At 54.3% G+C, this 57,671-nt stretch carries 45 protein-coding genes (2 of these 45 running past the window's edge); 12 read left to right on the top strand and 33 right to left on the bottom strand.

Annotated features, from left to right (window positions below; genetic code table 11):
- The 24 genes from rfbA to WFK85_RS04945 all read right to left on the bottom strand — a co-directional run.
- Nucleotides 1-727, bottom strand: partial view of a glucose-1-phosphate thymidylyltransferase RfbA gene (rfbA, locus tag WFK85_RS05060; protein WP_008455060.1) — the 5' portion only. It extends 137 nt beyond the left edge of the window; the window shows 727 of its 864 coding nt (coding positions 1-727); it begins with the start codon at nucleotides 725-727; its stop codon lies beyond the left edge, outside the window.
- On the bottom strand, nucleotides 727-1,800 hold the full coding sequence (gene rfbB, locus WFK85_RS05055) for a dTDP-glucose 4,6-dehydratase (protein WP_166991283.1): 1,074 nt from the start codon (nucleotides 1,798-1,800) through the stop codon (nucleotides 727-729). The genes rfbA and rfbB overlap by 1 nt, the downstream gene beginning before the upstream one ends.
- A gap of 28 nt (nucleotides 1,801-1,828) precedes the next feature.
- Nucleotides 1,829-2,845 (bottom strand): glycosyltransferase, encoded by a 1,017-nt coding sequence (locus tag WFK85_RS05050; protein WP_336707499.1) that lies wholly within the window; start codon nucleotides 2,843-2,845, stop codon nucleotides 1,829-1,831.
- A gap of 379 nt (nucleotides 2,846-3,224) precedes the next feature.
- Nucleotides 3,225-4,124 carry a UTP--glucose-1-phosphate uridylyltransferase GalF gene (gene galF / locus WFK85_RS05045; RefSeq protein ID WP_166991277.1) on the bottom strand — a complete coding sequence of 300 codons (900 nt, stop codon included), beginning with the start codon at nucleotides 4,122-4,124 and terminating at the stop codon, nucleotides 3,225-3,227.
- Nucleotides 4,125-4,298: 174 nt separating this feature from the next.
- Nucleotides 4,299-5,723 carry a colanic acid biosynthesis protein WcaM gene (gene wcaM, locus WFK85_RS05040; RefSeq protein WP_336707498.1) on the bottom strand — a complete coding sequence of 475 codons (1,425 nt, stop codon included), beginning with the start codon at nucleotides 5,721-5,723 and terminating at the stop codon, nucleotides 4,299-4,301.
- Nucleotides 5,724-5,749: 26 nt separating this feature from the next.
- On the bottom strand, nucleotides 5,750-6,970 hold the full coding sequence (gene wcaL, locus WFK85_RS05035) for a colanic acid biosynthesis glycosyltransferase WcaL (RefSeq protein ID WP_336707496.1): 1,221 nt from the start codon (nucleotides 6,968-6,970) through the stop codon (nucleotides 5,750-5,752).
- Nucleotides 6,967-8,247, bottom strand: a complete 1,281-nt coding sequence (wcaK, locus tag WFK85_RS05030; RefSeq protein ID WP_336707494.1) for a colanic acid biosynthesis pyruvyl transferase WcaK — start codon at nucleotides 8,245-8,247, stop codon at nucleotides 6,967-6,969. The genes wcaL and wcaK overlap by 4 nt, the downstream gene beginning before the upstream one ends.
- A gap of 56 nt (nucleotides 8,248-8,303) precedes the next feature.
- The gene (locus WFK85_RS05025) at nucleotides 8,304-9,782 is read right to left on the bottom strand and encodes an MOP flippase family protein (protein WP_336707492.1); all 1,479 of its coding nucleotides are present in this window, start codon (nucleotides 9,780-9,782) and stop codon (nucleotides 8,304-8,306) included.
- A gap of 12 nt (nucleotides 9,783-9,794) precedes the next feature.
- On the bottom strand, nucleotides 9,795-11,189 hold the full coding sequence (gene wcaJ, locus WFK85_RS05020) for an undecaprenyl-phosphate glucose phosphotransferase (RefSeq protein ID WP_166991262.1): 1,395 nt from the start codon (nucleotides 11,187-11,189) through the stop codon (nucleotides 9,795-9,797).
- Between the two features lie 195 nt (nucleotides 11,190-11,384).
- Nucleotides 11,385-12,755, bottom strand: a complete 1,371-nt coding sequence (gene cpsG / locus WFK85_RS05015; RefSeq protein ID WP_336707490.1) for a phosphomannomutase CpsG — start codon at nucleotides 12,753-12,755, stop codon at nucleotides 11,385-11,387.
- A 74-nt stretch (nucleotides 12,756-12,829) separates the two neighbouring features.
- Complete coding sequence (gene cpsB / locus WFK85_RS05010) at nucleotides 12,830-14,272, bottom strand: mannose-1-phosphate guanyltransferase (protein ID WP_336707488.1); 1,443 nt, start codon at nucleotides 14,270-14,272, stop codon at nucleotides 12,830-12,832.
- A 17-nt stretch (nucleotides 14,273-14,289) separates the two neighbouring features.
- Nucleotides 14,290-15,510, bottom strand: coding sequence for a colanic acid biosynthesis fucosyltransferase WcaI (wcaI, locus tag WFK85_RS05005; protein ID WP_336707487.1), 1,221 nt, complete (start codon nucleotides 15,508-15,510; stop codon nucleotides 14,290-14,292).
- Nucleotides 15,507-15,986 carry a GDP-mannose mannosyl hydrolase gene (locus WFK85_RS05000; RefSeq protein WP_039295183.1) on the bottom strand — a complete coding sequence of 160 codons (480 nt, stop codon included), beginning with the start codon at nucleotides 15,984-15,986 and terminating at the stop codon, nucleotides 15,507-15,509. Before WFK85_RS05000 ends, wcaI begins: the two co-directional genes overlap by 4 nt.
- A 2-nt stretch (nucleotides 15,987-15,988) precedes the next feature.
- On the bottom strand, nucleotides 15,989-16,954 hold the full coding sequence (gene fcl / locus WFK85_RS04995) for a GDP-L-fucose synthase (protein WP_166991250.1): 966 nt from the start codon (nucleotides 16,952-16,954) through the stop codon (nucleotides 15,989-15,991).
- 2 nt (nucleotides 16,955-16,956) lie between these two features.
- Complete coding sequence (gene gmd, locus WFK85_RS04990) at nucleotides 16,957-18,078, bottom strand: GDP-mannose 4,6-dehydratase (protein WP_336707484.1); 1,122 nt, start codon at nucleotides 18,076-18,078, stop codon at nucleotides 16,957-16,959.
- Nucleotides 18,079-18,180: 102 nt separating this feature from the next.
- A complete protein-coding gene (wcaF, locus tag WFK85_RS04985) occupies nucleotides 18,181-18,720 on the bottom strand; it encodes a colanic acid biosynthesis acetyltransferase WcaF (RefSeq protein WP_336707482.1) in 540 nt (179 codons plus the stop codon).
- 17 nt (nucleotides 18,721-18,737) lie between these two features.
- A complete protein-coding gene (gene wcaE / locus WFK85_RS04980; RefSeq protein ID WP_336707481.1) occupies nucleotides 18,738-19,490 on the bottom strand; it encodes a colanic acid biosynthesis glycosyltransferase WcaE in 753 nt (250 codons plus the stop codon).
- Nucleotides 19,490-20,722, bottom strand: coding sequence for a colanic acid polymerase WcaD (gene wcaD / locus WFK85_RS04975; RefSeq protein WP_336707480.1), 1,233 nt, complete (start codon nucleotides 20,720-20,722; stop codon nucleotides 19,490-19,492). Before wcaD ends, wcaE begins: the two co-directional genes overlap by 1 nt.
- A complete protein-coding gene (locus WFK85_RS04970) occupies nucleotides 20,697-21,914 on the bottom strand; it encodes a glycosyltransferase (protein ID WP_166872535.1) in 1,218 nt (405 codons plus the stop codon). Before WFK85_RS04970 ends, wcaD begins: the two co-directional genes overlap by 26 nt.
- Complete coding sequence (gene wcaB / locus WFK85_RS04965; protein WP_166991234.1) at nucleotides 21,911-22,396, bottom strand: colanic acid biosynthesis acetyltransferase WcaB; 486 nt, start codon at nucleotides 22,394-22,396, stop codon at nucleotides 21,911-21,913. The genes WFK85_RS04970 and wcaB overlap by 4 nt, the downstream gene beginning before the upstream one ends.
- Before the next feature lie 2 nt (nucleotides 22,397-22,398).
- A complete protein-coding gene (wcaA, locus tag WFK85_RS04960; RefSeq protein ID WP_008455089.1) occupies nucleotides 22,399-23,247 on the bottom strand; it encodes a colanic acid biosynthesis glycosyltransferase WcaA in 849 nt (282 codons plus the stop codon).
- A gap of 10 nt (nucleotides 23,248-23,257) precedes the next feature.
- The gene (gene wzc, locus WFK85_RS04955) at nucleotides 23,258-25,426 is read right to left on the bottom strand and encodes a tyrosine-protein kinase Wzc (RefSeq protein ID WP_166991231.1); all 2,169 of its coding nucleotides are present in this window, start codon (nucleotides 25,424-25,426) and stop codon (nucleotides 23,258-23,260) included.
- Between the two features lie 2 nt (nucleotides 25,427-25,428).
- Complete coding sequence (gene wzb, locus WFK85_RS04950; RefSeq protein ID WP_166991228.1) at nucleotides 25,429-25,872, bottom strand: low molecular weight protein-tyrosine-phosphatase Wzb; 444 nt, start codon at nucleotides 25,870-25,872, stop codon at nucleotides 25,429-25,431.
- A gap of 6 nt (nucleotides 25,873-25,878) precedes the next feature.
- Nucleotides 25,879-27,018, bottom strand: coding sequence for a polysaccharide export protein (locus WFK85_RS04945; RefSeq protein ID WP_166862848.1), 1,140 nt, complete (start codon nucleotides 27,016-27,018; stop codon nucleotides 25,879-25,881).
- Between the two features lie 726 nt (nucleotides 27,019-27,744).
- On the opposite strand from WFK85_RS04945, the gene WFK85_RS04940 reads away from it, so the two are divergent.
- Nucleotides 27,745-29,328 carry a TerC family protein gene (locus tag WFK85_RS04940; protein ID WP_336707475.1) on the top strand — a complete coding sequence of 528 codons (1,584 nt, stop codon included), beginning with the start codon at nucleotides 27,745-27,747 and terminating at the stop codon, nucleotides 29,326-29,328.
- Between the two features lie 30 nt (nucleotides 29,329-29,358).
- On the opposite strand, the gene asmA is transcribed toward WFK85_RS04940, so the two are convergent.
- The 3 genes from asmA to udk form a co-directional block, all read right to left on the bottom strand.
- Nucleotides 29,359-31,212: an outer membrane assembly protein AsmA gene (gene asmA, locus WFK85_RS04935; protein WP_336707473.1), complete on the bottom strand. Its 1,854-nt coding sequence runs from the start codon at nucleotides 31,210-31,212 to the stop codon at nucleotides 29,359-29,361.
- 46 nt (nucleotides 31,213-31,258) lie between these two features.
- Nucleotides 31,259-31,840, bottom strand: coding sequence for a dCTP deaminase (gene dcd / locus WFK85_RS04930; protein ID WP_008455101.1), 582 nt, complete (start codon nucleotides 31,838-31,840; stop codon nucleotides 31,259-31,261).
- 123 nt (nucleotides 31,841-31,963) lie between these two features.
- Nucleotides 31,964-32,605: a uridine kinase gene (gene udk / locus WFK85_RS04925; protein WP_008455103.1), complete on the bottom strand. Its 642-nt coding sequence runs from the start codon at nucleotides 32,603-32,605 to the stop codon at nucleotides 31,964-31,966.
- 355 nt (nucleotides 32,606-32,960) lie between these two features.
- Here udk and WFK85_RS04920 point away from each other — a divergent pair, with 355 nt between their 5' ends.
- Nucleotides 32,961-36,293 carry a diguanylate cyclase gene (locus WFK85_RS04920; protein WP_336707470.1) on the top strand — a complete coding sequence of 1,111 codons (3,333 nt, stop codon included), beginning with the start codon at nucleotides 32,961-32,963 and terminating at the stop codon, nucleotides 36,291-36,293.
- Between the two features lie 123 nt (nucleotides 36,294-36,416).
- Here WFK85_RS04920 and WFK85_RS04915 read toward each other — a convergent pair whose 3' ends face one another.
- The 4 genes from WFK85_RS04915 to alkA all read right to left on the bottom strand — a co-directional run bounded on the left by WFK85_RS04915 (nucleotide 36,417) and on the right by alkA (nucleotide 41,408).
- Nucleotides 36,417-38,315: a polysaccharide biosynthesis protein gene (locus tag WFK85_RS04915; RefSeq protein WP_166992896.1), complete on the bottom strand. Its 1,899-nt coding sequence runs from the start codon at nucleotides 38,313-38,315 to the stop codon at nucleotides 36,417-36,419.
- Nucleotides 38,316-38,436: 121 nt separating this feature from the next.
- Nucleotides 38,437-39,465, bottom strand: a complete 1,029-nt coding sequence (locus WFK85_RS04910) for an MraY family glycosyltransferase (RefSeq protein ID WP_008455109.1) — start codon at nucleotides 39,463-39,465, stop codon at nucleotides 38,437-38,439.
- A complete protein-coding gene (locus WFK85_RS04905) occupies nucleotides 39,465-40,409 on the bottom strand; it encodes an NAD-dependent epimerase/dehydratase family protein (protein WP_166991210.1) in 945 nt (314 codons plus the stop codon). Before WFK85_RS04905 ends, WFK85_RS04910 begins: the two co-directional genes overlap by 1 nt.
- A gap of 156 nt (nucleotides 40,410-40,565) precedes the next feature.
- Entirely contained in the window at nucleotides 40,566-41,408 is an 843-nt protein-coding gene (alkA, locus tag WFK85_RS04900; protein WP_336707469.1) for a DNA-3-methyladenine glycosylase 2, read from the bottom strand.
- Nucleotides 41,409-41,569: 161 nt separating this feature from the next.
- On the opposite strand from alkA, the gene yegD reads away from it, so the two are divergent.
- Nucleotides 41,570-42,922 carry a molecular chaperone gene (yegD, locus tag WFK85_RS04895; protein WP_336707468.1) on the top strand — a complete coding sequence of 451 codons (1,353 nt, stop codon included), beginning with the start codon at nucleotides 41,570-41,572 and terminating at the stop codon, nucleotides 42,920-42,922.
- Nucleotides 42,923-42,967: 45 nt separating this feature from the next.
- Here the strand turns inward: yegD and WFK85_RS04890 are convergent, their stop codons facing one another.
- Both WFK85_RS04890 and WFK85_RS04885 read right to left on the bottom strand, forming a co-directional pair.
- Nucleotides 42,968-43,264 (bottom strand): helix-turn-helix domain-containing protein, encoded by a 297-nt coding sequence (locus tag WFK85_RS04890; protein ID WP_166872510.1) that lies wholly within the window; start codon nucleotides 43,262-43,264, stop codon nucleotides 42,968-42,970.
- Nucleotides 43,248-43,613: a type II toxin-antitoxin system RelE/ParE family toxin gene (locus WFK85_RS04885; RefSeq protein WP_336707466.1), complete on the bottom strand. Its 366-nt coding sequence runs from the start codon at nucleotides 43,611-43,613 to the stop codon at nucleotides 43,248-43,250. The genes WFK85_RS04890 and WFK85_RS04885 overlap by 17 nt, the downstream gene beginning before the upstream one ends.
- Nucleotides 43,614-43,883: 270 nt before the next feature.
- On the opposite strand from WFK85_RS04885, the gene WFK85_RS04880 reads away from it, so the two are divergent.
- The 9 genes from WFK85_RS04880 to yegS all read left to right on the top strand — a co-directional run.
- Nucleotides 43,884-45,137, top strand: a complete 1,254-nt coding sequence (locus tag WFK85_RS04880; protein ID WP_166991194.1) for an MdtA/MuxA family multidrug efflux RND transporter periplasmic adaptor subunit — start codon at nucleotides 43,884-43,886, stop codon at nucleotides 45,135-45,137.
- A complete protein-coding gene (locus WFK85_RS04875) occupies nucleotides 45,137-48,259 on the top strand; it encodes an MdtB/MuxB family multidrug efflux RND transporter permease subunit (protein ID WP_336707464.1) in 3,123 nt (1,040 codons plus the stop codon). Before WFK85_RS04880 ends, WFK85_RS04875 begins: the two co-directional genes overlap by 1 nt.
- Entirely contained in the window at nucleotides 48,260-51,343 is a 3,084-nt protein-coding gene (mdtC, locus tag WFK85_RS04870) for a multidrug efflux RND transporter permease subunit MdtC (RefSeq protein ID WP_166991188.1), read from the top strand.
- Nucleotides 51,340-52,755, top strand: coding sequence for a multidrug transporter subunit MdtD (locus WFK85_RS04865; RefSeq protein WP_166991185.1), 1,416 nt, complete (start codon nucleotides 51,340-51,342; stop codon nucleotides 52,753-52,755). The genes mdtC and WFK85_RS04865 overlap by 4 nt, the downstream gene beginning before the upstream one ends.
- On the top strand, nucleotides 52,752-54,146 hold the full coding sequence (gene baeS, locus WFK85_RS04860) for a two-component system sensor histidine kinase BaeS (RefSeq protein ID WP_008455130.1): 1,395 nt from the start codon (nucleotides 52,752-52,754) through the stop codon (nucleotides 54,144-54,146). Before WFK85_RS04865 ends, baeS begins: the two co-directional genes overlap by 4 nt.
- Complete coding sequence (gene baeR / locus WFK85_RS04855; RefSeq protein ID WP_008455132.1) at nucleotides 54,143-54,865, top strand: two-component system response regulator BaeR; 723 nt, start codon at nucleotides 54,143-54,145, stop codon at nucleotides 54,863-54,865. Before baeS ends, baeR begins: the two co-directional genes overlap by 4 nt.
- 113 nt (nucleotides 54,866-54,978) lie before the next feature.
- Nucleotides 54,979-55,236 carry a hypothetical protein gene (locus WFK85_RS04850; RefSeq protein WP_008455133.1) on the top strand — a complete coding sequence of 86 codons (258 nt, stop codon included), beginning with the start codon at nucleotides 54,979-54,981 and terminating at the stop codon, nucleotides 55,234-55,236.
- Between the two features lie 129 nt (nucleotides 55,237-55,365).
- Entirely contained in the window at nucleotides 55,366-56,727 is a 1,362-nt protein-coding gene (gene trhP / locus WFK85_RS04845) for a prephenate-dependent tRNA uridine(34) hydroxylase TrhP (RefSeq protein ID WP_008455135.1), read from the top strand.
- A 250-nt stretch (nucleotides 56,728-56,977) separates the two neighbouring features.
- Nucleotides 56,978-57,671, top strand: the 5' portion of a protein-coding gene (gene yegS, locus WFK85_RS04840) for a lipid kinase YegS (RefSeq protein WP_166991182.1). It continues 206 nt past the right edge of the window; the window shows 694 of its 900 coding nt (coding positions 1-694); its start codon is at nucleotides 56,978-56,980; its stop codon lies beyond the right edge, outside the window.

Genomic DNA, 57,671 nt, shown 5'->3' with positions numbered 1-57,671 from the left:
TCTTCTGAACGGTTTCAACAAAGCTACCGGCTTCAATTAGACTGTCATGTGTGCCAGTATCAAGCCACGCAAAACCGCGGCCAAGCTGTTCAACATTTAATTGCCCGCGCTTGAGATACTCATCATTTATTGCGGTTATCTCTAATTCTCCCCGCTCGGAGGGTTTTACATTTTTTGCGATTTCAATGACCGCGTTATCGTAGAAGTAAAGCCCGGTCACCGCCCAATGAGATTTCGGCTGGGAGGGTTTTTCTTCTATGGAAATAGCTTTGTTGTTTTCATCAAATTCGACCACGCCAAAGCGCTCAGGATCCATAACCTGATAACCAAAAACGGTTGCGCCTGTTTCACGCTGCGCCACGGCTTTTAATTTAGGGCTAAAACCTTGTCCAAAGAAAATATTATCGCCGAGCACAAGGCAAACCGAATCGTTGCCGATAAACTTCTCGCCAATAATAAATGCCTGCGCTAAGCCATCCGGTGTAGGCTGGACTTCATACGTCAGGTTAATGCCCAAGGCGCTGCCATCACCCAATAATCTAATGAAACTGTCTTGATCTTCCGGCGTGGTGATAATCAGGATGTCGCGAATTCCCGCCAGCATTAACACTGACAGCGGGTAATAAATCATCGGCTTATCATAAATCGGGAGTAGTTGCTTAGAGACGCCCATCGTTATTGGATACAAACGAGTGCCGGATCCTCCGGCCAGAATGATACCTTTCATTATTCCAATCCTAAGCGTTCACGTTGATAGCTGCCATCCTGGACGCGCTGGCACCATTTCTGATTTGCCAGATACCATTCCACCGTTTTACGGATCCCACTTTCGAAGGTTTCCTGTGGTTTCCAGCCCAGCTCAAGGCCAATTTTCTCGGCATCGATCGCGTAACGGCGATCGTGCCCCGGGCGATCGGCCACATAGGTGATCTGCTCGCGGTAGGAGCCTTCCTTTGGAACGATTTCATCCAGCAGACAGCAAATAGTTTCTACCACATCAAGGTTTTGCTTCTCGTTGTGGCCACCAATATTGTAGGTTTCGCCAATCTTACCCTGGGTCACCACAGTATACAGCGCCCGCGCGTGGTCTTCGACGTAAAGCCAGTCACGAATCTGGTCGCCTTTACCGTAAATCGGCAGCGGCTTACCTTCCAGCGCATTCAGAATAACCAGCGGGATCAATTTCTCAGGGAAATGATATGGGCCATAATTATTAGAACAGTTAGTAACGATAGTTGGCAGGCCATAGGTACGCAGCCAGGCGCGGACCAGGTGGTCGCTGGAGGCTTTAGAGGCAGAATATGGGCTGCTTGGCGCATAGGCTGTTGTTTCAGTAAACAGGGGTAATGTCTCGCCCTGCTCTACTTCATCTGGATGGGGAAGATCGCCATAAACTTCATCAGTGGAAATATGATGGAAGCGGAACGCTGCTTTTTTCTCGCCGCTCAGTTTAGACCAGTAGCGACGTGCGGCTTCCAGCAGGACATAAGTCCCAATAATGTTTGTTTCAACAAATGCCGCCGGGCCGGTAATAGAACGATCGACGTGACTTTCCGCTGCCAGGTGCATTACAGCATCGGGCTGATGCTGAGTAAAAATACGTTCGATTGCTGCGCTATCACAAATATCTGCTTGTTCGAAACAATAACGCTCATCAGCACTGACACTGGTTAGAGATTCAAGGTTACCAGCATAAGTTAACTTATCAACATTAACGACATGACTCTGCGTGTTTTTAATAATATGACGTACAACGGCAGACCCAATAAAGCCCGCTCCACCAGTGATTAGAATTTTCATTTCGACTCTACACTAATTACGTTTATGACTAAGACAAAATAAATTGCTTGTATGCATCTTTATAACTATTGAATTCAAATTTTTCTTTATCCTGCTGTGCATTAACAAGATAAAGTTCATAATTATTTAGTATCTCCAGTAATTTTTCTTCTATATCTTTTTCATTATTAGATACTAATAATCCATTTTTTTTTATAACTTCATAGCAACCACCAACATCGCTTAGAAGCAAAGGTAAACCTGCGGTGTGTGCTTCTAATGCAGACATCGGGAGGCCTTCACTATCTGAAATAAGTGCAAAAACATCATACTCAGAATAATTACTGAAGTTTTTAACCTCACCTAAAAATTTGATGTTATTAAATTTCTCGTATTTTGCTGCTAACGCAGCCAGCCGATCGCCGGCACCCGCCACATCTAATTTAATATCCGGGTGTTTCGCAACAACCGACAGCAGAAGGTCGGGACGTTTTGGATGCGTTAGTCTTCCAACAAAGATTATTTTCTTTTCGTTGCTCTGTTTAATTCTGCTTTGCATTTTTGGCACAGAGTTGGTTAGATTAATTATCTTATTTTCATTAATACCAATTATATCCCTGGCCTTATCAGAGTCACTTTTTGAGACACACCAAACAGCGTCAGTTAAAACAGAAAGATACTTCTCAATCTTAATAAAGAGTGACTTTAATGTCCCACCATTATAGATACATGACCATCCATGAGATACATAAATGCATTTAAATCTGACAAACAGCTTTGCCATCCGACTGAAAATCCCGGCATTAGCTGAGCTTGCTATCATTACAGATATTTTTTCTTTTCTAATATATTTCAATAACCGAATATAACCTAAAAAGCTAAAGTGTTTTTTCAATTCAGGTAAAATAAAAACTTTATCGAAGTTCCCTTGCTCCGTTAACCATCCATGCTCTGATGTTATCAAATGAATTGAGGCATCATTTTTAATTAACTTCATCATCTCATTGGTCCAGCTTTGAGCTCCACCTATTTCAGATTTTGTAACAATAAACGCAATATTATTCATATATGATATAAGCTTCGGCAATTAGATGATATGACACAAACTCATGAGGAATGTCGAGAATGGTTGAATAAGCTTTTGATAAGAACACGCTACCGCCCCTGGCTCAACAGCTACCAGTGCACTGCAAACATGGGAGATCTCGTACCTTCCGGTACTGCGTATCAGAAATCGCCACGATTCTATATTTCACACAGCGATTCTCAAGGAAAAATTTTGGTCTATACAGAACAACCAAAAAATGATAACCCTATGAAAATCTTAAACTTCATTGTTTATTTATAAAGCAAAACGGCGGCTCAACGTTCAAAGCCTGCCTAAGACTGAACGCCATGCCACCGTTTACCCCGCTCTCCTCCATGACAGCGACTTAAAACAGAACTTATGCCTTAGCTAGCAGCTTCTGAATGCTTTCTCGAAACTTCTGGCCTTCCTTGTGGTTGCGCAGCCCGTACTGGACGAACGCCTGCATATAGCCCATTTTCTTACCACAGTCGTAGCTCTCGCCGGTCATCTGCATCACTTCAACCGGCTGAGTTTCATTCAATACCGCGATGGCATCCGTGAGCTGAATACGTCCCCATGCACCCGGTTCTGTTTTTTCCAGCAACGGCCAAATATCAGCCGAAAGGACATAACGTCCAACGGCTGCAAGATCGGAGTCCAGCGTTTGCGGCTGGTCAGGTTTTTCAACAAACTCGACCATACGGCTCACCTGCCCTTCATTCTGCAGCGGTTCTTTCGTGGTGATCACAGAATACGCCGCCAGATCTTCATTTGGCATGTGCTTAGCAAGAACCTGAGTTCGCCCCGTTTCATTGAAGCGAGCCACCATTGCAGCCAGGTTATAGCGCAGCGGGTCGGCAGTAGCACCATCAAGCACAACATCCGGCAGTACCACAACAAAAGGATTGTTACCCACGATAGGCTGCGCGCAAAGTATAGAGTGCCCCAGCCCAAGCGGTTGGGCCTGACGAACGTTCATGATGGTGACGCCTGGCGGGCAAATAGACTGGACTTCGGCCAGCAGCTGACGCTTAACGCGCTGCTCAAGCAGGGCTTCCAGCTCGTATGAGGTGTCGAAGTGGTTTTCAACAGCATTCTTGGAAGAGTGGGTTACCAGCACGATTTCTTTGATACCAGCGGCAACAATTTCGTCGACAATGTACTGGATCATCGGCTTATCAACGATAGGCAGCATCTCTTTAGGAATCGCCTTAGTGGCAGGCAGCATATGCATGCCCAAACCGGCTACCGGGATAACTGCTTTTAAATTAGTCATTCTTAGTCCCACCTCTAAATGGTTGGAAGATTATAGTCTTTTCGTGCTCTGATGCCAGCATGAATTTATTAAACGAATGATTCATGCTAGCGCCATAGAAGTGTCAACGAAATATGTCAATGCCGCTATTTCAGCCTTCGTTGACTCAGAATTGTCGTAAAAGGGGTTGCATTATTATTTACTTACTTTTGAGAGCGCAAAATTAAGATTCTCACCGTTGACGTGCAGCTGATCGATCCGGTCTATGTCTACCGAGCTTTGCCCCCTTTCATTTACTGCGTGAATATTCGCCAGCGAAAGCAGCGTGCCGTCTTTGGCCATGAACTTGCCGCGCACATCCTTGCGGAGGTCGAAGTTCAGCTTCAGGGCTGGTCCTGCCGTAGAAAGCTGCATTACGTTGATATTTCGCATGAAAAGGTGCTGAGGTTTGTTATGAAACTCAAGCGAGGCGCGCTTGAGTGTGATGTTATTCAGTGCCACAAAGGAGGTTGCGTTCCCGGATGAGATCTGAATGCCGCGCAGAGGGCTACTCAGTTCGCTATTATCGAGTTTAATATCGCTTAACTTAAAGTTTTGCGGAATAGACAGGTAATTTCCCTTAATGACGCCATAACCAATCAGCATCCCGGCGCTGTTAACCATATCCACATCGTCAATGACAAAGTTATCGCAGCCATATATTGCCACGGTTGCGTTATCAATCCCTGCCGTGCGGCTAAAGCTCGGATTAATATTGCGCGCCTTTACGTTACGTATAAGGAAATGCTTCCCATTCTCAATATGGACTAATTGCCGGCAGTTGCTGCCGGTAATGTTGGCCACAACGAAGTTTTTTACCGCCTGATCTTCGGGATAATTATTGTCATATGTGCTGCCCGCCAGCCCAATACCTATTCCCCAGTTAATCTTTCCATTAGTACAGTTAATGTTGTCAATAACGTGGTCGGAAATCAGCAGGTCGTGGTCGTTGATCGCCACATTCCACTCAATGGCATCCCCTTGCAGATGGCTGAAGTGGCCGTTGGTGATACGCACATTCTCCATCCGGTTGTGAAACCCCTGCCGCAGGATGGCGTAGTTGGCATCATGTACCGTGATGTTGTCGATAGTCAGATTGCGCATAGTCCGGTTATCTTTCCCGCCAATGTAAATCTGCGCCACATTGACAAACCCGCTCATATCTATGCCCTTGATCGTACAGTCGGATCCCCTCACATCCAGCGTGATGTTGTTAAATCGCCCTTTTCCCTCCCCGACTATCTGGCAGCTATCCTGCAGTACAAATCGCCCTTTGCCATTCCCTTTCAGCCCACCAGCCACATGAAGCGTTTTCCCCTGCGGCATAAAAATGGCGGTATTCATGCTGTCACAGACAACGTCTGCCGGGACTTCAACCACATCCGCTGCGGCAAACGCCTTGTTAAACGCGGCGATCCAATCGGCCTGGTAGAAATCTTTGATGTTTACCTGTGTTCCCCGGCCAATGGCGTTTACCGTGCCGGGAATAAGGGATGTCGCCGCTAACGCAGAGCCTGCGGCGAGCAGTTTGCGGCGAGACGCAGAGAAAGGAAGATGCTTCAGTGAATTGCTTTTCGACATAAGTCCTCAGCATAAGATTCGGTGATTTATAGCGTCTGAAGCTGACGGGCAAGCTGCTGGTAGATAACCTGCTGATTGAACTGGCCGGCGACTTTCTCTCTTGCCCGAGCCAGTATTAACTGCAGGTCACTTTCTGGCACAGAAGCCGCAACCTGTAGCTTATCGGCGAGCGCAAAAGCATCCTTTTCCGGCACCAGCCAGCCCGACTCATCGGCGTCGATAAGCTCAGGAATACCGCTATGAACGGTAGACACGACCGGAATGCCAACGGCCATCGCCTCCATCAGCGCCACGGGGATGCCTTCCATATCCCCGTCTTCGCCGGTCACCGAAGGAAGCAAGAACAGATCGGCCTGGTCCAGCATCGCCTTCACTTCATGGCTGGGCTTAAAACCGGGCATAAAGACCACGTCCTCCAGCTGCAATTGCTCAATCAGCGTCTTCAGACGACGCTCCCAGGGGCCAATGCCTAAAATGTTGTAGCGAAATGCCACGCCGCGCGCCTTCAGCAGGCGACAGGCTTCAATGGCAAAATGTAACCCTTTTTTTTCCGTCAGCCGCGCCACCGAGATAATCTCCAGCGTCGCCCCCGGCGTTTTCATGGGTCTTAAAGAAAACTTGTCCATATCCACGCCCATCCTTGAGACCGCAATTTTGCTCTCCGGGCAGCCCATGTTTTTCAGGCGGCTGGCCCAGAGATTGCTGATGGGTAGCATTAAGTCCCCGCGCTCAAACAGCTGCCTGTATTCCGGCGTATAGTGAGCCAGCGCATCCCGGTGCGAGATATCAATCCCGTGAAACACGGTGGCAATTTTGCCGTTGAGCACGCCAAGCTCCTTCAGCTTGGCGGCCGTAACGCCCGCCGGGCCAAAGTGAGCAATAAAAACGTCGGCCTCAAGCGGCTGTTTCTGCCGGCCACAAATCGAGGACAGGATCAGATTGCGAGCTTCATCGCCATAGCGCGTGCGGTTAAGCGCTCGCCATGTGCTGCCTCGCAAAGTCCCCCGCAGCGTATTCCACGCCCGGTTTTTCAGCTTCGCGACTTTACCTTCTGGCTCGTCGAGCAGCCAGACGGTTTTTTCCGAAAGCCCATAGCTTTTAAACGCCGCGTGGGTATTGGTCATGTCGCCCTTTTGCAGGGCAACAATCTCAACCTCGTGGCCCATGTCGATAAAAGCGGTTATCTGATTCAGCACAAAAGTTTCCGACGCCAGGGGAAACTTCAGCAGGAAGAAACCGACCTTCATTTCTCCTCCTTAACTCGCTCAAGCACCGAGCGCACCATGTTCATGCCGTTAGCACGCTCAGCGCTCACTGCCGCCGTAAGACGTTGGTTAATCGCGGGCAATTGCCCCAAAACATCCGCCACTACGCCCTGCAAAGAGCCGTCCAGCAACTGGCGAATATCAATAGCCATTTCTGGCATCCCCAGTTGCTGCATGATGCCCGCAGATTTGTGCTCGTAGTTGATGGCGATAGCCGGCGTGCCGAAGTTCATCGAAATAATGGCCGAGTGGAGACGCGTGCCCACCGTGAGCTCGCAGGCAGCAAAAATTTTGCCCATTTCCAGGTCGTTCAGCTCGTCCATCACGACGTGGTAGTCATCGGGTTGGGTGATGTACTGGCGGATATTGAGCGCCACCATGCGGTCGTCTTTGTTATAGCTGTCGATGCCGGTGCAGGTGGAAAGCGCCAGGACCTGATAGCCCTGTTCAATCGTGCGATTTACCACTTCGGCAAAGGCCTTCTCGTAGGCTTCCTGGGTGGTGCCGAGGCGTTTATCAAACGGCGCCAGTTCGCGGAGCGTAATCGCCACGGTTCTCTTTCTCTCGACCACGCCCAGCCAGTGCTTAACCGCATAACCCGGCACAAAATCCTCTTCATGCTGCGCCACCAGCCACGCCGTATCGACGCCCTGTTCCACCTTGCTGGTGTCGATTTGACTTTGCTTCATCAACGCCAGACTTACGGTTTCGCGCAGAATCAGGGATTTAGCGTGCCCAAAGACGTAGTTCGCCAGTTGGTTAAACTGCGGCTCCTGGAACGGGCCCACGCTGTGGCCAACCATATAAACCGGCTTGCGGGCCATGAAGCTGCACAGCGCGTGCTCAAACTGCGTGACGCCATAAAGATCGACAAAGAAAGAGCCGCCCACCTGAATAATCGCGTCGTATTCCTGCAGCGATTTCACAAAATCAATAAACCCCTGTGGGATGGCGATGTTACGCAGCCGCCCGGTGTTGCTTGCTTTCGCTACCAGCACATGGTGCTGATATTTACGGCGCAGGACTTTTTTGACCCGCCCGACCAGCCCGGCGGCGTTGTTATACCGCTTCATCTGCTTGTAGAGCCCGTCACCCAGCACCGGGCGCCCCAGCAGCCAGGCAGAACTGACCGGGTAGCGGCTCATCACATCCACATGAATGCTGTCATCAAGCGTCGTGATGGCGTCAATCAACCCGCGCAAAATGGCGCTATCACCACGGTTGCCGCAAGTATGGTTGCCAAGAATAAGTAATTTCATATCGACCTCTAACTTTATGACAAAGGGGAAAATGTGGTTTCCCCTCTTTGTTGTTCTTAGCCAGCGCGGAGCAGCGCTTTCAGGCGTTCGCTGCGACAAAACTGCCGCTTCAGTTCAACGATCAGCGCATTGCGGGACAAAATAATCATCACGATAAACGCTGCAGCTCCCGCGACGACCTGTGCCGCCAGCAACATCGCTAGAGGCAAATGCCCGGTCAGCGCGATGCCTAGCCCGGCGCTGACAATCAGCGTTGGGAGTGAGAGATAAAAAGGCAGCCAGATGCTGAGGATGTATTCCCGATAGCTGGAGCCCAGCACGGGTTTAATCATGATGAAATAGCTGAGCACGGTGTTCACAACCTGAACCAGCAGGAAACCGAGCGTCACGCCGAGCGCGCCGCCGAGCCGGCCGCCGACAATAATCGCCGGAATAAACAGGCAGGTTTTAAACACGTTGAATTTGAAGCTGATGTCCACGCGCGCTTTGGCCATCAGCAGCGAACCGATGGGATTCCCGATGGAACGCAGCAGGCCAACAACGCACAACAGTTGCAGGATGGGCGTGATGAACTGCCACTTGTCCCCAAACACCAGCGGGACGAAGTTATTGGAGACCACCATCAGCCCCAGCAGCGCCGGGAAATTAATGATGCCCACAATCGACAGCAGCTTGTAAAAATTCACCCGGAGCTTCGCCGTGTCGTCCTGAATTTTGGCAAACGCCGGAAACAGCACGCGCGTGATGATCGGGTTGAGCTTCATCGGCGGCACGACGGCCACGTTATAAGCCAGGTTATAGCCGCCGGCGACCCCAGCCCCGAGAATACGCGCCAGTACCAGCGTGGAAAGGTTGGTATTGACGTAGTTGATCACGCTGTCGGCGGTCAGCCAGGCGCCAAACTTCAGGTTGGAATTCACTGACTTCAGGGAGAAGTGGAAGCCAGGGCGGTAAATCTTGCGGCCAAAGAAGCCAAACAGTGAGGTACGAACGACGGTATTCACCAGGTAACCGATGATTGCCGTGATGGCAAACGGGTAGTACATCGCCGCCGTCACGGTGACGCTGAACCCCACCAGCACGGACACAGTCTCAATCGAGCCGATTTTTGAAAACTCCAGCTCCTTTTGCATCAGGGCGCGAAACTGCTGCCCGTGAGGGATGACAATAAAAGCAAAGGCCAGCGTTTTAATCAGCGGCGACAGGTCCGGGTTATGCAGCACGCCGGCAATCACATCGCTCAGTAAAAACACCGCGATGCACACCAGCACGCCCAGCCCGACATTCAGCCAGTAGAGCGTGGTCAACTCCAGCTGGCTTATCTCTTTGCGCTGAATAATCGAGTTGGCGATACCAAAATCAGACAGCGTATCGGCCAGGGCGATGATCACCAGCGACACCGTCAGCAGGCCAAACTGGTGGTTATCAATAGTTCTGGCCAGAATCGTCATCTGCGCCAGCCCTAAACCAATAATGATCACCGTTGCAATCGCGGACCACTTCGCCCCGCTGATGGTTTTTTCTCTCAGGCTCATGTTGGATTCCGGTCAGTATGCCGCTTTGTGAACAAAGCCTTTGAAAACGGTCAGGAAGACAATCTTGATGTCGAACCACAGGCTCCACTCGCGAATGTATTCCAGGTCGAACTCCACGCGCTTTTCCATCTTGTCGAGCGTATCCGTTTCCCCGCGCCAGCCGTTAATTTGCGCCCAGCCGGTAATGCCCGGTTTGACCTTGTGGCGCAGCATGTAGCCTTCTATTAACGCGCGATATTGCTCGTTATGGGCCACGGCATGGGGACGAGGGCCGACGATGGACATACCGCCCAGCAGCACGTTGATAAACTGCGGCAGTTCGTCGAGGGAGGTGCGGCGCAGAAAGCTGCCTACCGGCGTGATGCGCGAATCCCCTTTCGTGGCCTGCACAACCACCGCGTCGTTTTCCATCACCTTCATAGAGCGGAATTTCCACACTTTGATTGGCTTGCCGTCCATGCCGTAGCGCGTCTGGCGGAAAATAACCGGCCCGGGCGAAGTCAGCTTCACCGCCAGGCTAATGCAAAGCAGAACAGGGGAAATGAGCAGCAGGATAAAAGAGGAGAGCACGATATCTTCCAGCCGTTTGAGTACGCTGTTAAAGCCACTCAAAGGCGTTTCAAACAGGGGCACAACCGGCACGCCGTTGACCTCTTCGGTGCGGGCATTAAGGATATTAAAGGTGAAAACATCGGGGATCAGCAGTACCGAACAGGTGGTATCCGCCAGCTCACTCACCAGCTTTTTAATGCGCGACTCGTGGCTCATTTCCATCGCAATATAGACTTTATCAATTTGGCCGCTGCGGGCGTCCGCCACCAGCGTATTGAAGTTGCCAATATAGCTAACCAGGGCACCTGCAGGCGGCTCATCGTCATACACGCCAAGCACGTTGAAGCCGAGCCACGGTTCATTCTTGAAGCTCTGCGCCAGCATCTGTCCGACCGGCAAAGAGCCCGCAATGGCAACGCGTCGCGTATTAAAACCTTTATTACGCAGCCAGCCTGCGGCAAAACGGATCCATGACCGGCAGATAACCATCCCCACACCGGCCAAGGCATACCAGGCCAGATAAACCCAGAAAGAGCCATCAAAATCGCTGTTAAACGCCAGCAGCCCGGCGCTGAAAACCACGCTCAGCGTCCAGTTTTGCAGCAACAGGAATAGCTCGCTGGACATTTTCACCCCGCGCCATGAACGGTAAAAATCCGTCATCCCACCGATCATCTGGAACACAACGAGGGTTAATAAAGCCATCAGCAAATGCATATAGAGAAAAGGCAAAGCGTTAGCCTTGCAAACCATCCATAGCCCGGCAAACATGATGCTGATGTCAGAAAAACGTTGCACCATAGAGATCAACGATGCGTTGGTTTTTGGCAGCTCGCGCTTTTTTAGATTTGTCATCGTTTTACCTTTGAAAGTTGTCGCATCGGTGTTTTCCCCCTCACCCCAGCCCTCTCCCCACGGTGGAGAGGGAGAAAAGCTGGCACCTGACTATTCCCTCTCCACTGGAGAGTGCGAGAAAAGCTGGCGCTTGATATTCCCTCTCCCTTCCAGGGAGAGGGTCAGGGTGAGGGTTAAACACCTCAATACGGCAGATTATTGGTTCAGCAGAGCCATAATTTCCTGCGTTCGCGCCTGCATCAGCGCCTCGTTTCCGCGGGACTCCACGTTCAGGCGCACCACAGGCTCGGTGTTAGAGCTGCGCAGGTTGAAGCGCCAGTCGCCAAACGCCATGCTGATGCCGTCCGTGTGGTCAATCTCTGCCGCGTGCGGGCCGAAATGCGCGCGTACACGTTCAATCGCCTCTGCCGGCGCTTCCAGCTTGCTGTTAATTTCACCGCTGGCCGGCCACGCAGCCATGCGATCCTCGACCAGCTCGCCCAGCGTTTTGCCCTTCAGGCACAGCAATTCGGTCACCAGCAGCCACGGGATCATCCCGCTGTCGCAATAGGCAAAATCGCGGAAATAGTGATGGGCGCTCATCTCCCCGCCGTAAATGGCATCCTCTTCACGCATCCGCTCTTTGATAAACGCATGCCCGGTTTTCGACATCACCGGCTGGCCACCCGCACGCTCGACGATATCGACCGTGTTCCAGGACAGCCGCGGGTCGTGAATGATTTTTGCCCCGGGCTGTTTCTCAAGAAACGCCGCCGCCAGCAGGCCCACGATGTAGTACCCCTCGATAAACTGCCCTTTCTCGTCGAACAGGAAGCAGCGGTCAAAGTCCCCGTCAAACGCGATGCCCATATCCGCCCCGTGCGCAATCACCGCGTCGCGCGTATCGGCGCGGCACTCCGGCAACAGCGGGTTAGGAATACCGTTCGGGAAATTGCCGTCCGGCGTGTTGTGCACCTTCACAAACGTCAGCGGGACATTAAGTGCCTTAAAGCGGGCTTCGATGGCGTCCACAATCGGGCCGGCCGCGCCGTTACCGGAGTTCACCACCAGCTTCAGCGGCTTGATGTGGCTGACGTTGATGTACGAGAAAAGATGGTCGAGATAAGCGTCTACCACCGACACTTTCTGATAGCTGCCGCGCGCCGCCTCATCCACCGGCGGGAAGTCGTTGGCTTCCGCCAGGCGCTGTACGTCCCGCAGGCCGGTGTCACCGCTGATAGGGCGAGCTCCCTGGCGCACCAGCTTCATGCCGTTGTAGTCCATCGGGTTGTGGCTGGCGGTCACTTCGATGCCGCCGTCCACGACCAGATGCCAGGTGGCAAAGTAAATCTCTTCGGTACCGGACAGGCCAATATCCAGCACGTCCACGCCCGCATCCTGCAGGCCACGCGCCAGCGCCTGCTTCAGCGATTCGCTGGTCAGACGCACGTCGCCGCCCAGCACGATAGTTTTTGGCTTCAGGTACTCACCGTAGGCGCGGCCAATGCGCCAGGCGATGTCTTCATTTAGCTCGTCGCCCAGGCGGCCGCGGATGTCGTAGGCTTTAAAACAGGTCAGTTGCTGCATGATTTCGCTCCTTCGGGCAACAGTTACCCAACCCACGGGTCTTTGGCCCGTGGAGCTTGTTTTTTAGTCAGGGATTAAATACGTCCGTAGCGATCCTGGAAGCGGACGATGTCGTCTTCTTCCAGATAGGTACCGGAGCGGACCTCAATCAGGTCGAGGGGAATTTTGCCGGGGTTTTCCAGGCAGTGGGTCATGCCGAGCGGAATGTAGATAGACTCGTTTTCACCCAGCAGCTTAATCTCATCCCCCAGAGTGACTTTGGCGGTGCCCGCCACCACAATCCAGTGTTCGGCGCGGTGGTGGTGCATTTGCAGCGAGAGCCCTTCGCCAGGCTTAACGGTGATGCGCTTCACCTGGTAACGCTCCCCGGCGTCGATGGAGTCGTATTTCCCCCACGGGCGGTAAACTTCCCGGTGGTTATGGTGCTCGTGGCGGCCATCACCTTTGATGCGCTCCACCACTTTCTTCACGTTCTGTACGTGGTCACGGTCGGCAATCAGCACCGCATCTTTGGTTTGCACCACGACCAGGTCTTTCACCCCCACGGTAGTGACCAGGCCGGATTCGGCATAGATGTAGCTGTTTTCGGTTTCGTGACTGATGACATCGCCGTGATGTACGTTCCCTTCCGGACTCTTGGCGCTGATTTCCCACAGCGAGGACCACGAGCCCACATCGCTCCAGCCGGCGTCCATAGGCACCACCACCGCATCGGCGGTTTTTTCCATTACCGCATAGTCGATAGACTCATCCGGGCAGGCCAGGAACGCCTGCTCATCCACGCGAACGAAATCCAGATCCGGGTCAACGCCCGCCATGGCTTTTTCGCAGGCGGCCAGAATGTCGGGGCGGAACTTCGCCAGCTCTTCCAGATAGCGGCCCGCGCGGAACAGGAACATGCCGCTGTTCCAGTAGTATTCGCCGCAGGCGACATAGGCCTGGGCGGTGGAGAGATCGGGTTTTTCGACAAACTGCGCGACGCTAAACGCCAGGGCATCGGCGCCGTTTTCCGGCGTCGTCACTGCACCACGGCGAATATAGCCGTAGCCCGTTTCCGGCAGGTCGGGGACGATCCCGAAGGTCACCAGCTTGCCTGCTTCCGCATAAGGCATCGCGCAGCGCACCGCCTCGCGGAAAGCTTCTTCATTCTGGATGACGTGATCGGCGGCGAGAATCAGCATCAGCGGGTCCTGCTGCGGCTGGTTACGCAGCGCGGCCAGGGCGGCCAGCGCAATGGCTGGCGCGGTGTTGCGCCCGGCCGGTTCCAGCACGATATTTTCGGTCAGTTTACTTAGCTGGCGCAACTGCTCGGCGACAATAAAGCGGTGTTCCTCATTGCAAATCACCACCGGGCTTTCGCACTCTACCCCGTTCAGGCGATTAATGGTGGTTTGCAGCATGGTCAGATCCCCTTTCAGGCAGAGGAACTGCTTGGGGTACAGCACGCGGGACAGCGGCCAGAGACGGCTCCCGTTTCCGCCCGCCATGATCACCGGATAGAGTTGTGACTGACTCATCATTTATCCCCGTCTTTTTATGAAGAAATCGCAGCAATAAATTGGCTTAACACGTTCTCTTTTTCGAGCGTGCGTTCGGCATATTCACGTGCCATCGTGTTGTGTTGTGGCAGCTGCAGACAGCGTTCAATGCCCGCCGCCAGCGCATCGGCGGACTCAGGCATCACGCAAACCGCAATGCCCGGATACGCTTCGCAAAGCTGGCCCAGCTCTGTTTCAGGCTCGGCGGTAATCACCGCATTGCCGCCGACGGCCAGGATATTGGTGAGTTTTGACGGCAGGACGGCGTCCGCCGCTCCCCGGCGCTGGATAACCAGATGACAATCGGCCAGGCAGAGCAGCGCGGGCAGCGCGTCGTAAGACTGAAGCGGGTGGAACACCACGTTACTCAGCCCGTGAACGTGCACCAGTTTTTCGAGCCTCTCTTTACCGCCGCCCTGGCCCACAATCACGAACAGATACGGGCTCTCAGAGAAGCGGCCCGCCACTTCAATCACCGTTTCCAGCCCCTGTTTTTCGCCGATGTTGCCGGAGTAAAGAATGATTTTTTTATCTTCCGGCAGGTTGAGCGCCTGGCGCACGGCCTGGATTTGCGCCGGATCAACATCACGGAAACGCGCCACTTCCGACCAGTTAGGGAAAAAAATCACCCGCTGTGGATCGACGCCTTTCTCGGTAGCCTTGTTCATCATCGAGCGAGAAATGGTGGAGACGTTATCAACGTTGTGCAGCCCGCTTTTTTCAAAGAGCTGGGCCAGGCGAGCAATTTTTCCCGGTGTCTTTCCGGCCATACCGAGGCCGAGCATCGCGTCCACCTCGTAGTCCTGAATGTGCAGCAGCGTGCGCGCCCCGCTCAGTTTTGCCAGCAGGCGCATCCCCGGCACGCAAAACAGCGTCGGCACCACGCCAATGACCCGGTCTGGCTTCCAGCTGCGTTGCGCCAGAAGCGGAAAAAATGAACTCAGCGCGAAGCTGCCCAGGTGAATCAGGCGTTTGAGCGTCGAAGGCTGCTTCGGCACATACAGCGGGCAGCGCCAGACGGTCGCTTTCCCCGACTCTTTTTTGTATTTCCACGCCGAGTAGTCCGGGTGCACGCGCCAGACCGGATAATAAGGCGGCGCGGTGATCACCCGCACCTCATGGCCCCGGCTGGTCATCCACTCCACCATTTCACCGGTGTACTTGCCGATGCCGGTCAGCTCCGGGGAATAGTTAATGCCGTAGACCAGAATTTTCATAAGCCCGGTACCTTCCCTTTGCCCTGGGTGATGAAGTAAGCACGGCTGTTGTCGTGCACGTCTTCCCGCTTGAGCAGCGCTTCCGGCGTCAGCCAGCAGTACGCTTTGTGCTGCTCAGCAGGCAGGTTCAGCTGTTTGTCGTCCACCCGCAGGCGGAAACCCAGCACCACGTAATGGGTCGAGAAATCCTTCCCGGAGAAGTTATCGCCGTAGAAATGCTGCCAGACGCCGTAAAACTCCCCGTCCAGCAGAGTGAACGATTTGCCCAGCTCAGCCTCGGTGAGACGAATAAAAGCATTCGCCAGCGTTTCGTTCTTCAGCACCCTTCCCCCCGGCACAAACCAAAAGCCCTTCGCAGGGCGATTGGTCCGCAAACCCAGCAGGAATTCGCCCGCCTGGTTTTCGACGATAAGGTCGATGGAGATCAGCGGCGTGGCGCTCACTACGGTGGCAAAATCTTCCGCGCTCAAAAACATGCTTACCCCCGGAACCGCTGCTGATTTTCGAGGAACCACTGGTAAGTGCTGGCGAGGCCCGCCTCCAGGGAAATCTCGTGATACCAGCCGAGGCGATGCAGGCGGGATACATCCAGCAGCTTGCGCGGCGTGCCGTCAGGTTTGGTGGCGTCAAACACCACGCGCCCCCGGTAGCCGGTCACTTTGGCCAGCGTCTGCGCCAGTTCACGGATAGTGCAGTCCACGCCGGTGCCGACGTTAATGTGCGACAGCATCGGGTCGGTATTCTCCTGCCACACTTCCCGATCCAGCTCCATCACGTGAATGCTGGCTGCCGCCATGTCGTCGACGTGTAAGAACTCACGCATCGGCGTGCCGCTGCCCCATACCACCACGTCCGGGGCATTCTCCTGGGTGGCCTCATGGAAGCGGCGCAGCAGGGCCGGAATAACGTGAGAGTTGCTAGGGTGGAAGTTGTCGTTCGGCCCGTACAGATTGGTCGGCATCACCGAGCGGTAATCCCGCCCGTACTGGCGGTTGTAGGACTCGCACAGCTTGATCCCGGCAATCTTGGCAATCGCATACGGCTCGTTCGTGGCTTCAAGCGTGCCCTGCAGCAGCTCGCTTTCGGCCATCGGCTGCTTCGCCATCTTCGGGTAAATACAGGATGAGCCGAGGAACAACAGTTTGTTCACGCCGTGCGTGTGCGCGGCATGAATAATGTTGCTTTCGATCATCATGTTCTCGTAGATAAACTCTGCCGGGAACGTGTTATTGGCGACGATACCGCCCACTTTTGCCGCCGCCAGGTAAACCTGGTCGATTTTCTCGCTGGCGAAGAAGGCATTAACGTCCCCAGCGTCCAGCAGATTCAGCTCATCGCGCCCGCGCAGCACCAGCTCAACGTCATCGCGCTGCCCGAGCTGGCGGACGATGGCCGAGCCGACCATCCCACGGTGACCGGCAACAAAGATACGTTTTTTATTCATGCTCAGGACTCCAGCGCGATGGCGACCTCATAACCATGGGACTTCAGCAGAGAGTGTTTCTTCGCCGCTTCAAGGTCTTTGGCTACCATTTCACCAACCATCTCCTGCAGGGTAATTTCCGGCTTCCAGCCCAGCGTTTCGTGCGCTTTGGTTGGGTCGCCCAGCAGGGTTTCCACTTCCGCAGGACGGAAGTAACGCGGATCAACGGAGACGATAACGTCGCCTGGTTTCACGCCCGGCGCGTCGTGACCCGTGACGGAAACCACAATGCCTTTCTCTTCCACGCCCTGACCCTCAAAGCGCAGTTTGATGCCGAGCTGAGCCGCCGCCATTTCTACGAACTGACGCACGGAGTACTGCACGCCGGTGGCGATCACGAAGTCTTCCGGTTTTTCCTGCTGCAGCATCATCCACTGCATTTTCACGTAGTCTTTGGCGTGGCCCCAGTCGCGCAGGGAATCCATGTTGCCGAGGTACAGGCACTTCTCCAGGCCCTGAGCGATGTTGGCAATCGCGCGGGTAATTTTGCGAGTGACGAAGGTTTCGCCGCGACGCGGAGATTCGTGGTTGAACAGAATGCCGTTACAGGCATACATGCCGTAGGATTCACGGTAGTTGACGGTGATCCAGTAGGCGTAAAGCTTGGCGACTGCGTAGGGGGAACGTGGGTAGAAAGGCGTGGTTTCTTTCTGTGGGCTCTCCTGCACCAGGCCGTACAGCTCTGAAGTGGATGCCTGGTAGAAGCGCGTTTTCTTTTCGAGGCCGAGGAAGCGAATGGCTTCCAGCAGGCGCAGGGTGCCCATCGCATCCACGTCCGCGGTGTATTCCGGTGACTCAAAAGAAACCGCGACATGGCTCATCGCGCCCAGGTTGTAGACTTCATCCGGCTGCACTTCGGACAAAATACGGGTCAGGTTGGAGGTATCGGTCAGGTCGCCATAGTGCAGATGGAATTTTGGGTTACCCGCGTGTGGATCCTGATAAATGTGGTCCACGCGTTCGGTATTGAAAGAAGAGGCGCGGCGCTTGATACCGTGGACTTCATAGCCTTTTTCCAGCAGGAATTCCGCCAGGTAAGAGCCGTCTTGTCCGGTGACACCCGTAATGAGAGCTACTTTAGTCATGATAATTTATCCTCTGTGAACATTTTTATTGGCCCTTACCCCTCACTCCCTGTCTCTCCGCAGGGGAGATAAACAGTCACAAACACAGCAAGGGTGAAAGCATTACGCGCGGTCGCGTATTTTTACTGCCGGGTTTCCCCGGCAAACGGCATTCGCCGGTAATGATTTATAAACGCTGCTCCGGGCTCCCACGACACAGCCATCGCCTATCGTGACGCCCGGGGAAACAAATACATCCGTTGCCAGCCAGCATTTTTCGCCGATAACAATCGGTGACTGGGTAATATCGAAATGCTGACTCATATAATCGTGACTGCCGGTGCACAAATAACATTTTTGCGACACCACGGAATTTGCGCCGATGCTAATTTCACCGAGGGTATAGAGCACGGCATCATCGCCAACCCAGGCATAATCTCCGAGCGTTAACTTCCATGGGTAGGTAATTTTCACCGAGGGGCGAACAACAACCTTCTTGCCTACCTTCGCCCCAAAAACACGTAATAAAAAGGCACGCCACGGATATAAAACTTGCGGAGACCAGGCAAATAAAGTGGCCTGAACCGCCCACCACAACTGCACTTTAATGCCGCTCGCGCCGCGAAACCCCCTCGGTACACTGAAGCCGCTTAAATCCTGCATAATATTTCCTGTGAGCTTTAAGCTTTGTTATAAAGCGCTTTTGCTTTGCCGGTTGTTTTTAACCTGAGTCGGAAAGAGAGTTCGGCAACAAAGCCCGGCACGCGTAATATTTCTCGCTGAACATGTCTCGCATCACGGCACAATTCAATATTGTTAGAGGTAGACACGCCGCCCATTGAAAATTCAGACACCAGCCCTTTGATACGCTTAAAGGCATAGCCGTTTTTATACATTTTTGCCGCCAGCGCGTAATCGGATGAGACTTTATATTGCAGATCGTAGGGATATTTACGCAGTCCAGAGAGCGGGAAAAAGATAGCCTGATGGCTGGCCGGCAGGCTGTGGTAGATATACCAGCCCCGCTTGGCGCTGCGGCGAATTTTATTGCCGTCACCAAAATCCAGCAGCGCGTCACCAATCACCATCGCGTCATCGCGCTCGCCTAAGGCTGCCAGTTGATAAATCACCTCGGCAATCTCAGGGTGGAAAGCATCGCCGGAGTTCAGAAAGAGCGCATAGCGCCCCTGCGCCATGGCGATGCCTTTGTTCATCGCGTCGTAAATGCCGCTGTCTTTCTCACTGACAAAGCGCAGGTTGTACTGGCCCTGCAGGCCAGCAAGAAACTCAGCCGTGCCGTCTGGAGAGTTGCCGTCCACCACAATCCATTCGAACTCGATGCCTTTGGCCTGTGCCAGGTGCGCCAGCGATTGCCAGGTCTTCACGACCCCGGCATGGTTACGCCATGCCACTGTAATAACAGTTAATAACATTATTGCGCACCTCCTGGCAGCGAATGCTTAATTGCTTTACGCAAAATAAATGGGCAAACAATTAAAAATGCATATTCCGGGCTAAAAATAGAACCGGTAAAAAACAAAGATACAGGCATAAACAACCAAAGCTGAACACGATAATTCTCATTATTGCCAAAGGCATTGCGCATCATTTTCATGACTCGCCACATATAGCAAGCGGTCATTAATACTGCAAACCATGAGAAATAAATAATCAGCAGATACAGTCCATTGTCCACGGTTTTCCCTACATCCGCACCGTTAAATATTCCGAATGATGCGACATATTCATAGAGAGAACCAAACCGTACTACGCCATCAACATTTGCCAGAGAGTAACCAACCATCGCCAATGGACCAATAATACGATAATACGATGACGACCCTTCAGTTCCCAAATCGCCAACACGGGTTGCGATATAAGGGAAAGCGAATACCAAACCGATTAAAAAAACAGCCAGTGAAATAATTGCCAATGGCAACTTCTTTTTAATGGCGCTTTTATTAAGGTATTGAAACGCCCACTCCAGCAGATAAAACAAAATAAACGTCATTACCCCGGAGAAAGATCCTGACAGGATTATCCCTAAAAGAATCATAACATCAGTTTTCGGCGTTTTGATACCAAACTGTTTGATGCTGAGCCAAATTGAGATTAATGCCAGGGCGAAGAAAGCGGGCTCGAAATAGAGCGCCGTAGTACGCCGCCCACCAAAGCTAATAAAGTTGAGCACGTAACTGTTGCTGTAGATGAGAAATTTTGAAATTTTCTCAATCAGGCTACTGCCGCCGGTCAGAATAATCTGAGCCATTTCCGCCGCCGCCAGCGCCACAATAATGCCCACCACGGCATAGAAAAACCGTAATATCTTGCGGTGATTACGCTGAGAAATAGTTTTGAATCGGCAGCTCCATGTCATGCCCAATATCAGCACAATATAGACAAACAGCATCATCGAGGTGACATACTTGGCCGGGTCGAGCGACTGGCCAAAAATGTAGTTAAACGCCGTCAGTCCCGCCCCCACACCCAACGCAATCATCAATTTTTTAAGGTTGATGCGCTCGATATACAGAAACAAAATCGCCGGCAGGAAGGTCACGATGGTTATCGGGAAGCTCTCCCCCAGCGAGGCGAGCTTAATGTTCACCACCAGATAGATGAACGGCAGCAGCAGATAGCTACAGACCCTGATAGAACGAGACATATTCCTCCAGCATCTGCTTGCCACTATAGGCCGTGCGGCTGGCTGCACGGAAGGTCGCTAAATCAGTCGCGAAAACCTGCTCTGCCAGCTGCGTTTTTTTAAGCTGCACCAGCGCCAGAACGTGTTCCGGTGTGAAGGTTTTGCCCCCCACTTTACGCAGAACTTCATCCGCGGCCTCGCTGCTCGTCGCCACCACCGGCACGCCGATAGACAGCGCCTCGCACAGGATCAGCGGATAGTTATCCACACGGGAACTGAACACCAGGCTGTCCATCGTGTTCAGCTCGCTCATCAGCGCGCGCTTGTCGGTCATATAGCCGTGGTTCACCACGTTAGCGCCTTCAAACGGCGAGAACTTGCCGAAGGTATGCAGCTCAATTTTGTCGCCCAGCGCCATCATTGCCTGTACCAGTTTCTGGTTGGTTTTGCCGTCATAGCGCAGATCGTGGGCCACAATAGCCACGCGGGGCTTCACCGTCGCGACACCGCTTTCAGGCAGCTCCGCCAGAATCGCCTCGGTGGCGACGTCGATACCGTTATTGATGATGCTGCAGCGCCCGGCACCATAGAGCTGATTAAAAGCTTCGGCGACGTGCTGGCTGGGGGAGATAAACTTGCAGCCCAGCGCCAGCATCTCGCGAAACAGCTGGCGCTTGCCCGCCACCTGCTGGTGCGCCTTATCCACTTTGACCGGCGGATAGTTGTTCAGCGTCGGGCATTTAACACAGCCGGTTTTCCAGCCTTCGCAGCCGTCCAGAAAGGCGCAGCGCCCGGTAATGCTCCAGTGATCGTGCAGCGTCCAGACGAAGGTAACATCCGGCTTGTGCGCCTTCACCCGCTGGCAAAACGACACCATTTCGTCCAGGTTCAGCCAATAGCTGTGCACCACATGGAAGTGCAGCACAACCGGCTGTGGGCTGCGAGTGACCCGACGGTAAAGCTTATTCAGATTGCCGAATGGATCGCGGTTCAGAAAACGGAACAGCGCGATATTGGCAACCGACACCAGGCGAGGCGTGTGTTTCTCAACGTCGGGATAAATGTCGTGGCTGGCGCTTTTCTTGCCGCCTTTGCCATAGCCGTAGATAAAACGTGAGGACAGCCCGGCCAGACGTGCACGCTGGTGCAGATCGAGCGCCACCCCCGCCGCACCGCCTTCGGCCAGGCGGACATTAAATTGCATGATGTTCATTGGATCACCTTCACCCGAGCTTTTTCACCGACCACCAGCGCATTGTCCGGCACGCTGTCCAGCACCACGCTGCCCGCGCCTACCGTCACGTTATTGCCGAGGGTGATATCGCCCACAATGATTACGTTGGCGCCCAGCTCAACGCCGTTGCCAATCACCGGGCAGGCGAGACTGTTCCCCCGGTTACCAATGGTGACGCCGTGGCGGATGGTGAAATCATCCCCGACGACGACGAACTTATTGATAACCACCGCATAGCCGTGATGAATAGTGAACCGGCGGCCAATGGTGGCGCCCGCCTGAATTTCATAGCCAAACAGGCATTCGGTAATGAATCGGTAGGCCAGCAGCACGGGCGCAGCCCAAAGGTTGTTGATAACGTTTTTCTTGCGCCACACCGAGCAAAAGTGGGCTACGCGATAGGCCAGCACCATGCAGCACGGGCGCAGGCTCCAGCTATTGGCACGAATATCCTCCAGCACGCTTACCTCCCCCGCAGACTATCGGCCAGGCGCTTGCCGTTGCGCACCGTCAGCAGAGCTAACAGGGTACGCCACGACATGCGCTTATTGCGGATTTGGTAGAGCGTATACAGCTGATATTTCTTGCTGGCCCGGTCGAACTTGGCTTTGTGCTTGCGGTAAAAGTGGAAATAACCGGCAAATTTCTTGGGGGATTTGGTTATCTGCATTTCGCCGTGATTAACGTGCAGAATTTGGGTCGCCTCTTCCACCTTCCACGGCTGGCCGAACGCCACCACCATGCGCAGGAAGATATCGTAATCCTGCGCCGCCTTCAGCTCGGTATCAAACAGGCTGCTTTTAAAGCGTTCGGCGTAGGTAAAGACCTGATTGCCGATGATATTGCGCTTGTAGAACAGCTTCAGGGAATACGGCGACTTCGGGTACAGCGGCAGGCTGGTCGGCTGCGAGTAGACCTGCCCTTCACACAAATAGTCGTTGGCATATAAAAACGCGTGGGTGACCAACTGATTCTGGTGGGACAGAAACACCGACAGCCGGTTCGGCGTCCATTCGTCATCATCATCAATGCCGGTGATAAAGCGCCCTTGCGCCAGCCCAATGGCCTGGTTACGTACCGCACAGGCACCGCTGTTCATGTCGTTGTGAATGTAACGCACCCGAGGATCGCCGAGATCTGCAACAAACTGCTCCAGCTGCTGGAAGCTGGCGGAGCAGTCATCGACGATGATCATTTCCCAGTGGTCATAATCCTGCCGCAGCACCGAGTTGATGGCGCGAATGGCCAACTGCTGGCGGTTCCACGTCGGCATATATATAGAGATAAGCGGGCGAGTTGCGCTGCTGTTCATGGCTATCACCTTATTTAGCATCCGACTTATATTCGTATTCGTAATACCCGTAATCCTGGTAGCCCGTGGCCCGGCGGAAAATCGAGTTAAGGATCACGCCGCGCACGGCAATGCCGTTCTGCTCAAAGCGGCTCAGGCTGGTTTCCACTTCTTTCAGCGTGTTCACCGCGTAGCGAGCCACCATCAGCGTGGTGCCCGCATGGCGCCCCACAATTGCCGCATCGGTGACGGCCAGAATCGGCGGCGTATCTATCAGCACCAGGTCATAATTTTCACTGGCCCACTTCACCAACTGAGAGAAGCGCTCGTTCATCAACAGCTCGGACGGGTTAGCCGGGACCTGCCCACGTGGGATAAGGTCAAAGTTCGGCACGGAGGTTTTCTGCGCGCAGCGGGTAATATCCCCCTGCCCTGACAGCACATCGGACAGCCCGTTGACGTTGGTGGTCCCCAGCAGTTCGTGGGTATAGCCTTTGCGCATGTCGCAGTCCATCAGCAGCACGCGCTTGTTGGTCTGGCTGATCACCGCCGCGAGGTTGGCGCACACAAAGGTTTTACCGATAGACGGGCTAACGCCGGTGAGCATCAGGACGTTGTTGGGGGCCTGCATCATGGCGAAATGCAGGCTGGTGCGCAGGCTGCGAATGGCTTCAATGGCCAGGTCGGTCGGGTTACCCACTGCCAGCAACTGGCTCTGTTTGAAGCGCTTAGTGCCTTTGACGTTGCGCAGGTTGGCCTGGTCGCGGGTTTTCTGCCATTCGGAGAGCGGAATGCTCGCATACACGCTGAGCCCCGCCTCTTCCAGCACGGTCGGGCTTTCAATGCCGCCGTTAAACAGCGAGCGCAGCAGCACCCCGATCACAGACACAATCAGGCCCAGAATGATGCTGCCCAGCACCACCAGCACGCGCTGAGGTTTAACCATGCCAGGCTGCGTAATCGCCGGGTCGACGATGCGCACATCACCCACCGTACTGGCTTCGGTGATTTTCAGCTCTTGCTGCTTGTTCAACAGCTGCATATAAACCTGCTGCCCGGACTCCACATCGCGGGTCAGGCGAACAATTTCCTGCTGGGTTTTGGGCATCGCGGCGATGCTGTTGGTCAGGCGAGCTTTCTGATCTTCCAGCGTTCGGCGCTGCTCCAGCAACGTGCGGTAGGACGGGTGGGCTTTGGTGTACAGCTTGGAGATTTCAGCTTCTTTGAAGGTCAGCTGATTCAGCTGAGCGTCGATGTTGACCACGGAATCCAGCAGCGATTTCGCCTCCAGAGAAAGATCCACCGAATCCTGGCGCTGACGATAGGCATTCAGTTTGTTCTCTGCGGCATCCAGATTGCGACGCACTTCAGGCAACTGCTCGGCCAGGAACTTCAGGCTTTTGGCGGCCTCTTCAGATTTACGCTGCACGTTCTGCGCCAGGTAGTTGCGGGTGATACTGTCGAGAATGGTGCGGATCTGATCTTTATCCTCCCCGGTGTAGGACAAACTAAGCACGCCGGTATCTTTGCCGTTTTCAGTCACCGTCAGGTTGCCCAGCAGCTGGTTGATCATCCCCAGCGTGGAATACTTCACCACCGTGAAATTGTCACCAGGCTGCGCCTGGATACCCTCCACCTGCATCGTGACGCCCGATTTACTCAGCAGCTTGCCCACTTCCCCTTTGGCGCTAAAGCCATTGTCGCTGGTCAGCTGATACTGTTTATCGCTCAGCACTTCCACGGTAAAGGTGTCTTTGTTCATCGCTGCCGGCAGCGTAAACGTGGTGACATTCACCGTGTCGTTCTGGTGCCCCTGCAGGCGGTCCCAGCCGGCGCCGAACAGCCAGAAGGTATTCTTAGTCACCGAGATGTCCAGATTCAGGTCATCAACGGTTTTCCCCAGCACCATGCGGGACTGGATCAGCTGAATTTCTGCGGCAGACGCCGGTGGCTTATTGCTGAGCGCGGAGCTGATGTCGTTCACCAGCGTGTTACCGGCATTTTGTTCGATTTGCACCAGCGCGTCGGCCTTGTAGACCGGCGTGGCAAACAGGGCATAAACCGCGGCCAGCACGGCAAACAGCCCCGTAATGCCGATCACCCACCAGCGAGCCTCCAGCACGGTGCCAAACAAACGGCCAATATCAATTTCGTCATTGCCCTCGGTCGGGGCGCTCGAACGGCGTACTTTCTCTGTCATTGTTATCCCTGATGAGCGTTGAGTGCGTTAGCCCACTTTTGGGCAGAAAGGTCGAGCATGCTGTAGACCGCTTCGAAGGCGTCACGGCTTTTACGATAGGGGTCAGGAATTTCTCTGCCGGCATCCCAGTGGCCAAACAGCATCACTTTGCCGCGCATTTCGGGTGCCATTTCGCACAGCGTGGTGATGTGGCGTTTTTCCATCGCCAGAATCAGATCGTGCTCCCGGCATAGACGCCCCGAAACCTGGCGGGCTAAATGCCCCTCAAGCGAAAGGTTGTGCCGCCCGGCAACCTCAACAGCACCGGCGTCAGCGCCCTTGCCGACCAGCGCCCCCAGCCCGGCTGAGCTGACGCTAAGCTCCGGGTGGTAACGTTTGAGCAGCCGTTCAGCCATGGGGGAACGGCAGATGTTCCCCACGCAAACCACAAGTATTTTGTTGAACATAGCGCGTTACCAGGTGTGAATATCTTTGGCGGTATCGGTCATGTAACGCACGCCGCTGATGGTTGGCAGAAGCTGGTTGATCAGGCGATTCCAGCGAGAAACTGGGGCGGTAGTGACATACACCACGTCATACGGCTGGAGCTGGAACTCGGTGCCCATCACCAGCGAAGTCGCATCGGACATATCGAGCTGATAAATGTTGGCAATCTTGCCGTTTTGCTGCGTCTGGCCTTTGAGCGGACGGATCACGAAGATGCCGCTGGCGTTGGACGAGGTGAGATCGATACCTTCGGCCTGGCCAAGCGCCTCGGTAAGCGTCATGCCGCTGAAGTCCATTTTGAGGGTGGTTTGCTTCTTCACTTCCCCCATCACAAACACTTTCAGATCGTCATTACGCGGCACAAACAGAATGTCGCCGGGGTAGAGCAAATGGTTTTGGCTGAGGTCGCCGTTTTGCATCAGCGCCTGCAGAGAAATGCGTTTTTCCTGCCCGTTATGGGTCAGAACGACGTTACGCCAGTCGGCTACTTCGGTTAAACCGCCTGCGGCATTGATCGCGTCGAGGATAGTCAGCGGTACGTTAGTGATGGGCTGCTGGCCGGATTTATTTACCTGCCCGGAGATATAGGCCTTTTGCGAGCGGAAGGCAGCGATATTAACGTCCACCTGCGGCTGGGCAATGTACTGCGCAAGACGGCTGGTAATATCGCTGCGAATTTCTGCCAGCGTTTTGCCGGTCACGCTGATTTTGCCCACATACGGATAGAACATGGTGCCATCGGGCTGTACCCAGTTACCGGTGTCGCTTGAACTGCGATATTGCCCCGCAGGCGTGGTGAGTTCCGGATGATCCCAGACCGTGACGTTTAATACATCCCCCGGCCCGACGCGGTACTGGTAATTGGCGATATCTTTATCCAGCCCGGCATTCGGCTGGGCAACCACTGGACGAGGCCTCAGTTGCTCCACCAGTCGCGGCGTTAAAGGATAAACGTTGACCATTCGGTCAAGGTCGAAATCGGCATCCTGTTGTTTGATGACGTCTTTTCCCGACGTAGACATATTGCTGCCGGGAAATATCGTGCAGCCGCTCATCAGGGTGACTGACACCAATAATGGCATCAACTTCAGTTTGTATTTTATCATTGAATATTTATCACTATGGCAGAGTAATTATCCTGAGCGAATAAAACAGGCAAGCAATTAACCGTGAGAACGAAGTGCAGAATTGAACATATTCAGAGAATGAGAAAACTGGCATTATTCCTAAAATAAGCTTATTCCCCGACATTCTGATGACGCCATCACTTGCTGTTATCTGGCCGCATCCGGGCATGCTACCGCCCCTGGCTCACAGTCACCAACCCACTGAAAAAGGTAAATAATCCTAATAACCTGAGATTCTCTAATATCCGAAAGATATTGAAAAAAATGAATCAGGTCTTATGACAATGCTGGGACAAACTATTACTAAACGAGTAATCACACATTCATTGCTAATCATCGCCAAAGATTGTTGCAGCTTAAAACTCAGCAGGCAAGGAGACAAAAGGCTGGAGGCGGACTTTTAAGAATAATATGAACCACGCAATAATAACATTTTAGGACTTTCTTTATATTGACAATAAAAATAATAAGACAATGTCTGGGGAAATATGCAGAACTATCTCATAGCGGCGTATTCATATATAAAATATATAACTCAAATGCTTCTTTAAATATTATCCGCAATAATTTGCCGGGCATTCATTTAATGCTGAAAATTCTATTAGTCATTACGGATTATTCTCAGACAAACATTGCTTTTTGTCCGACAATTATCCATCATTTCCGTGTGGCATTTGCCCGTAAGTTAAAGGCTATAAACCCCGTATGGAATGGATTGCCGACCCCTCAGTCTGGGCCGGGTTAGTTACCCTGGTCGTTTTAGAACTGGTTCTGGGCATTGATAACCTCGTTTTTATTGCCATCCTCGCCGAAAAGCTGCCTCCTAAACTGCGCGATCGTGCCCGCGTCACGGGCTTACTGCTGGCGATGGTTATGCGCCTCCTGCTGCTGGCCTCCATTTCATGGCTGGTGACGCTTACCAGACCGCTATTCACCCTTCACGACCTTAGCTTTAGCGCCAGGGATCTGATCATGCTGTTGGGCGGTATGTTCCTGCTGTTCAAGGCCACGATGGAGCTGAATGAGCGGCTGGAGGGCAAAGACAGCGAGCATCACACGCAAAAACGGGGGGCCAAATTCTGGCCCGTTGTGGCGCAAATCGTCATTCTTGACGCCGTGTTTTCCCTTGATTCGGTGGTCACCGCCGTTGGCATGGTCGACCATCTGGCGGTCATGATGGTCGCGGTTATCATCGCCATCGGGCTGATGGTGCTGGCCAGCAAGTCGCTGACTCGGTTTGTGAACAGCCACCCGACCATCGTGATTTTGTGCCTGAGTTTCCTGCTGATGATTGGCTTTAGCCTGGTGGCCGACGGCTTTGGCTATCAAATCCCGAAAGGCTATCTCTATGCCGCCATCGGATTCTCGGTGATGATTGAATCACTCAATCAACTGGCGATATTTAACCGCCGACGTTTTCTTTCCGCAAATCAGTCGCTGCGGGAGCGCACCGCCGAAGCCGTGCTGCGGCTATTGAACGGCAAGAAAGAAGACGCGGAACTGGATGCCCAGACCGCCTCACTTATTGCCGACAGCGGCATTAACAGCGATGTTTTTAACCCGCAGGAAACGCGGATGATCGAGCGCGTGCTGCACCTGAACCAGCGCAGCGTCAGCAGTATCATGACCTCCCGCCACGACGTCGAGCATCTGGACATTACCGCCCCGGAAGCCGAGGTTCGCGAACTTCTGAATAAAAACCAGCACACGCGCATCGTGGTCACGGACAATGACGATGACATCCTCGGCGTGGTGCACGTTATCGATTTATTGCAGCAGTCGCTGCACGGCGAAGCGCTGAATATTACGCCGTTGATTCGTCAGCCGCTGGTTTTCCCGGAGGCATTACCGCTGCTGCAGGCGTTAGAACAGTTCCGTAACGCGCGCACCCATTTTGCTTTTGTCGTCGATGAGTTTGGCTCGGTGGAAGGCATTGTCACCCTGAGCGACGTGATGGAAACCATCGCCGGTAATCTGCCGAACGAAGTGGAAGAGATAGATGCCCGCCACGATATCCAGAAAAATCAGGACGGCAGCTGGACGGCTAACGGCCACATGCCGCTGGACGACCTGGTGCAGTACATCGCCCTTCCCCTGGATGAGAAACGGGAATACCACACCATTGCCGGGTTGCTGATGGAGCATTTGCAGCATATTCCAGCCGAAGGCGAGAGCGTTGAGGTGGGGAATTATTTGCTCAAAACGCTGGAGGTGGTGAATCACAGGGTCAACAAAGTGCAAATCATCCCGCTCGAACAAGACGATAATCTGCTGGATTATGAGGTATAAAAAAACCGGCGAGAGCCGGTTTTTTTGTCGTTAAAGCTTATTCAGTAACTGCTGCGCGTCTTTCGCCTTGTCGCTCTCTTTATGCTTATCCAGCCAGTCATTGAGCCGACGCTTAGCTTCATCCTGCAGCTGCTTACGCAGCACCTGGTCAACCTGCAGCGTGTAATTCAGCTGCTGCCACGGGCCATAAACCCGGAGCGGAACGGCCGTGTTTTTTAGCACTTCAATCAGTTTACTGTCGCTGCCCTGCCAGCCGCCGCCGACTTTAATTGCAAAGTTGGTGTCGCAGACCTCTTTCACCAGATCCATCGTGCCTTCGCCGGTCAGGGACAATACGCTGGACTCACCGACCATCTTCGTCATCGTCAGAAGCCCGTTATCCAGCGACGCAGACGTGGAGAAGTGATCAAGCTCGGTGACGTTCTGAACATTCTGCTGCGCATCCACGCCCTCATTGTTCCGACTGACCGCCTGCTGAATCAGCTGCTGGAAGTTCATCCCCTCGAGGCGGGAATGGGCCAGCTCAAGCTGGGCGTCTCCCTGCCAGTTACTGCGGAAATCCTCCGCATCAAGGCGTTCACCGCTGAAATCACCCGTCATAGAAAACTGCCCGGTTAACGCAATCGGGTAATCAAACGCGGTCAGAATTTTGCCGACCTCAATATTTTTCACCTGCGGCTTGAAGGCAAGCTCAGGCGTCTTGCCGCTGGCATCCAGGAAGCCCGGCAGCGAGAGCGTGCCCTGCCCCAGCTTGCCGTTGAGCTGGTTAATACTGAGTTTACCCTCCTGATTCACCAGCGCGGTCTGCACATCGCTGAACGCCAGGCCGCGCCAGCGCACTTCACCAGCCTTGATATTCAGTACGGCATTAAAATTACGCAGGCTGTGGTAGTTGGTTTCACCCTGTTGTTCGGCAATCACCGGGCCCGGGCGGGACGGTTGCTGAGCCTGCTGGGCCTGTTGGTTAATCAAGGTATCCGCAACGGGCGCATTGGCCACCAGTTTGTCGAGATTGAGCAGGCGAGATTGCAGATCCACCGTCCACTGCGGTTTATCCTGCATCGCCACGCTGACATTGCCCTGTAAATCACTGTCGTTGGCCGTGAGCTGCATATTTGACAGCGAAAGCTGGCTGCCCGTGTTTTTCCAGCCCAGTTGAAGCGAACCCGAGCCGCCGATGCCGCCAGCCGGAAGGTCGGCGCCCTGCAGCTGGTAGTCAATTTGGCTTAACGTGGCGTTGATTTGCTGCGGATAGTCATGGAGATCGACATCTGCGGTGACCGAAAGCGTTAAATCCCGCTGGTCACGGTTGATTTGGCTGCTGAGTTCAATATGCGCCTGGCGCTTATCATCCTGCGTCATTTGCAGGTTAATATTGCGGACGGTGACCTGCTCGTCATTGATATGCTGGAAGACCAGCACGCTGTCGACGACCTTAAGCTTCGCAACATCAAAGGACCAGCCACGCCCGGTATCCGGTTCACTAATGGTGTCTTTTGGCCCTACCGGCGCGTTAGCCGAAAGCTTCGCTTCAGCCTGCGGCGTCATCTGAATCACCGCGCTTTTCAGCATGACCTGGCGAACCTGAAGCTGGTGAGAAAGCAGCGGAATCAGCGCTACATCCAGACGCATATTTTCCGCGCTAACCATTGGCAAACTGGCACCCGGCGCAGTCAGCGACATGCGGCCAGACAAAATACTCAGCTCCGGCCAGACATGCCAGCGCAGCGGCCCTTCCAGCTCAAGGTGATAGCCGCTGCGGGCCTCAACCTGACGAACCATATAACCACGGAAGTCGTTAGGGTTAACCAACAACACGAGTGAGGTCAGGCCGGCTATCAGCACAACCAGCAGAATCATCAACGTGGTTAATAGTCGTCTCATAACATTCTCCATATCATTCGCCAGAGGGCGAACAACTCACTGCAATTCAGTCTTTATCGATACGACTTGCTACCGCACCCTGCTGGTCGCGGTACTTGGCATCCTGGCGGCGATTATAAGGGCGAGCGGCTGGCCCGGAGAGGGGTTCAAAGCTCAGCGCGCCAATCATCATGCCCGGACGCAGCGCCAGCGGCAGCTTCCCTGAATTGTAGAATTCAAGCACGATACAGCCATGCCAGCCCGGATCGATGCGGTGGGCGGTAACGTGTACCATCAGGCCCAGGCGCGCTAACGAGGAACGCCCATCCAGCCAGCCCACAAGGTCGTCCGGCAGCGTGACAGATTCCAGCGTTACAGCCAGCGCCAGTTCACCGGGATGTAGAAAGAAAGCTTCACCTTCTTCCAGCACAATCTCATCACTCATCACGCGCTCTAACGCTTCGGTGACTTCATCTTTAGGGCCGCTGAGATCGATAAAAGGTGCGGTATGCCCGCTAAACGTGCGGAATTTATTGCCGAGGCGCACATCCACGGTGGCACCGTTAATGCGTTCAACCGGAGGACGGGGGGTAATCGCTAAACGGCCATCATCCAGCCAGGCTTCGATATCACGATCGCAAAGGCGCATCGCAGATTCTCCTTATCAATCTCAGTTTACACACACTGCCACAGAGCGTCGACGATAGCCAATTGGCAATGGATGAGGGATTCAACGTAAAAGCGAGCGGCTTACGCGCGCCCGCAAAGGTCTTTATTCAAAGAACTGACTGATTTTGGCTTTCAGAATATCGATTGCGATGCGGTTCTTGCCCCCGCGCGGCACGATAATATCGGCGTATTGTTTGGAAGGCTCAATAAATTGCAGGAACATTGGGCGTACCGTTTTTTGATACTGCGCCATCACGGAGTCCATTGAACGGCCGCGCTCGTTAACGTCGCGCTTCATACGGCGCATCAGGCAGATATCCAGCGGTGTATCAACAAAAATAGAGAAGTTCATTTCCTGGCGCAGGCGCGCATCGGTCAGCAGCAGGATGCCTTCCAGAATGATCACCTTCTTCGGGACCAAATGCACGGTCTGGTCGGTGCGGGTGTGCTCCACGTAGCTATAAACCGGCAGTTCGATAGCTTTGCCGGACTTCAGCGTCTGCAAATGCTGGAAAAGCAGGTTGTGGTCCATTGCGCTGGGGTGATCGTAGTTGGTTTTAACACGCTCTTCCATCGACAGATGGCTTTGATCTTTGTAGTAACTGTCTTCTGGAATGACACCAATGTGTTCATCGCCGACTTGCTCGCGCAGTTCACGATACAACGTGCTGGCAATGAGGCTTTTCCCTGAAGCCGATGCGCCGGCTATCCCGATGATGACGCATTGATGAGACTGATCGGTCATATTATTTACGGCCTGAATACGAAAAGTGTTGGAAGGACGACGCGGAGGCGTCAAACGCCGCAATTATAGGGACAACCGCCTTTTGATACCAGTCTCTTACCCCCTGCAATCGTGAAATTACGCGGCAAAGGGCCAACAAAGTGACAAAGGCATGACAGCGCACCATCGCCAGGCAACGGGTAAAGTGGAATTATTTAATTACGTGATTTGACTACGCAATTTCTGACACTCTGTAGGTAAATTCTGACAACCGAGCATAGGAATTGTAAATTGTTTGTACTAGCATAAACCGATTCTTTATTTATATGCATCCGGGCATGACTCCTGGCGGCAGTGTCCAAGCGGATTTGCGGTAATGATTAGAAAAAACAGACAAACAGAAGCCGCCGTCCATTCACTGATACTGCTGGCTGGCTTGGGGTTACTCAGCTTTGTTTTCACCCTCTATTCCCTTGAGCTGACGTTAAAAGGCACCGATCTGGTGCCTATCTGGTTTACCACCTCGGTGATGATGGCGGCATTTTTCCGTTCTCCTCTCCGTCAATGGCCGTTCATTGCCGCCGTCTGTGCACTGGGCAGCATGGCAGCCAGCGCCGCCGTTTTTTCATTTAGCGGTCTGAATATCTCGTTAACCGCAATAAACCTGTTTGAGGCGCTGCTGGGCGCGCTTTTGTTACGCCGCTTTTTGCCGCGGAAAAACCCCTTACAAAACCTCAATAACTGGTCACGACTTGCCGTGTGCAGTGCGGTAATCCCTCCGCTGGTCGGCGGCCTGCTGGTGACGCTATTGCCGATACCGGTTGACTCCTCGTCGCTGAAAACCTTCTTTATATGGGTGCTGTCTGAATCCATAGGGGCGCTGGCGCTGATGCCGGCAGGGCTGCTGTTTAAACCTTATTATTTGCTTCGTCACCGCAAAGCGGCCCTGCTGTTCGAAACCGTGGCAACCTTCGCCGTCACGCTGGCACTCAGCTATTTTTCATTAATTTATCTGCCCTGGCCGTTCACTTTTATCATCGTCATTCTGATGTGGAGCGCCATTCGGCTGCCGCGTCTGGAAGCCTTTATTATTTTCCTTGCCACGCTGATGATGGTCTCGGCGATGATAGCCATCGGCAAGCTCCCGATGTTAACGCCCCACCCGCGCGTGCTGGAATATGCGCCGTGGCTGCCGTTTCTGCTGATTCTGCTGCCGGCAAACGTCATCACAATGGTGATGTACTCCTCCCGCACAGAGCGTAAACACATCACCGAAAGCGAAACGCGCTTTCGTAACGCCATGGAATACTCGGCTATTGGCATGGCGCTGGTCTCTACCGAGGGCAAATGGCTGCAGGTCAATAAGTCATTATGTAAGTTCCTCGGCTATTCCAGCGAAGAGCTGAGCGATCTCACCTTCCAGCAAATTACCTGGCCCGAAGATTTGAATCTCGATCTTCAGCACCTGAGCAAGCTCGAGGCCGGGCACATCAATAGCTATTCAATGGAAAAGCGCTATTACACCAGCGCGGGCAATGTCGTGTGGGCCATGCTCACGGCGTCCGTTGTGCGTCATACCGACGGCACGCCGCTCTACTACATCGCCCAGATTGAAGACATCAACGACCTGAAGCATACCGAGTGGATCAACAAGCGGCTGATGGAGCGGATTACGCTTGCCAATGAAGCCGGCGGCATCGGCATCTGGGAGTGGGATCTGACCAACGATGTCATCAGCTGGGATAAGCGGATGTTTGAGCTTTACGACGTGCCGCCGCATACCAAACCCACCTACCAGCTCTGGCTGAACAGGCTGGTGAAAGAAGATCTCGCCCACTCGGAAACCGTTATTCGCGAGTCGTTAAAAAACCGCCTACCGTTTAAGCTTGAATTTCGTATCCATGTCAAAGACGGTATCCGCCATATCCGCTCCCTGGCTAACCGCGTGCTGAATAAGAACGGCGACGTGGAACGGCTGCTGGGCATCAATATGGACATGACCGAAGTTAAGCAGCTCAACGAAGCGCTGTACCAGGAAAAAGAGCGGCTGCACATCACGCTGGACTCGATCGGCGAAGCGGTAATTTGCACCGACGTCGACATGAATGTCTCCTTTATGAACCCGATTGCCGAGAAGCTCAGCGGCTGGGCGCAGGAGGCGGCCATCGGCCAGCACATTCTGGCGATTCTGCGCATCACCTTCGGTGATAATGGCCCGGTGATGGAAAACATACACAGCGGCGATTTTTCCCGGAGCGCTATAGAGCAGGATGTCGTGCTGCATTGCCGCAACGGCGGTAGCTACGACATCCACTACACCATTACGCCGCTGACTACGCTGGACGGCCAAAGCATTGGCTCCGTGCTGGTTATCCAGGATGTGACTGAGTCCCGGAAAATGCTCAAACAGCTGAGCTACAGCGCCTCGCACGATAGCCTGACGCACCTGGCCAACCGGGTAAGCTTTGAGAATCACCTGAAGCGCTTACTGCAGGGTGCGGTTGAACACCGCCAGCGCCATGCCCTGGTGTTCATTGACCTCGACCGTTTTAAAGCCGTAAACGACTCCGCGGGCCATGCCGCAGGTGATGCTTTGCTGCGGGAGCTGGCAGCGATGATGCTGAGTATGCTGCGCACGGGGGATTTCCTTGCTCGCCTCGGCGGCGACGAATTTGGTTTGCTGCTGCCAGATTGTTCCACTGAAAACGCACGTTATATTTCTGAGCGCATCATTCGCAGTATCAACGACTACCACTTTATGTGGGATGGCCGTCTGCACCGCATCGGCGCCAGCGCCGGGATCACGCACATTGACGGCGATAATGCTATCGCGTCTGAAGTGCTCTCCCAGGCCGATATCGCCTGCTACGCCTCGAAGAACAACGGCCGCGGCCAGGTCACGGTTTATGAACCGCATCGCCACTACATGGAGCAAGGACGAGACACCATGCCCCTCGACGAGCAGTGGCAGGTGATCAAAGACAATCCCATGCTGATGATAGCGATGGCGATTGCGCCGCCGCGCATCCCGGAATCGACCTGTTTCTATCTCCTGACCCTGCGCTTCTGGGGCAACGAAGGGGACGTTATCAATGAACCCGCATTCCGCTCAGGCCTCGCCGACCCGGCACTTCACCATGCGCTGGATCGCCGCGTATTTAGCGAATTTTTTGACAAGTATGCCGCTCAGGTCGCTAGGAAAGGTTTTGGCGTCGCGCTGCCCGTTTCCGGTGCGGGCCTGGTCAGCGACACCTTCGTCAATGAGCTGCTGGAACAGCTTTCCTCCCGCACAATGCCGGCCCGTCTGCTGCACCTGACGATTCAAAGCAGCGACTTGCTCGCCGAACCACAGCGCGCTTATGCCAACCTGAAACGGCTGCGCAAAGCCGGTTGCCGCATGGTGCTGAGCCACGTTGGGCGCGATCTGGAACTGTTTAATACCCTGAGCCATCATCTGTTCGACTACGTGATGTTAGACCCGGACCTGATCCTCAACGTGCACTGTAATCTGATGGACGAAATGATGGTGACGATTGTGCATGGTCACGCCCAACGCATGGCGCTGCAAACTATCGCCGGTCCGGCGGATATGCCTCTGGTAATGGATACGCTGTCGGGGATTGGCATTGATTTAATCTATGGGGAAACCATCGCCCAGCCGCAGCCGCTGGAGCTGCTGCTGACGAATAGTTATTTTGGCATTAACTGACCGGCCCCACCCCAATAAAAAAACCCCTGTCCGGTTGACCGATTCAGGGGTTTTTATTTAGCGTCTGCCAGCCAGAACTGGCTTAGTCACCGCTGAGTTCAACTCGTGACCTTCATCCTGATTTTAATTGGGCATATCGCAGGGAGCATTCTTCCATACGATATCGCAAATATCATCGCTAGGATTAAAGCCTGTAGGCGCCTTGAGCAAAATGGAACGAATGGTATCCATGTCATAATGTCCACAGGCGTCGTTCATGTCGGTGAGATAAACGTTAAGCTCCTCCCATGAAAGCTTCACTTCACTGGCGGCCATGATTCGTGGGTGCTGCGTCGTCATCACATTGTCACCAATGAGGAGTTCCTCAAAGAGCTTCTCACCTGGTCTCAATCCGGTGGTTTTAATCTCAATATCACCCTCCGGATTCGAATCATCACGTAAGGTAAAGCCACTTAAAGAAACCATACGCTCTGCCAGGTCGATGATTTTTACCGGATCGCCCATATCGAGGACAAAAACGTCTCCGCCGTTACCCATCGCACCAGCCTGTATAACCAGCTGCGCGGCCTCTGGAATCGTCATGAAGTAGCGAATAATGTCCGGGTGTGTCAACGTAATTGGCCCCCCTTTAGCTATCTGCTTTTCAAAGAGTGGCACAACAGAACCTGAAGACCCCAGCACATTACCAAATCTCACCATGCTAAAGCAGGTACCTGACTGCTGTACCGCCAATGCCTGCAGCACAAGCTCCGCCATGCGTTTTGTTGCCCCCATCGTGTTGGTCGGGCGAACAGCTTTATCCGTAGAGATCAATACAAATTTCGGGACACCGCAGCGGATTGCTGCCTGTGCACAGGCCAGCGTACCAAAGACGTTATTTCTGACGCCATCGGCAACGTTATACTCAACTAAAGGTACGTGTTTATAAGCCGCGGCGTGGTAGATAGTTTCGATACCGAAACTCCCGATAACCCGCTCCAGATGAGCCTGGTTTTGCACATTACCCAGCACAGGATAGAGTTTGATCGTCAATCCCTTGCTCTTGATCATCTCAGATAATTCGCGCTCGATAGCGTAAAGCGAAAACTCAGAGATCTCATAGAGAACTAACGCTTTCGGCCCGTTCAGAATAATCTGGCGACAAAGTTCTGAGCCGATGGATCCACCCGCCCCTGTCACCATGACCGACTTATCCTGGATATTCCGGGCAATTAACTCAGGTACAGGCGCCACGGGGTCACGTCCTAAAAGGTCGGTAATAGAGACTTTTTTCAGCGTAGCAATGCTGGCTTTCCCTTCCACCAGATCAACCATCCCGGGAATAGAAAGCACCTCACAGGGGAGACCTTCCAGCTTTTTCATCACTTCGCTTTTACGGGAGCGGCTCAAGCTTGGCATGGCCAACAAGATTTTTTGGACCTCGTACTTCTCGACTAACCAGGCGAGCTTTTCAGGCGAGTAAACCGTCACACCATGCATAACGGTTTTTTGTAGACGAGGATTATCGTCAACAAAAGCAATCGGGTAATACTCAGACGCCTGGCTTAAGGCAGGCAGTAACTGGCAGCCTGATGCACCTGCACCGTAGATAATGACCTTGGTTCCCAGTTTTAATCCATGGTTGACCAGCATTCTTAACGCCAGCCTGGAGCCTGTAACCAACAGTAAACCAAAGGAAAAATAGATAAATGGGATGGTGCGAGGCAAATAGATATTTGTATAAAATGCGGTCACGATAAGCAAGATGGACGACGCCACCATACCCACCGCAACCGAGACCAAAACTTTAGCCGTAATATATCGAATAACAGCACGATAGAGGCCAAGTCTGACAAAGAAGCCTAGCGTGACCAGAATAATCGACAGAATCAGTAACCAGTGCGGCCCACTTGTCAGAGGTGTCAGGGCATCAATACGCACCCAGAAAGAGAACCAGAAAGCACACAACAGCAGCACAACATCAATTGCCAGCGTAATAATTCTTTTTACCGGTCTTGGTAAAGCAAGCAGAAACGTAAGCATATTTGCAATAGAACAGGACACCTGTCCACCAACCTGTTGTTATAAAGTGAAATTTTTACTGAGCACTCGCTGATACAACTAAATATATATCAGTGGTGCCCGTAACCCTGCTTTATGGCTGTTAGCCCTTATCCTTTACGCCAGCTCCGCAGCGCCACGCGACAATCACAACCGGAGCCCAGGCTATCGCTAATCCTACCACTCCCGTAATGGCACCCGCTGCAATCAACATGGCAAAAGGGGTTAACCAGATAAGATTGACGCACAGCGCACCAAGAGTAACGGGCTTATGGCTACCATATTTTCTTGCAAGTATCTGGTAGCCATGGCTTGCGTGAGCTTCGTACACCTTTTTGCCTGCCAGCAAACGGCGCAGTAACGTTAAGGTAGCATCTACGATAAAAACGCCAAGTAAACACATCTCGGCAAGGAAGAGTTTGCTATCAAGCAGGCCAATATGAAGAGCCAGTAAGCCGATGGTTATTCCCAGAAAGCCACTTCCGGCATCGCCCATGAAAATTTTTGCGTTCGGGAAATTCCAGAAGATAAAACCGAGCGCGGCAGCCCCCAGCAGCAAAACGCTAAGCGATGCGTCTGACCCCAAAGCATCAGGCACAGCAATCCAGACAATCAGCAGAGATGAAAGGGAAAAAACAATCGCCTCCATGCTCGCCAGCCCATTAATGCCATCCATAAAGTTATAAAGATTCAGCATCCATACCAGATAGACTAATCCGAAAACCATCCCAATCCATCCGGCAGAGAAGGTGTAGCCGAAAAGCTCGATCGCAGGAAAGTTTCCAAGAAAGAAAAGCCCTGCTGCGGCGGCCAGGAAGTGCATCAGTAATCGCCAGCGAGCCGCAATGTGCCCATGGTCGTCAAGAAAACCGACCACCGCGGTAATTCCGCCGGCAACAATCAGCGAGAACATCGTCGAGTATGAAATGAGCTGAAGGAGGGACAGCGCAATCAACCCAACCATAAGACTGATAACAATGGCCACACCGCCACCACGAGGCGTCGGTATAGAGTGAGAGCTACGTTGATTCGGTATATCAATAACGTTGTTTTTTAACGCATAGGCTCGTAGGCACCAGGTCAGAATAAATGAGAGAATAAAAACGACTACGGCCACAATTAATGCCTGCATTACTGAGCGTCCTTTGAATAATATTTTGCTGCTTTTTCCATCGTTTCGGAAAGCGTAACGGGTTGCTGCCAACCCAACAGCTCGGAGGCGTAGGAGGCATCAATATCCAATGAGCCATAGAGCTGCTCATAAATGCTTTGCTTCCCTGTTAGCATCAGTAAAACCTTCAATATAGCCGCTGGAAACCAAAAGACACGAGGAGATTTGTTCATTCCACCCGCGAATGATCGAACAATATCTTCCGTGGTGGGTTTATCTTTATCGGCGAGAACAAAAAGCTGATTTTTTGAACGAGGATCGTTCAGGCAAGTGGCAATAAAGCTGACAACGTTTTCCAGAGAAACCATGCTTCGCTTGTTTTTTATTCCTTTGAAAGGAAGTGGCAGCCCACTGGCAACCAGTTTTAACAAACGCCGAATATTGCCCGGTGCATTTTCGCCACAGATAAGCGCCGGGCGAATCACCGTAATCGCCATTGGGCCTGAAGAAAATGCTTCGTTCAGCTTTTGCTCAGCTTCAAATTTAGAAATCGCATAATCTGAGACAGGCTTAGGTATTGATTTTTCGTTAAATGGCGTATGAGTAGTGGCATTGCCATTTACGCCAATAGAACTGATGAAAATAAAATGGTTGACCCCTGCATTTAACGCGTCGTGAGCAAGCTTTAAGGTTGCGTCACAGTTAACCTGCCGAAACGCCGAGAGTTTATCCGCAGCTGAATCTTTTAAGATATGAGCCCGACCGGCGGTATGCACGACGGCATCACACCCTTCAAGCACCGGGGACCAGTCCGTTGTTGCCGAAATATCGCCGATATCAACCAGTCCAGCAGTATTCTGCGAGCCACGACGAGTTGTGCCGACGACTTCATACCCCAATTCCCTGAGCGTTGTAACCAAGCGACTCCCCACGAAACCCGTGGCCCCTGTAACTAAAACTCTCACATTCGACCCTTATAATCCGTTCATCTGAATTAAAAATGAAACTCATTCAGTAATATTAATTTAAATATAAAATTCAGACACCACTTTTATATCGGGATTTTCTTACTAATAAAGGTCGGTTACAAGTTCAAATATCGTAGCATATAATCCTGTGAGTCAGTCTGGCGTCCAGCCGTCGCTATACCAGATGTGTAACAGCGCGTAGGAGCGCCAGGGCTGCCAGCGCTCGGCGTAGCGGCGGATTTGTGCAGGCGTCATATCAGGAAAGCGCTGTTTAATCAGGTAATCGTCCGGCAGGAAAACGTCGCTGGCCTGCCAGCCGCGCAGGGCGAAATAGTTGGCTGTCCAGCGCCCGATACCGGGCAATGCTATCAGGGTTTTTATTCCCTGCTCCAAATCATCGGGTAGCTGCAGCGGAAACTGCCCTTTCACCACCTCTCCGGCAAGATGCACAATAGCCTCAGCACGCTTAAGCGACATGCCTAAAGATTTCAGCTGTTGAACATCGCAGTTTGCCAGCGTCCTGACATCCGGAAACAGATACCAGCCCTCGTGACTTTCAAGCTTCCCTCCGAAGGTCTTTGCCACTTTGCCGGTCAATTTTGCCGCCATCGCCACGCTAACCAGTTGCCCAAGAATGGCCCGAATGGCCTGTTCGAACGGGTCCATACATCCCGGCAGACGCAGGCCGGGCCGGGCTGCCGCCAACGTGCCCAGGCTGCTTAATACCTGCTGCGGATCCTTGTCCAAATCCAGTAAGTTCTTCACGCGCTGTAAAACTTCGCCTGCCACAGGCTGCAGGCCGTCGCTTAGCGTCACATTGAGGCAAAGATTTTTCTCGTCTGGTTCAAGTGTCACCAGCCCGGCATATTCTCCCAGCGCGAAGCTGCGCTGATAGCGACTGGCGGTAACAACTTCCACGCCCTCCACGGCACGTCCCCGTAAAAAACCAAGGATCCAGGACCAGTCATAGGGCGGTTGATAGCTAAGGGTGTACATAAATAATCCTGAAGAGAATGAGGGCATTAGGCAGACAACACTGCTTATTTAGCATACCGCCAAATGCCGATTTCTGCCTTGCTTTCATATTCAGTTGCCCACGGACCGGCATTCCGCTAAAGTCGCCCCCCTTCTCACTGGCATGGGGATAATCAACGAAAATGAAAATCGGTTTTGACTACGGGACGGCGAACTGCTCGGTCGCCATTATGCGCGACGGAAAACCACAGCTGCTGGAGATGGAGAACGGCTCATCGCTGCTGCCTTCTATGCTCTGTGCACCGACGCGTGAAGCGGTGAGCGAGTGGCTCTTCCGTCACCACGAAGTTCCGGCTACGGGAAGCGAGACCCAGGCGCTGCTGCGCCGTGCGGTGAGCTACAATCGCGAAGAAGACATTGATGTGCTGCCCGGCAGCGTAAAATTTGGCTTAAGTTCTCTTGGCCAGTACATGGAAGATCCGGAAGAGGTTTACTTCGTAAAATCGCCAAAGTCCTTCCTCGGCGCCACCGGCCTGAAACCGCAGCAGGTCGCGCTGTTTGAAGATCTGGTCTGCGCGATGATGCTGCACATCCGTAAACAGGCGGAAAACCAGCTGGAAGGGACCATCGACCAGGCCGTGATTGGCAGGCCGATTAACTTCCAGGGACTGGGCGGGGAAGATGCTAACCAGCAGGCTCAGGGGATTCTGGAACGCGCCGCGCACCGCGCTGGCTTCCGCGACGTGGTGTTTCAGTTTGAACCCGTAGCCGCGGGGCTGGATTTTGAAGCCACGCTACAGGAAGAAAAGCAGGTGCTGGTGGTCGACATTGGCGGCGGCACCACCGACTGCTCGGTACTGCTGATGGGGCCTGACTGGCACCAGCGCCGCGACCGTGAACAAAGCCTTCTGGGCCACAGCGGCTGCCGCGTGGGCGGTAACGATCTGGATATTATGCTGGCATTTAAACAGCTGGCTCCGCTGCTTGGTATGGGCGGCCAGACGGAAAAAGGCATCGCGCTGCCGGTATTACCCTGGTGGAACGCCGTCGCGATTAACGATGTCCCGGCTCAGAATGACTTCTACAGCGCGGCTAACGGCCGCTCGCTCAATGAGCTGGTGCGGGACGCGCGCGAGCCGGAAAAGGTGGCGTTTCTGCAGAAAGTCTGGCGTCAGCGTCTGAGCTATCGCCTTGTCAGGGCGGCAGAAGAGAGCAAGATTGCGCTCTCCAACAGCCAGCAGGTTTCAGCATTGCTGCCGTTTATTGCCAAAGACGTAGGCTGCGACATCAGCCAGCAAGCGCTGGAAACCGCTATCAGCCAGCCGCTACAGCGGATCATGGAACAGGTCACGCTGGCGATGGACAACAGCCAGGCTAAACCTGAGGTTATATACCTGACCGGCGGCAGCGCTCGTTCTCCGCTGCTGCGCCATGCGCTCGCCCAGCAGTTGCCTGATATTCCAATTGCCGGAGGGGATGACTTTGGCTCGGTGACGCAGGGGCTTGCCCGTTGGTCAGACGTGGTTTTTAGATAATCACGTTCAAACATACCGCTCAAACCGCAGGCCTCCTGCGGTTTTTTATATCTGGAAACGCCGGTCGCTTTCTGGAAACTCCAGATGCAGCGAAAGTTTACCGCCCAGCGCCTCAACGTAGCGCTTCAGCGTGAGCACTTTGAGATCGTTGCCGCGTTGTTCAATCGCGGCGATTGCCGGCTGGGAAACCCCCATTTTTTGCGCCACTTGTTTTTGAGAAAGTCCCTGCTGCTCACGTACCAGCTGTAATCCCGTTTCCAGAATTAAGACTTCGGTCATTGCGCGGATCTCGGCCTGCTCTTCCGCCGAAAACTCCGCCATCACTTCAGTTAACGTTTTCATTTTCATCTTCCAGTTCTGCCAGGTGATGCGCAAACTGCGCATCGGCCACTTTTATCTGCGCCTGATAAAAACGCGTATCGTTTGATTGGTCTCCACCACACAGCACAACGGCTCTGCGATGCGGGTCAAAAGCAAAAAAGATCCGATATGGCTTGCCGCGCCATAGCAAACGTAATGCCTTCATATTGGGATAGCGAGATCCCTTTACCGTGTCCGCCTGCGGGCGGCTTAAAGCCGGCCTCCAGAACTCAATATTGCCGAAGGCCGCCCCAAGTCGTTTGCGGAGCTCTACGGGCTGGGCCTGATACCAAAAGTAGAAAGAGTCGGTAAATATCGCGCGCCAGATCATCACTCACCTCATAAACTATAGGTTATATTTAAAATATAAACCACAGCTTATTTCTCGCTTCGTGATATGACTACTCCTGGGACTGAAACTTGCGTGACGCCTCGGAAAACGTTTTGGGAAAAACAGTTTTATTTGGCCACGAAAACATCACTTACTTACTATATGTTGCTAATCTGACAGTACTTCATATTTCCTCCATCATTACGGGGCTATTGATTACTAAACTAGTCACATTAAGCCTAATCGTTTCAGAAAGAGAACACGTCATCTATGAAAGGCACGCAGACTTCTCGCTGGTTGTGGATTACAGCCTTTATTCTGGTGGTGATTGCCGCCGTCTGGTTCTGGCGCAGCCACAATACATCTTCGGGGACTCAGCCCCAGGCTAAATCAGGCCAGACATCCGCCCAGGGCGGCCGACGCGGAATGCGCGGCGGTGCGCTGGCCCCGGTTCAGGCTGCAACGGCAACCAGTGAAGCCGTGCCGCATTACTTAACCGGCTTGGGCACTATCACCGCGGCCAATACCGTGACGGTGCGCAGCCGCGTTGACGGGCAACTTCTGGCCATTCATTTCCAGGAAGGCCAGCAGGTAAAAGCCGGTGATTTGCTGGCAGAAATTGACCCGAGCCAGTTCAAAGTCGCCCTGGCTCAGGCCCAGGGGCAGTTGGCTAAGGATCAGGCCACCCTGGCAAATGCTCGCCGCGACCTCGCCCGCTACCAACAGCTGGTAAAAACCAACTTAGTCTCCCGCCAGGACCTCGATACTCAGCTGTCGCTTGTGGAATCCACACTCGGCACGGTTAAGGCCGATGAAGCCAGCGTTGCCAGCGCTCAGTTGCAGCTTAACTGGAGTCGCGTCACCGCCCCTATCGACGGCCGGGTTGGCCTGAAGCAGGTCGATATTGGCAACCAGATCTCCACCAGCGACACCAACGGTATTGTCGTGCTGACGCAAACGCACCCGATTGACCTGGTGTTCACCCTGCCGGAAAACGACATCGCCACGGTGATTAAAGCGCAGAAAGCCGGCGAAACGCTGAGCGTTGAAGCCTGGGACCGCACCAACAGCGCAAAACTCAGCAGCGGTAAACTGCTGAGCCTTGATAACCAAATCGATACCACCACCGGTACCATCAAGCTGAAAGCGCGCTTTGATAATCTGGATGACGCTCTGTTCCCAAATCAGTTTGTGAACGCCCGTATGCTGGTGGACACCCAGCAAAATGCCGTGGTGATCCCAGCCGGTGCGTTGCAAATGGGCAATGAAGGCCACTTCGTCTGGGTACTGAACGGCGATAACAAAGTCAGTAAACACCTGGTTACGCCGGGAATTCAGGACAGTCAGAAAGTCGTGATTAGCGCCGGCGTTTCCGCAGGCGATCGCGTGGTGACCGACGGTATTGACCGCCTGACGGAAGGCGCGCAGGTTGAGGTTGTCGAACCGCACAGCGCGGCCGACGATAACGCCAAACCTGCCGCCCAGGCAAAATCCGGCCACAAACACAACGGAGCACGCTCCTGATGCAGGTGTTACCTCCAGGCTCCACGGGCGGCCCTTCCCGCCTGTTTATTCTTCGTCCAGTTGCCACCACGCTATTGATGGTGGCTATCCTGCTGGCGGGGATTATTGGCTATCGCTTTCTCCCGGTATCAGCGCTACCGGAGGTGGACTACCCTACCATTCAGGTGGTCACGCTCTATCCCGGCGCCAGCCCGGATGTCATTACTTCGGCGATCACTGCCCCACTCGAACGCCAGTTTGGGCAGATGTCCGGCCTGAAGCAGATGTCATCGCAAAGCGCCGGAGGGGCGTCGGTTATCACCCTTCAGTTCCAGCTGACGCTGGCGCTTGACGTTGCCGAGCAGGAAGTGCAGGCGGCCATCAACGCCGCGACAAACCTCCTGCCCACTGACCTGCCAAACCCGCCGGTTTACAGCAAGGTCAACCCGGCGGATCCGCCTATCATGACGCTTGCCGTGACCTCAACCGCCCTGCCGATGACGCAGGTGGAAGATATGGTGGAAACCCGCGTAGCCCAGAAAATCTCCCAGGTTTCTGGCGTAGGTCTGGTTACGCTGGCGGGCGGCCAGCGCCCCGCCGTTCGCGTTAAATTGAACGCTCCGGCGATTGCCGCACTCGGCCTGACCAGCGAAACCATTCGCACCGCCATCACCAATGCCAACGTCAACTCTGCCAAAGGCAGCCTTGACGGCCCGGAGCGCGCCGTCACGCTCTCCGCCAACGACCAGATGAAGTCGGCCCAGGAATACCGGGATTTAATCATCGCTTATCAGAACGGCGCGCCAATCCGCCTCGGGGATATTGCCACCGTTGAGCAAGGGGCAGAGAACAGCTGGCTCGGCGCCTGGGCAAACAAGCAGCAGGCCATAGTGATGAACGTCCAGCGCCAGCCTGGGGCCAACATCATTGAGACGGCAGACAGCATCCGTCAGATGCTGCCGACGCTGACTCAAAGCCTGCCGAAGTCGGTTGAAGTAAAACTGCTCAGCGACCGTACCACCAACATTCGCGCCTCCGTGACAGACACCCAGCACGAGCTGATGCTGGCCATTGCGCTGGTGGTGATGATCATTTACCTGTTCCTGCGCAACGTGCCGGCCACCATCATTCCTGCCGTCGCCGTGCCGCTGTCGCTGGTCGGCACATTTGCGGTGATGGTATTCCTTGATTTCTCCATCAATAACCTGACGCTGATGGCGCTGACCATCGCCACCGGGTTCGTGGTGGATGATGCCATCGTGGTGATAGAGAACATTTCTCGCTACATCGAAAAAGGCGAGAAGCCGTTGGCCGCCGCGTTAAAAGGCGCCGGGGAAATCGGCTTTACTATTATTTCCCTGACCTTCTCGCTGATTGCGGTACTCATCCCCCTGCTGTTTATGGGTGATATCGTGGGCCGTCTTTTCCGCGAGTTTGCCGTGACGCTGGCAATTTCTATTTTAATCTCCGCCGTGGTTTCGCTGACGCTTACCCCGATGATGTGCGCCAGAATGCTGAGCCACGAATCATTGCGTAAGCAGAACCGTTTCTCCCGCGCCAGCGAGAAGATGTTTGATAACATCATTGCCGCCTATGGCCGCCTGCTAAGCAAAGTGCTGAATCATCCGTGGCTGACGTTGAGCGTTGCTTTTGGCACGCTGGCGTTGACCATTGTGCTGTGGATCTTTATCCCCAAAGGCTTCTTCCCGATTCAGGATAACGGCATTATCCAGGGCACCCTGCAGGCTCCGCAGTCGGTCTCCTTCGCCAGCATGGCCCAGCGTCAGCAGCAGGTCGCGGACGTGATACTGAAAGATCCGGCGGTGGAAAGCCTGACGTCGTTTGTCGGCGTAGACGGCACCAACCCTTCGTTAAACAGCGCCCGCCTGCAAATTAACCTTAAGCCGCTCAGCGACCGTGATGACCGCATCCCGACGGTGATTGACAGATTGCAGCAGAATGTCGCCAGCGTCCCGGGCGTGCAGCTTTATCTGCAGCCGATCCAGGATCTGACTATCGACACCACGGTGAGCCGCACCCAGTACCAGTTCACCCTGCAGGCGACCTCGCTGGACGAACTGAGCACCTGGGTGCCGCAGCTGGAAGACAAGCTTAAAACGCTGCCTCAGCTCGCGGATATCAGCAGTGACTGGCAGGATCAGGGGCTGATGGCCTACGTCAACGTTGACCGCGACAGCGCCAGCCGCCTCGGCATCAACATGTCATCGGTGACCAGCGCCCTGTATAACGCCTTCGGCCAGCGCCTTATTTCAACCATTTACACCCAGGCCAACCAGTATCGCGTGGTACTCGAACATGACACTAGCACCACGCCAGGGCTGAGCGCGCTCGACAACATTCGCCTCACCAGCAGCACCGGCGGCAGCATTCCATTAAGCGCGATTGCGAAGGTGGAGCAGCGCTTTGCCCCGCTGTCGATCAATCACCTCGACCAGTTCCCGTCCACCACGTTCTCCTTTAACGTGCCGGAAGGGCAATCGCTGGGCGACGCGGTGAACGCCATCACCTCGGCGGAAAAAGAGCTGGCGATGCCGTCCGATATCACGACGCAGTTCCAGGGCAGCACCCTCGCCTTCCAGGCCGCGCTGGGCAGCACCATCTGGCTGATTATTGCTTCGGTCGTGGCGATGTACATCGTGCTTGGCGTGCTGTATGAAAGCTTTATCCATCCGATCACTATCCTGTCGACGCTGCCCACGGCGGGCGTTGGCGCGCTGCTCGCATTGATGCTGGCGGGGGCCGAACTGGACGTTATCGCTATTATCGGCATCATTCTGCTCATTGGTATCGTGAAGAAGAATGCGATCATGATGATCGACTTTGCGCTGGCCGCCGAGCGTGAACAGGGCATGGCCCCGTACGAAGCGATTTACCAGGCCTGTCTGCTGCGTTTCCGTCCGATTCTGATGACCACGCTCGCCGCGCTGCTGGGTGCACTCCCGCTGATGCTTTCAACCGGCGTTGGCGCAGAACTTCGCCGCCCGCTGGGTATTGGCATGGTGGGTGGCCTGCTGCTCAGCCAGGTGCTGACGCTGTTTACCACGCCGGTGATTTACCTGCTGTTCGACCGCCTGTCGCACTACACGCGCCGTCGTTTCGGCCGACAGCATGAGGAGGCGTAAGTGAAGTTTTTTGCCCTCTTCATTTACCGACCGGTGGCGACGATTTTATTGACCGTCGCCATTACCCTGTGCGGCGTGCTGGGCTTCCGCCTGTTGCCGGTTGCCCCGCTGCCGCAGGTCGATTTTCCGGTGATCATGGTCAGCGCCTCGCTGCCGGGCGCGTCGCCGGAAACCATGGCGTCGTCCGTGGCCACGCCGCTGGAGCGTTCCCTGAGCCGCATTTCCGGGGTCAACGAAATGACCTCGTCCAGTTCGCTGGGCAGCACCCGCATCATTCTGGAATTTAATTTCGACCGTGACATCAACGGTGCCGCGCGGGACGTGCAGGCGGCGATTAACGCTGCCCAAAGCCTGCTGCCAAGCGGGATGCCGGGGCGGCCAACTTACCGCAAGGCCAACCCGTCCGACGCGCCGATCATGATCCTGACGCTCACCTCCGATACGCTATCGCAGGGTGAACTGTATGATTTTGCCTCCACGCAGCTCGCGCAAACCGTCTCACAAATCGACGGCGTGGGCGACGTGGACGTCGGCGGAAGCTCTCTGCCCGCGGTGCGCGTGGACCTCAACCCACAGGCGCTGTTTAACCAGGGCGTGTCGCTGGATGCCGTCCGGACTGCAATAAGCAATGCCAACGTTCGCCGTCCCCTTGGTTCGGTAGAAGACAGTACAAGCCGCTGGCAAATTCAGACCAACGACGAGCTAAAAAAAGCGGCAAACTATATGCCGCTTATCGTGCATTACAATAACGGTTCGGCCGTACGGCTTCAGGATGTCGCCAACGTCACCGACAGCGTACAGGACGTGCGTAACGCCGGGATGACCAACGCCAAACCAGCCATTTTGCTGATGATTCGCAAGTCGCAGGAAGCGAACATCATCGAAACCGTGGACCGCATCCGCGCCAAAATACCCGAACTACGAGAAACCATTCCGGCTTCTATCGACCTGCAGGTAGCCCAGGACCGGTCGCCAACCATTCGCGCCTCGCTGGCCGAGGTAGAACAATCGCTGGTGATCTCCGTGTCGCTGGTGATTCTGGTGGTGTTTCTGTTCCTTCGCTCAGGGCGAGCCACTTTTATTCCGGCTGTGGCCGTGCCGGTGTCGCTGATCGGGACTTTTGCCGCCATGTATCTGTGCGGCTTCAGCCTCAATAACCTGTCGCTTATGGCGCTGACCATCGCCACAGGTTTTGTGGTCGATGACGCCATCGTGGTACTGGAAAACATTTCCCGTCATTTGGAAGCGGGCGTGAAGCCCATGCAAGCGGCGCTCCAGGGCGTGCGGGAAGTGGGCTTTACCGTGTTGTCCATGAGTCTGTCGCTGGTGGCGGTCTTCCTGCCGCTGCTGTTGATGGGCGGTCTGCCGGGGCGCCTATTCCGCGAGTTTGCGGTCACACTTTCGGTCGCTATCGGGATTTCGCTGGTGGTGTCGCTCACGCTCACGCCGATGATGTGTGGCTGGCTCCTGAAGAACCGTCCGCCGGAAAAGAGAAACAAAAACCGTGGATTTGGTCGCCTGCTGATTGCCATGCAGGGCGGTTACGCCCGGTCGTTGAAATGGGTGCTAAACCATACGCGGCTGGTGGGCATGGTGCTGCTGGGGACGATAGCCCTGAGCGTCTGGCTCTACATTGCGATCCCAAAAACCTTCTTCCCGGAACAGGACACCGGCAGGCTGATGGGCAATATTCAGGCCGATCAGAGCATCTCTTTCCAGGCCATGCGCGGTAAGCTGCAGGACTTTATGAAGATCATTCGTGAAGATCCGGCGGTGGATAACGTCACCGGCTTTACCGGCGGCTCTCGGGTTAACAGCGGCATGATGTTTATCTCACTTAAGCCATTGAGCGAACGCCAGGAAACCGCCCAGCAGGTGATTGACCGACTGCGCGGCAAGCTTGCAAAAGAGCCCGGCGCCAACCTCTATTTAATGGCGGTGCAGGATATTCGCGTTGGTGGCCGTCAGGCGAACGCCAGCTACCAGTACACGCTGCTTTCCGATGAGTTAAGCGCCCTGCGAGAGTGGGAGCCGAAAATCCGTAAAGCGCTGGCGGCGCTGCCGGAACTGGCTGACGTTAACTCCGACCAGCAGGATAACGGCTCGGAGATGGACCTGATTTACGACCGTGAAACCATGTCGCGTCTGGGGATCAGCGTCTCGGATGCCAACAATTTGCTCAACAACGCCTTTGGTCAGCGCCAGATTTCCACCATCTACCAGCCGTTGAACCAGTATAAGGTGGTCATGGAGGTCGACCCGCGCTACACCCAGGACATCAGCTCGCTCAACCAGATGTTTGTGATTAACAGCGAAGGGAAGTCGATCCCCCTGTCCTACTTTGCCAAATGGCAGCCAGCGAACGCCCCGCTGTCGGTTAACCATCAGGGGTTGTCCGCCGCATCAACCATCTCGTTCAACCTGCCTGACGGGGTATCGCTTTCTGAAGCCAGCGACGCCATCGACAGAACCATGACCTCGCTGGGCGTACCCACTACCGTGCGCGGCAGCTACGCCGGGACGGCACAGGTGTTCCAGCAGACGATGAACTCGCAGGTGATTCTGATTCTGGCAGCCATTGCCACGGTGTATATCGTGCTGGGTATATTGTACGAAAGCTACGTTCACCCGCTGACCATCCTCTCGACGCTGCCTTCTGCGGGCGTCGGGGCGCTGCTGGCGCTGGAACTTTTCGGCGCCCCCTTCAGCCTGATTGCGCTAATCGGTATCATGCTGCTGATAGGTATCGTGAAAAAGAACGCCATTATGATGGTGGACTTCGCAATAGAGGCGCAGCGTAAGGGCGATTTAAGGCCGGAAGAGGCGATTTTCCAGGCCTGCCTGCTGCGCTTCCGCCCTATTATGATGACCACGCTGGCCGCGCTGTTTGGCGCGCTACCGCTGGTGCTAACCAGCGGGGATGGCGCAGAACTTCGTCAGCCGCTGGGGATCACCATCGTAGGCGGGCTGGTGATGAGCCAGCTGTTGACGCTTTACACCACGCCGGTGGTTTACCTGTTCTTTGACCGACTGAGATTGCGCTTTAGCCGCAAACCCCGTGAAAGTAAGGCTCTGTCCGTATGACTGATTTGCCCACCGCCGTTCGCTGGCAGTTATGGATTGTCGCTTTTGGCTTCTTTATGCAGGCGCTGGACACCACGATTGTGAACACCGCGCTTCCCTCGATGGCGCACAGTCTGGGCGTAAGCCCGCTGCACATGCACTCGGTGGTGGTGGCCTACGTGTTAACGGTTGCGGTCATGCTCCCGGCAAGCGGCTGGCTGGCGGACAGAGTGGGCGTGCGCAATATCTTCTTCACGGCGATAATTCTTTTTACCCTCGGGTCCCTGTTTTGCTCCAACGCCTCAACGCTCAACGAGCTTGTTCTCGCCCGCGTCGTGCAGGGCATTGGCGGGGCCATGATGGTACCGGTGGGGCGCCTCACGGTGATGAAAATCGTGCCGCGGGCGCAATATATGGCGGCGATGACCTTCGTGACGATCCCAGGCCAGGTAGGCCCCCTGCTCGGCCCTGCGCTGGGCGGCGTGCTGGTGGAGTACGCCTCCTGGCACTGGATTTTCCTGATAAACATTCCTGTCGGCATTGTCGGGGCCATCGCTACCCTGTGGCTGATGCCCAACTACACCATGCAAACCCGTCGCTTTGATATTTCCGGCTTCCTGCTGCTGGCGTTTGGGATGGCGGCGTTGACCATTGCGCTGGACGGACAAAAAGGCCTGGGCATTTCCAGTGAAACGCTCGGGTTGCTGATCCTTGGCGGGGTTATCGCCATTCTGCTTTACCTGTGGCATGCGCGGGACAACGAAAACGCGCTGTTCAATCTCAATCTGTTCAACACGAAAACCTTTTCGCTTGGCCTGCTGGGCAGCCTGTGCGGGCGCATCGGCAGCGGCATGTTGCCGTTTATGACGCCGGTGTTTCTGCAGATTGGGATGGGTTTCTCGCCATTCCATGCCGGGCTGATGATGGTCCCAATGGTGCTTGGCAGCATGGGCATGAAGCGTATCGTTGTGCAGGTCGTCAACCGCTTCGGCTACCGCAACGTGCTGGTCGTCGCCACGCTCGGCCTGGCGCTGATCACGCTGATGTTTATGGGGACGGCCCTGATGGGCTGGTTCTGGCTGCTGCCGGTCGTCCTGTTTGTACAGGGCATGGTCAACTCCATGCGCTTCTCTTCCATGAATACGCTGACGCTAAAAGATCTGCCGGATGACCTCGCCAGCGGCGGCAACAGCATGCTCTCAATGGTCATGCAGCTTTCCATGAGTATCGGCGTGACCGTCGCGGGCCTGCTGCTGGGCATGTTTGGCCACCAGCAGCTTCCGGTGGGTGGGGAACAGGCTCACAGCATCTTTATGTACACCTATTTCTGCATGGCGCTGGTCATCGCCCTTCCGGCATTGCTGTTTACCCGCGTCCCAAATGACCGTTCAGAAAACACGGTCATCAGCCGCCGTAAAAGGAGCGAAACATGAAACTTTACCGCTCCGGGATCACCGGGAAATTATTCCTCGCCATATTCTCCACCTGCCTGCTGGTGCTGGCCATCATGCACTGGGGCGTGAGGTTAAGCTTTGAGCGTGGCTTTATCGACTACATCAAACGCGGCAATACTCAGCGCATTGAGATGCTGAGTGATGCCCTGGGCGAACAGTATGCGCTGCACGGCAACTGGCGCTTCCTGCGGCACAACGACAGGTTTGTGTTTCAGATTTTACGTTCGTTTGAGCGCGAAGGGGATGAAGCTCACGGCATGCCGCCGCAGGGCTGGCGCACTAAGTTTTGGGTGGTCGATCAAAACTATCAGGTTCTGGTTGGCCCGCGAGAGAAGCTCCCTCCAGACGGGATGCGCAAACCGATTAACGTCAATGGCCAGGACGTTGGCTGGGTGATTGCCTCCCCCATTGAGCGTCTGACCCGCAATACCGACATTAACTTCGATCGCCAGCAGCGGCGCACAAGTTGGATCATCGTCGCCCTGTCCAGTTTGCTGGCGGCAGCGGCCACCTTCCTGCTTGCCCGTGGCCTTCTGGCCCCGGTGAAACGCCTGGTTGAAGGTACGCACAAGCTGGCCGCCGGAGATTTTTCCACCCGGGTCGCGGTCGGCAGCCAGGATGAGCTGGGGCGGCTGGCACAGGACTTTAACCAGCTTGCCAGCACCCTGGAAAAAAACCATAAAATGCGCCGGGCTTACATGGCGGATATTTCTCACGAGCTGCGCACCCCGCTTGCCGTTTTGCGCGGTGAGCTAGAGGCAATTCAGGACGGCGTGCGTCAGTTTACGCCGGAGTCCGTCACGTCACTGCAGATGGAAGTCGCCACCCTGACCAAGCTCGTTGACGACCTGCACCAGCTTTCCATGTCCGATGAAGGCGCGCTGGCCTACCAGAAAAAATCGCTGGATATCATTGCGCTGCTGGAAGTGGTTGCCGGGGCATTTCGATCCCGTTTTGAGTCACGCGGGCTGACAATACGCCTTGCGCTACCGGAAACCGCGACTATTTTCGGTGACGGAGACCGCCTGATGCAGCTGTTCAACAATCTTCTGGAAAACAGCCTCCGCTACACCGACAGCGGTGGGCAACTTGTGATCGGCGGTAAAATTGTGAATCAGCAGTTTGTGATGAGCTTTGACGACAGCGAACCCGGCGTCTCAGACGAGCAGCTAGGCCAGCTGTTTGACCGTTTTTACCGTGCGGAAGGCTCCCGTAACCGCGCCAGCGGCGGCTCAGGGCTGGGCCTGTCTATCTGCCAGAATATTGTGACCGCCCATGGCGGAACGCTAACCGCCTCCCATTCACGCTTTGGCGGCGTTAGTATTACCGTTGAACTTCCTCTGGAAACAGAAACGTCGAGGACACTATGACCGAGCTACCGATTGACGACAGTACGCCCCGTATTTTGATCGTAGAAGATGAACCTAAGCTTGGGCAGTTGCTCATCGACTATCTCCGCGCGGCAAGCTATGCCCCTACTCTGCTGAACCACGGCGACCAGGTGCTGCCGTATGTTCGCCACACGCCGCCGGATCTCATTCTGCTGGATTTGATGCTGCCCGGCACAGACGGCCTGACGCTGTGCAAAGAGATTAGACGTTTCTCCGAAGTCCCCATCGTCATGGTGACCGCCAAAATAGAAGAAATTGACCGTCTGCTGGGGCTGGAAATTGGCGCCGACGACTATATTTGCAAGCCTTACAGCCCGCGCGAAGTCGTCGCCCGCGTGAAAACAATTCTCCGCCGCTGCAAGCGTCAGCTTGCCATTTCCGCCGGGTCGGAAGAAAGTCCGCTGGTGATTGATGAAGGCCGTTTCCAGGCTATCTGGCGCGGTAAACTGCTGGATCTCACCCCCGCCGAGTTCCGCCTGCTAAAAACCCTGTCCCACGAGCCGGGGAAGGTGTTCTCCCGCGAAATGCTGCTGAACCATCTGTATGACGACTACCGCGTGGTCACCGACCGCACCATCGACAGTCACATAAAAAACCTGCGCCGCAAGCTTGAAGCGCTGGATACCGATCAGTCGTTTATTCGCGCCGTTTACGGGGTGGGTTATCGCTGGGAGGCGGACGCCGGGCGAGTAATTTAAACTCATATCCGGGACGACTACTTTTAGTAGACTGCTCAGAGAACCCAAAAAACTCTAAGATAGAACACAGGCCGGTCAACATTGACCGGCGTCTTCCCTGCAAGGAGGTTGTCGTGGAAAAGTATGTTTTCTATAGCCGGGATATTGCTTTCAATATCTACCCGAAGGCATCTCTTGGTGTGGAAGAGAAAAAAGAGTTGGCTGCTGATGGATTTAAAAAAATTGGCTTCGAGATACTGGCGACGGATGAAGCCGCCGCGCTCGACAAGTTCATCGCGCATTTCAAAGAAAATACCGAAGCACTGAAAGAGTACACGGAGAATATTGCCTTCGCGTCGCTCCTTTTTGTCGGTATCCCGCTCATCGCCTGAATCCGCAAGACGGTTTACTCCCCAGCCTCACGGCGCTACAATTCCCGCCCTTAAATTGTGGTAATCCACTCGACTTTAGCCGCTTCACCAGATGGAGCGGTTCTGACCTGATATCAGAACGAGAACTTCATGTTTAAACCGGAACTCCTCTCCCCGGCGGGAACGTTGAAAAATATGCGTTACGCTTTCGCCTACGGTGCAGACGCCGTCTACGCTGGCCAGCCGCGCTATTCACTGCGCGTGCGCAATAACGAATTCAACCACGAAAACCTCCAGCTAGGGATCAACGAAGCCCACGCGCTGGGTAAAAAATTCTACGTGGTGGTGAACATTGCCCCGCATAACGCCAAGCTCAAAACCTTTATTCGCGACCTTAAGCCGGTTATCGACATGGGCCCGGATGCGCTGATCATGTCCGATCCAGGGCTAATCATGATGGTGCGCGAGGCGTTCCCGGAAATGGACGTTCACCTCTCCGTGCAGGCTAACGCCGTTAACTGGGCGACAGTGAAGTTCTGGAAGCAAATGGGGCTGACGCGCGTGATTCTTTCCCGCGAGCTGTCGCTGGAAGAAATCGCCGAAATTCGCGAACAGGTTCCAGAAATGGAGCTGGAGATCTTCGTCCACGGCGCGCTGTGCATGGCGTATTCGGGCCGCTGCCTGCTCTCCGGCTATATCAACAAGCGAGATCCTAACCAGGGAACCTGCACCAACGCCTGCCGCTGGGAATATAAGGTTCAGGAAGGCAAAGAAGACGACATCGGCAATATCGTCCACGTGCACGAGCCAATTCCGGTGCAAAACGTTGAGCCTACGCTTGGCGTCGGCGCCCCAACGGACAAAGTGTTTATGGTGGAAGAAGCCAAACGTCCAGGCGAATACATGACCGCTTTCGAAGACGAGCACGGCACCTACATCATGAACTCGAAAGATCTGCGCGCCATTGAGCACGTGGAGCGCCTGACAAAAATGGGCGTGCACTCGCTGAAAATCGAAGGCCGTACTAAGTCCTACTACTACTGCGCACGTACCGCGCAGGTGTATCGTCGCGCCATTGACGACGCCGCAGCGGGCAAGCCGTTCGACCCTACGCTGCTGCAAACGCTGGAAGGCCTGGCCCACCGTGGCTATACCGAAGGATTCCTGCGCCGACATACCCACGACAGCCATCAGAATTACGAGTACGGGCACTCCATTTCCGAGAGCCAGCAGTTTGTGGGCGAGTTTACCGGCGAACGCCGGGGTGATCTGGCGGCCGTGGCGGTGAAAAACAAATTCCTGCTGGGCGACAGTCTGGAAATGATGACCCCGCAGGGGAATATCACCTTTACGCTGGAAACGCTGGAAAACGGCAAATCCCAGCCGATAGACGTGGCTCCAGGCGACGGTCATACCGTATGGATGCCTGTACCTCAGGAGATAGCGCTGGATTATGCTCTACTGATGCGCAATCTCTCTGGTCAGACAACCCGTAAACCGCACGCAAACTAGTGAATTAGGGTTATTTTTCGCGCTAAGAGCATTCTTAGAAACCGATCACATACGGTTACACAAGATAACGTTATTATCCGCAAGCTGAAAAACATAACCCATAAATGCTAGCTGTACCAGGAACCACCTCCTTGGCCTGCGCAATCTCCCTTGCGCAGGCTTTCTTTTTTCCGCTGATTCAGCCAGTTCTTACTCCCCCGCGCCCACTTTGCTCTACACTTTGATAATGCTCACTTTTCTGAGGTAAGTCATGGAGAGATCCCCGCATTCATTTTTGATTCTGAACGGTAAAGGCGCCGGTAACCCACAGCTGCGCGAGGCCGTGCATACGCTGCGTGAGGAAGGTTACACCTTGCATATCAGGGTGACCTGGGAAAAAGGTGATGCCGAACGTTACATTGACGAAGCCCTGAACCTCGGCGTAGACACCGTGGTTGCCGGCGGCGGTGACGGCACAATCAATGAGATTGCCACCTGCCTCGCGAAGCTTTCTGCGGGCAGCCGCCCGGCATTGGGCATTCTCCCGCTGGGGACAGCCAACGACTTTGCCACCAGCGTCGGTATTCCTGAGGACTTTGAAAAAGCGCTGCGCCTCGCGCTGTTTGGCAAAGCCGCCAATATCGACCTGGTGCAGGTCAACGATGAAGCCTTCTTCATCAACATGGCGACCGGCGGATTTGGCACACGCATCACCACCGAAACGCCGGAAAAACTCAAAGCAGCGCTTGGCGGCGTCTCATACTTTATTCACGGTTTAATGCGCATGGACATGCTCAAGCCGGATCGCTGCGACATTCGCGGAGAAGGCTTTAGCTGGCAGGGCGACGCATTAGTGATCGGCATCGGTAACGGTTGCCAGGCCGGCGGCGGGCAACAGCTTTGCCCGGAGGCGTTGATCAACGACGGGCTGCTTGATCTACGGATTTTCACCGGTGAAGACCTGC

The sequence above is a fragment of the Cedecea sp. VD22 genome (genome assembly GCF_037150195.1).
Classification (GTDB): Bacteria; Pseudomonadota; Gammaproteobacteria; order Enterobacterales; family Enterobacteriaceae; genus Cedecea.
This window is presented reverse-complemented; position numbering and strand designations above follow the sequence as displayed.

Excerpts from the sequence above, each read along its gene's own strand:
- rfbB (WP_166991283.1), bottom strand. The coding sequence starts at position 1,800 with ATGAAAATTCTAATCACTGGTGGAGCGGGCTTTATTGGGTCTGCCGTT.
- WFK85_RS05050 (WP_336707499.1), bottom strand. The coding sequence starts at position 2,845 with ATGAATAATATTGCGTTTATTGTTACAAAATCTGAAATAGGTGGAGCT.
- galF (WP_166991277.1), bottom strand. The coding sequence starts at position 4,124 with ATGACTAATTTAAAAGCAGTTATCCCGGTAGCCGGTTTGGGCATGCAT.
- wcaM (WP_336707498.1), bottom strand. The coding sequence starts at position 5,723 with ATGTCGAAAAGCAATTCACTGAAGCATCTTCCTTTCTCTGCGTCTCGC.
- wcaL (WP_336707496.1), bottom strand. The coding sequence starts at position 6,970 with ATGAAGGTCGGTTTCTTCCTGCTGAAGTTTCCCCTGGCGTCGGAAACT.
- wcaK (WP_336707494.1), bottom strand. The coding sequence starts at position 8,247 with ATGAAATTACTTATTCTTGGCAACCATACTTGCGGCAACCGTGGTGAT.
- WFK85_RS05025 (WP_336707492.1), bottom strand. The coding sequence starts at position 9,782 with ATGAGCCTGAGAGAAAAAACCATCAGCGGGGCGAAGTGGTCCGCGATT.
- wcaJ (WP_166991262.1), bottom strand. The coding sequence starts at position 11,189 with ATGACAAATCTAAAAAAGCGCGAGCTGCCAAAAACCAACGCATCGTTG.
- cpsG (WP_336707490.1), bottom strand. The coding sequence starts at position 12,755 with ATGCAGCAACTGACCTGTTTTAAAGCCTACGACATCCGCGGCCGCCTG.
- cpsB (WP_336707488.1), bottom strand. The coding sequence starts at position 14,272 with ATGAGTCAGTCACAACTCTATCCGGTGATCATGGCGGGCGGAAACGGG.
- wcaI (WP_336707487.1), bottom strand. The coding sequence starts at position 15,510 with ATGAAAATTCTGGTCTACGGCATTAACTATTCCCCGGAGCTGACCGGC.
- WFK85_RS05000 (WP_039295183.1), bottom strand. The coding sequence starts at position 15,986 with ATGTTTTTGAGCGCGGAAGATTTTGCCACCGTAGTGAGCGCCACGCCG.
- fcl (WP_166991250.1), bottom strand. The coding sequence starts at position 16,954 with ATGAATAAAAAACGTATCTTTGTTGCCGGTCACCGTGGGATGGTCGGC.
- gmd (WP_336707484.1), bottom strand. The coding sequence starts at position 18,078 with ATGACTAAAGTAGCTCTCATTACGGGTGTCACCGGACAAGACGGCTCT.
- wcaF (WP_336707482.1), bottom strand. The coding sequence starts at position 18,720 with ATGCAGGATTTAAGCGGCTTCAGTGTACCGAGGGGGTTTCGCGGCGCG.
- wcaE (WP_336707481.1), bottom strand. The coding sequence starts at position 19,490 with ATGTTATTAACTGTTATTACAGTGGCATGGCGTAACCATGCCGGGGTC.
- wcaD (WP_336707480.1), bottom strand. The coding sequence starts at position 20,722 with ATGTCTCGTTCTATCAGGGTCTGTAGCTATCTGCTGCTGCCGTTCATC.
- WFK85_RS04970 (WP_166872535.1), bottom strand. The coding sequence starts at position 21,914 with ATGAACATCATGCAATTTAATGTCCGCCTGGCCGAAGGCGGTGCGGCG.
- wcaA (WP_008455089.1), bottom strand. The coding sequence starts at position 23,247 with ATGAACAGCAGCGCAACTCGCCCGCTTATCTCTATATATATGCCGACG.
- wzc (WP_166991231.1), bottom strand. The coding sequence starts at position 25,426 with ATGACAGAGAAAGTACGCCGTTCGAGCGCCCCGACCGAGGGCAATGAC.
- wzb (WP_166991228.1), bottom strand. The coding sequence starts at position 25,872 with ATGTTCAACAAAATACTTGTGGTTTGCGTGGGGAACATCTGCCGTTCC.
- WFK85_RS04945 (WP_166862848.1), bottom strand. The coding sequence starts at position 27,018 with ATGATAAAATACAAACTGAAGTTGATGCCATTATTGGTGTCAGTCACC.
- WFK85_RS04940 (WP_336707475.1), top strand. The coding sequence starts at position 27,745 with ATGGAATGGATTGCCGACCCCTCAGTCTGGGCCGGGTTAGTTACCCTG.
- asmA (WP_336707473.1), bottom strand. The coding sequence starts at position 31,212 with ATGAGACGACTATTAACCACGTTGATGATTCTGCTGGTTGTGCTGATA.
- dcd (WP_008455101.1), bottom strand. The coding sequence starts at position 31,840 with ATGCGCCTTTGCGATCGTGATATCGAAGCCTGGCTGGATGATGGCCGT.
- udk (WP_008455103.1), bottom strand. The coding sequence starts at position 32,605 with ATGACCGATCAGTCTCATCAATGCGTCATCATCGGGATAGCCGGCGCA.
- WFK85_RS04920 (WP_336707470.1), top strand. The coding sequence starts at position 32,961 with ATGATTAGAAAAAACAGACAAACAGAAGCCGCCGTCCATTCACTGATA.
- WFK85_RS04915 (WP_166992896.1), bottom strand. The coding sequence starts at position 38,315 with ATGCTTACGTTTCTGCTTGCTTTACCAAGACCGGTAAAAAGAATTATT.
- WFK85_RS04910 (WP_008455109.1), bottom strand. The coding sequence starts at position 39,465 with ATGCAGGCATTAATTGTGGCCGTAGTCGTTTTTATTCTCTCATTTATT.
- alkA (WP_336707469.1), bottom strand. The coding sequence starts at position 41,408 with ATGTACACCCTTAGCTATCAACCGCCCTATGACTGGTCCTGGATCCTT.
- yegD (WP_336707468.1), top strand. The coding sequence starts at position 41,570 with ATGAAAATCGGTTTTGACTACGGGACGGCGAACTGCTCGGTCGCCATT.
- WFK85_RS04890 (WP_166872510.1), bottom strand. The coding sequence starts at position 43,264 with ATGAAAACGTTAACTGAAGTGATGGCGGAGTTTTCGGCGGAAGAGCAG.
- WFK85_RS04885 (WP_336707466.1), bottom strand. The coding sequence starts at position 43,613 with ATGATCTGGCGCGCGATATTTACCGACTCTTTCTACTTTTGGTATCAG.
- WFK85_RS04880 (WP_166991194.1), top strand. The coding sequence starts at position 43,884 with ATGAAAGGCACGCAGACTTCTCGCTGGTTGTGGATTACAGCCTTTATT.
- WFK85_RS04875 (WP_336707464.1), top strand. The coding sequence starts at position 45,137 with ATGCAGGTGTTACCTCCAGGCTCCACGGGCGGCCCTTCCCGCCTGTTT.
- WFK85_RS04865 (WP_166991185.1), top strand. The coding sequence starts at position 51,340 with ATGACTGATTTGCCCACCGCCGTTCGCTGGCAGTTATGGATTGTCGCT.
- baeS (WP_008455130.1), top strand. The coding sequence starts at position 52,752 with ATGAAACTTTACCGCTCCGGGATCACCGGGAAATTATTCCTCGCCATA.
- baeR (WP_008455132.1), top strand. The coding sequence starts at position 54,143 with ATGACCGAGCTACCGATTGACGACAGTACGCCCCGTATTTTGATCGTA.
- trhP (WP_008455135.1), top strand. The coding sequence starts at position 55,366 with ATGTTTAAACCGGAACTCCTCTCCCCGGCGGGAACGTTGAAAAATATG.